Origin of the sequence: Parvibaculum sp., from assembly GCF_030694575.1 — a bacterium.
GTDB lineage: Bacteria > Pseudomonadota > Alphaproteobacteria > Parvibaculales > Parvibaculaceae > Parvibaculum.
The window spans coordinates 1-55,074 of record NZ_JAUYUS010000047.1 but is presented as its reverse complement, the minus strand read 5'-3'; the positions used below and the strand labels follow the sequence as shown (position 1 = coordinate 55,074).

The window sequence follows — 55,074 nt, the reverse complement described above, 5'->3', positions numbered from 1 at the left end:
CGCAAGCCATATATTGGCATGTCTAATGTCAAAATAAACCCCCTGCGCCACGGCCAAACAAAAAGGGCGGCCCGAAGGACCGCCCTTTCCGATATCCGCCGGAGACGGATTATTTCTTCTTCGCCACTTTTTTGGCGGGCGCCGCGCCCTTGGCGACGGCGGGATCGATCTTCTTGCAGGCATCGACCAGGCCCTTCACGGCATTGACCGAATTCATGAACTGCTTCTTCTCGGAAGCATTCAGGTCGATCTCCACGACGCGCTCCACGCCGCCCGCACCGATCACCACGGGCACGCCGACATACATGTCCTTCACGCCATACTCGCCGTCGATATAGGCGGCGCAGGGGAGAACGCGCTTCTGGTCCTTCAGATAGGCTTCCGCCATCTGGATACCGGACGCGGCCGGCGCGTAGAAGGCGGAACCGGTCTTCAACAGGCCAACGATTTCCGCGCCGCCGTCGCGCGTGCGCTGGATGATCTTGTCCAGCTTCTCTTTCGTGGTCCAGCCCATCTTGATGAGGTCGGGAAGCGGGATACCCGCAACCGTCGAATAGCGCGGCAGCGGCACCATCGTGTCGCCATGGCCGCCCAGCACGAAGGCCGTCACGTCTTCGACGGAGACGCCGAACTCTTCGGCGAGGAAGAGGCGGAAGCGGCCGCTGTCGAGCACGCCCGCCATGCCGACGACCTTGTTGTGCGGCAGGCCGGAGAACTGGCGCAGCGCCCACACCATCGCATCGAGCGGATTGGTGATGCAGACGACGAAGGCGTTCGGCGCGTATTTCGCGATGCCTTCGCCGACCTGTTTCATCACCTTGAGGTTGATGCCGAGAAGGTCGTCGCGGCTCATGCCCGGCTTGCGCGGCACGCCCGCCGTCACGATGACGACGTCGGCGCCCTTGATGCCCTTGTAGTCGTTGGCGCCGGAAAGCGCGGCGTTGTAGCCCTCGACGGGTCCCGTCTGCGCGAGGTCGAGCGCCTTGCCCTGCGGCAGGCCTTCCGCGATGTCGAAGATGACGACGTCGCCGAGCTCCTTGAGCCCCGCCAGAAGAGCCAGCGTGCCGCCGATCTGACCGCCGCCGATGAGTGCGATTTTCTTGCGCGCCATGATTTGAAAGCCTCCGATATGCCTGCGCCCGTGGTTAATCTGGCTGCCTAGTATCCTGAATCCGCGTCATTCGCAACGAGCGCGGGAACCGGCAGGCACCAATATTAACCAACAGGATCGTCTCACGTTGACACAGATGCCTGTGCCGCAGCATGATTTTTACGCGACGTAAAGAACTCGGCCCGCATGATGGTTAAGCACCTGACGCGGGACGAGCGCGGTAAAGGCGGGGTTCCGGGGGGAACCGCGCGGCGTCGAGCGGGGCACCGATTGTGCATCCGCGGAGGCGTAGTAGATGGGGGCGTGCGTGATGACGCGGGATTTCGGTATCTCGACATTCGGCAATTTCGGCAGAACGGCACGGGCGGGGCTCATCGCGGTGCTGGGCATCGGCTGTCTCGGCCTCACGGGCTGCGCGGCCCCGGTCATCGGTGCCGTCACCATCGGCGAAATCCTGACCATTGCCGGCATTTCCTCCACCATCATGACCGGCCGCGACCTCGGCGAACACGCACTTTCCGCGCTGACCGGCAAGGACTGCCGCTTCCTCGAAGCGGTGCTCCGCGACGGCCGCGGCTTCTGCGAGGACCGCGGCTCCGTTGCCACGAACAATGATTTCGGCGGCCTGATCGCGCTCTTCCAGGGTCCGGACGGCGAGACCGAGGAAAAGAAGGTCGCCGCCGCCGACCTCGATCCGGAACTGCTCGGCTTCGTGCCGGTCGACCGCCGCGCGGCGCGGGACTTCTCGCTCGAAATCGCCCGCGAAGCCGAAAAGGGCAAGCCCCGCGAGACCGTCTCCTTCGGCATGATGTCCGCGACCTTCGGCCAGTCCTGGCACTACGAACTCGACATCGAGCCGGACACCTCGACCAAGGTGGCGGACGCATCGCCGCCGAAGCCAGCGCCCGTGACGAGCCTCGGTCTTCGCCCGACGCATTCGCCCTATATGGGCCTCTAGTCGGCGCTTCTGAGCCCGAGATAATCGACGCTCTGCATTTCCATCAGCCGCGACGCCGTGCGTTCGAATTCGAACGCGCCATCGCCTTTTTCGTAGAGCGCCTCCGGCGGCGCCTCGGCGGAAAGAATGAGCTTCGTCTTCGCCTCGTATAGCGCGTCGATCAGGGTCACGAAGCGTTTGGCTTCGTTCCAGCGATCCGGGCCCATTGCGGGCACGTCGCGCACGATGACGGTGTGGAAGCACTGCGCGATCTTGAGATAGTCGGCGGCCCCCAGAGGCTTCGCGCAGAGATCGGCGAAGGAGAAGCGGGCGACGCCATGTCTCGCTTCCGGGACCTCGACGGCGCGGCCCTTGAGCGCGAGCCTCATCGGCTCGCCATGCGCCGCGTCGGTGAGTTTTTCGAAGGTATCGTCGAGCGCGGCATCGGCAGCGGCGTCGAGCGGCGTGTAATAGACCGGCAGGCCCCTGATCCGGTCGAGACGGTAATCGACGGCGCTGTCGAGATGCAGCACATCCATCTTCGTCTTCACGAGATCGATGAAAGGCAGGAAGCGGTGCCGGTTGAGGCCGCCTTCGTAGAGCCCCTCCGGCGCCCGGTTCGAGGTCGCGACGACGACGACGCCGCGCTCGAACAAATGCGAGAAGAGCCGCCCCAGGATCGAGGCGTCCGCGATGTCGTGCACCTGGAATTCATCGAAGCAGAGCAGCGAAGCTTCCTTCGCGATCGTGTCGGCGACGGGAGGAATGGGGTCCGATCCCTTCACCTCGCCCGCCTTCTCCCTCTGCCGCCAGTCGAAGATGCGTTCGTGCACCTGCTGCATGAAGGCGTGGAAATGGACGCGGCGCTTTGGCGCGATCCCGGCCGTCTCGTAGAAGAGGTCCATCAGCATCGACTTGCCGCGCCCGACGCCGCCCCAGATGTAAAGGCCCTCCGGCGGCGTCACCGGCTTGCCGAAACCGGCCCAGGCGAAGGGACCGACCTTTTTGCCGGGCGCCCATTCGGCAAGCTCGTCCGCCAGATGCTGCAGCCGCGCCGCCACATGCGCCTGCGCCGCATCCTCGGCGATCTCGCCGCGCGCAATCTTTTCGCGATAGGCAGCAAGGGGGCCGGGGTTCATGCTGCGGCGACGGGAACATTGTGCGAACACGGCGACTCGGCCATCATCTCGTCCCGCTGGAATGAAAGGTCTTGCCTGTGCAACATCTGATCGAGCTCGCCGGACAATTCGAGGAAGCCTCAAAGCGCTACGCCGCCGCCAACGGCATAACGCGAAACGAGGACTGGTTCATCCTCAAACTTCAGGAAGAACTTGGCGAGCTGACGCAGGTCTGGATAAAGCTGACCGATCGCGGGCGGCGGCGGGGTCTCGGGGATGCGGAACTGCGCGAGGCGCTGGCCGACGAGACCGCGGACGTCCTCGGTCACATCCTGCTTTTCGCCAACAGGAACGGGATCGACCTCAAGCCTGCCATTGCACGCAAATGGCGCTTCGAACCGAGTTAGGACATCGCCCGCCAGGCGTCCATATAGGGCGCGAGCATGATCGCCTTGTCTTCCTCGGAAAGCCTGATGCCGAACCAGGTATCGAGCACTTCGGCGATCTCGTCCGCGCTTTCGAGCTTTCGCGTTTCGGCCTTGCCGTCGAGACCGCGGATCTTGAAATCGCGGTTGAGGAGCGAGAGCCACTTGCCTTCCCTCGGCCGCCCGGCAATCAGGAACTGCACGAAGATCGAGGAGGGATGCGTCGAGGTGTACCAGCTCGCGACTTCGTAATCGGTGCGGCGATGCGGCTCCATCGTGAAGCGGTAGATCGGCACCCACTCGCCGCCGATCTTCGCCTGGAGCTCAAGCCCGTCCTCATGGTCAATCAGGCGGCGTGGCTCATGCGGCGTCTGCTGCTCGATGCCGGTTTCGAAACGGATCGGCCCCGTCATGGTGAGGCCGCCGAAGCCGACATCGGCGAGGAACGGCCCTTCGGGCAGTTCGACTCGCATCAGCATGTGCGAACGCGCCGTATCCACCTCCTCCGGCGACATCCACCGGACGCGTCCGATCAGCGTCGTCAGGTCGAAACCGAGCTGGCGCAATACGGCGGCAAAGAGGGCGTTCACCTCGAAGCAGTAGCCGCCGCGCCCATCCGTCACGAGCTTCTTCTGCAGCGAGGCATGGTCGAGCAGGATCGGCCGCTTCGCCAGCACGTCGAGATTCTCGAACGGGATCGAAAGGGCATGGGCGTAGTGGATCGCCTTCAGCGTATCGAGCGTCGGCGCGCGCGAGCCGGAATAGCCGATGCGTTTGAAATAGGCGTCGAGGTCGATCGGTGTATCGTCGCTCATGATGCGACTCCTGATGAATATGTAATCCGCCGCATATAGGAATGGCGCCTCCGATTGGAAGCGCCATTTTTGCAAATCGTTTCGAGCCAATCACTTCATTGTCGGCCATTACTTCATCGTCGGCCAATCACTTCATCGTCGGAATGACGAAGGAGGAGGCTTCCTTGACGCCGCCGGTGGGCCAGCGCGACGTGACCGTCTTGATATGGGTCCAGAACTTCACGCCCTCGGTGCCGTGCTGGTTGGTGTCGCCGAAGGCGGAGCGTTTCCAGCCGCCGAATGTGTGATAGGCGAGCGGTACCGGGATCGGCACGTTGATGCCGACCATGCCGACCTGGACGCGCGACGCAAAGCTCCGCGCCGCATCGCCGTCGCGCGTGAAGATCGCGACGCCATTGCCATATTGATGGTTGGTCGGCAACTCGGACGCCTCTTCGAAGGTCTTGGCACGCACGATCTGGAGCACGGGGCCGAAGATTTCGTCCTTGTAGCTCTTCATGTCGGGCGTCACATGGTCGAACAGCGAGCCGCCGAGGAAGAAGCCGTTCTCGTAGCCCTGCAGCTTGAAACCGCGCCCGTCGACCAGAAGCTTGGCACCTTCCTTGACGCCCATTTCGATATAGGAACTGACCTTGTCCATATGGGCCTTGGTGACGAGCGGGCCGTAATCGCTGTCCGCCGCCGTCGAGATGCCGACTTTCAGCGCCTGCACGCGCGGCACGAGCTTCTCGACGAGACGGTCCGCCGTGTCCTCGCCGACGGGCACCGCGACCGAGATCGCCATGCAGCGCTCGCCCGCCGAGCCGTAGCCCGCGCCGATGAGATCGTTCACGACCTGATCCATGTCGGCGTCGGGCATGATGATCGCGTGGTTCTTCGCGCCGCCCATCGCCTGCACGCGCTTTCCGTGCGCGGTGCCTGTGGCATAGACATATTGCGCGATGTCGGAGGAGCCGACGAAGCTGACCGCCTGGATCGTCGGATCGGTGAGGATCGCGTCGACCGCTTCCTTGTCGCCATTGACGACGTTGAGCACACCCGCCGGCGCGCCCGCTTCCATGAAGAGTTCGGCGAGGCGGATCGGTACGGACGGATCCTTCTCCGACGGCTTGACGATGAAAGTGTTGCCGCAGGCGATGGAGACGCCGAACATCCACATCGGGATCATGGCCGGGAAGTTGAACGGCGTGATGCCGGCGCAGACGCCGAGCGGCTGACGCATCGAATACATGTCGATGCCGGGACCGGCACCTTCCGTGAATTCGCCCTTCATCAGATGCGGGATGCCGCAGGCGAATTCGATCACTTCGAGGCCGCGCTGAACGTCGCCCTTCGAATCCGCGATCACCTTGCCATGCTCCGCGGACAGAAGTTCGGCAAGCTCGTTCATATTGGCTTCGAGGAGCCGCTTGAACTCGAACATGACGCGCGCGCGGCGCTGCGGATTGGTGGCGGCCCATTCGGGAAAGGCCTTGGCGGCAACCGCGACGGCGGCGCGAAGCTCGGCCGCGCTCGCCAGCGGCGTCCGCGCCGTCACCTCACCCGTATTCGGGTTTGTGACATCCAGAAAGCGGCCGCTGGTGCCTGCAACGGGCTTGCCGCCGATGAAATGGGTGAGGTCTTTGGCCATCTTTTTACCGCGTGCCGCTTTCGCGGAATCGCGTCTCCCTGTGATGCATTGCCCGGCGCCTACTTAGCGCAGCGCGCAATCGGACGGCAAGGGGCCTTACCCGGCATTGCCGCCACGGGAAGCCGTTTCGGCCCCGGTTCGAGCGTGACCTGACGTCAACAGATGGAAAAGATTTCCAATAATGACCCTTTCGCGGTGGCATTTTGGGCCAAATCATCACTAACATCGGCATGGGCGCCTGCCTGACCGTGGGAAGCAAGCGGGGAGCCCTGTTCAGGCTGCGGAATTTTTCCGGCGGCCGGGGTGCAACAAGCGGGCGAAAACTACCGCCAAGAGGGAAATACGATGTCCAATTTCATGAAGACCGCCATCGCCATCATCGTGCTCGCCGTGGTGCTGGTGATCGGCTATCGAGTGATGAACCCAGATGACACGACCATCGGCGATGCCATCGACGCCACGAGCGACGCGGCCAGCGATGCCATGGACGCCACGGGCGAAGCCGCCAGCGATGCGATGGACACCACCGAGGAAGCGGTGGAAGAAGCCGTGGACGACATGAGCGGCGAGGAAGCGCCGGCGCCGATGGATGCGGAGCCCGCTCCGATGGAAGAGCCCGCCCCCGCCGAGTAAGGTCCGGGACCGCTTCCACAGCGGAAGAAAACAACGAAGCCCGCGTCGAAAGACGCGGGCTTTTTTTCGTTCTGTCAGTCGGCGGGCTGCGGCGCGCCGCTCGCGAACCAGCGCTCGCGCAGGCGCAGCGCGACGCCGACCAGCAGGATCAGCACCGGCACCTCGACCAGCGGCCCGATGACGGTGGCGAAAGCGACGGACGAGCCGATGCCGAAGGCGGCGATGGCGACTGCGATGGCGAGTTCGAAATTGTTGCTGGCAGCCGTGAAGGAGAGCGACACGGTACGCGGATAGTCCGCGCCGAGGAGCCGGCTCATCGCGAAGCTGACGAGAAACATGATGACGAAATAGAGCGCGAGCGGCACCGCGATGCGCAGCGCATCGAACGGCAGCGCAAGCACGGCCTCGCCCTTGAGCGCGAACATCACCGCGATCGTGAAAAGAAGCGCGATGAGCGTGATCGGACCGATGCGCGGCAGAAAACGGTTGTCGTAGGCATCGGCACCGATGCGCGGACGAAGATAGCGCCGCGTGAGATAGCCCGCCGCAAAGGGAATACCGAGAAAGACGAGGACGGCGCCGGCGATGGTCCAAAAGCCGACGGAGATCACCTGGCCTTCGAGGCCGAAGAGCGGCGGCAGAACGGCAAGGAAGAACCACGCATAGACGCTGAAGAAGAGAAGCTGGAAGAAGCTGTTGAAGGCGACGAGCGCGGCGACATATTCGTTGCTACCGCGTGCGAGCTGGTTCCAGACGATGACCATGGCAATGCAGCGCGCGAGGCCGATGAGAATAAGCCCCGTCATATAGGCCGGTTCGTCGCGCAGAAAGAGAACCGCAAGCCCGAACATCAGGAACGGCCCGATCAGCCAGTTCTGCACGAGCGACAGCATGAGCACCTTCCGGTCCTCGAAAATGCGCGGCAATTCCTCGTAACGCACCCGCGCGAGCGGCGGATACATCATGAGGATGAGGCCGGCCGCGATCGGGATGTTGGTCGAGCCAATGGAAAGGCTTTCAAGTGCCGCGGGCACTTCTTCGAACCAGCTGCCGATGGCGACACCCGCCGCCATCGCCGCGAAAATCCAGACGGTAAGGTAACGGTCGAGAAAGCCGAGACGCGACGGCGCTTCAGCGGCAGCCGCCATCATTCCGCCTCGACGACGTTGCGGCCGAGATCGGTCAGCTTCTTCTGCAGGGAGAGCTTGTCGAGCGAACGGAGCGGCAGGTTCGTGAAGATGTCGATCCGCGTGCGAATTTGCCGGAAGACATCGAGGAAGACGGCGTGCGTTTCGACCTCGCTGCCCTCGAAGGCTGCCGGATCCTGGAACGGCCAATGGGCGGTCATCGGCTGGCCCGGCCAGATCGGACAGACTTCGCCCGCCGCATTGTCGCAGACGGTGAAGACGAAGTGCATCTTCGGCGCGCCGGGGATGGCGAACTCGTCCCACGATTTCGAACGCAGCCCCTCGACAGGTATATTCGCCGTCCGCAGCACATCGAGCGCATGGGAATTGACGGCGCCCGCCGGATGGCTGCCTGCGCTGTAGGCCTTGAAGGGCCTGCCCCGCAGCGAGTTCAGATAGGCTTCCGCGAGAATGCTGCGGGCCGAATTTCCGGTGCAGAGAAAGAGGACATTGTAACTCTCGATGCCGCTCATTTTATTCCTCCGTATACTGATATGTTGATTGTCAGACGCATTCGGCTTCCGTCCGGCCCGGCACGCAGGGCGACAAGCTTCCGCAGGCGCCCTGGCAGCAATCTTCAAGCAGGAAATTCGTGAGGCTCAGCATGGGTTCGAGCGCCGCCTTGTAGATGACCGACCGCCCCTCGCGCCGCGAGACGACGAGGCCCGCATGGGCAAGCTCCTTCAGGTGAAAGGACAAGGTGGCAGGCGCGACGCCGAGCGCCGCCGCGATGTCGCCGGCGGCGAGCCCGCCCTCGCCTTCCGCAGGCGAATGGGCGCGGACAAGGACGCGAAAAATCGCCAGGCGCGTGTCCTGCGCGAGAGCGGAAAGAGCGGTGATGGCGGTGTCCATTTCCATATTTTGAGAATTATCGAAATGTGTTCGAACGTCAAGCAAAGCGGCTTGTCCCCGGCGTCTGTCATCGAAATGTCATCGATCTGTCATGGAGGCGTTCGGCCGCGTTTTATCCCCGGACCCGGTTCCCTCTTCCGAACCCCGGAACGGGGATAAAGGACGGCACCCGCGGCGGCGCGAAGCGGGGACAAACCGGCGGGGACAAGTTTTTTTGAGAAAAAGCCGACGGAAAGAAATCCCCTCCCCGTTTGACGATACAGGCGGGGGCAGTTCCCCCTCCCCCGCCCTATTCCGCTGGAGACCCGGCGTCAGCATCCCTCCCCCTCGTTGGCGCCGACGGCCCGTGCCGCCCCTCCCCATATGGACGGCACGGGCCGGCCATTTCATTCGTAGGCGGACGGATAGGACCGGATGCTCTCTCCGCGCTAGAATGAGGCATGGAGGAACCGTCATGATCGTCATCACCGGCACGGCAAGGATACCGGCAGCAAATCGCGACGCCTTCCGCCCCGTCGCGGAACGGCAGGTGCTGCTCTCTCGCGCGGAGCCCGGCAACGTCTCCTATGGCTGGTACGAAGACCGGATGGAACCGGGACGCTTTTTCTTCTACGAGGAATGGAAGGACCGCGCGGCGGTCGACTTCCATTTCGCGCAGGACTATTGCCTCGAATTCATGACCGAGGCGCGGCGGCTGGCGGAAGCGGCACCGGAAATCTCGATCCGTGAAGTCGTGGTGAAGGAAGGGTAAAGCGGGACCGGGAATGCGGGCACCGTGTTTTTGAGGCCCTCCGTTCACCGAACATTCAGAACTGCGGGCGCAGGATGTTGCTCATGCCGGCGATGGACGGCATTCCAATATCGGGCAAGGCCCCGGCTGCGTGAAAGCGCCCCGGCACATCCTCCGCCCACACAAAACCCGGCCCCCGCCATCGGCGGCCGGGTTTTTTTGCGCGCGCCGCGCGCGGGGCACATCCTCCGCCCACACAAAACCCGGCCCCGCCATCGGCGGCCGGGTTTTTTTGCGCCGATACGAAAGCCGCTTCGCCCTCTATAATGGGCCGGACCTCGCGCGCCCCGGAGAGACATCATGAAAATCGGCCAGATCGTTTCCATCTCCGCCGCCCTGCTGCTCGGCGGCTGTTTCATCTCGACGGGCGATCTCATCAAGCCCGCCGATGCGGACTATCCCGTCGCGGACGGCGCGCGCTTCACCGTCCACAGTCTGGACGAGGAAGGCCGGCGCGCCGACGAGAAACCGCAAGCCGTGGCCATTGTCCGGGACGGGGACTGGTACGTGATGACCACGGGCGACGACGGGAAACCGTTCCGTGGGCTGATGGATGAAATCGCGCCCGGCCTTTACGCCGTCATGGTGCACGAGGCGGACGGGGACCCCGCCGACGGCAATCTCTACGCGCTCGTGAAACGCGACGGCTCGGGCTGGCAGCGCTGGAGCATGGTCTGCCCGGACTTTGTGGGGCTTGCCGAGGCGAAGGGCGTGGCGCTGTCGGAGATGGGCGTGACGCTCGATTCCAGCGACTGCGTGGTGGCGGACTTCGGGAGTTTGAAGACGGCGCTGATGTTTGCCTATGAGAATGCGAAGCCGGATACGGAGTATGTGGCGGAGTGACGTTCGCCGTCCTTTCCGCGCCACCTTCTCCTCAAATGTCATCCCCGCGAAGGCCGGGATCCAGCTGCGTGGCAACAAGCGGCGAGGCCCATGGACCCCGGTAGTTCCCGGCCTTCGCCGGGACAGGCGCCGGGGTGACAATTTTGTTTTGGCGGGGGCAGCAGCAAACGAAAAGGCCGCCCGAAGGCGGCCTTTGATTTTTGCGAGAGGGCTCTCTGCTTAAGCCTGCCGCTCCACCATCATCTTCTTGATTTCCGCGATGGCCTTGGCGGGGTTGAGGCCCTTGGGGCAGGTTTTCGCGCAGTTCATGATGGTGTGGCAGCGATAGAGGCGGAAGGGGTCCTCGAGATCGTCGAGGCGTTCGCCGGTGGCTTCGTCGCGGCTGTCGATCAGCCAGCGATAGGCCTGCAAGAGCGCGGCGGGGCCGAGATAGCGGTCGCCGTTCCACCAGTAGGAGGGGCAGGACGTCGAGCAGCAGGCGCAGAGGATGCACTCATAGAGGCCGTCGAGCTTTTCGCGGTCCTCATGAGACTGGCGCCATTCCTTTTCGGGCTCGGCCGATTTCGTCTGCAGCCAGGGCTCGACGAAAGCGTGCTGCGCGTAGAAATTCGTGAGGTCCGGCACGAGGTCCTTGATCACCGGCATGTGCGGCAGCGGATAGATCTTCACGTCGCCCTTGCACTCGTCGATGCCCTTGGTGCAGGCGAGCGTATTGGCGCCGTCGATGTTCATGGCGCAGGAACCGCAGATGCCTTCGCGGCAGGAGCGGCGGAAGGTCAGCGTCTGGTCGATCTCGTTCTTGATCTTGATGAGCGCGTCGAGAACCATCGGCCCGCATTTGTCGAGATCAACTTCATAGGTGTCGATGCGCGGGTTCGCGGTGTCGTCCGGCGACCAGCGATAGATGCGGAAGCGCTTGACGTTCTTCGTGCCCGGCGCGGCCTTGAAGGTCTCGCCTTCCGTCAGCTTCGAATTTTTCGGCAGTGTGAACTGGACCATGGTCTAGACCCTCATGCGCGGCTTAATACACGCGCGCCTTTGGCTTGATGTATTCGATGTCGTTGGAAAGCGTGTAGGCGTGGACGGGACGGTAGTCGAGCGAGGGCTTGCCGCTTTGATCGTCCACCCAGCACAGCGTGTGCTTCATCCAGTTTTCGTCGTCGCGGTTCGGGAAATCCTCGCGCGCATGGGCGCCGCGGCTTTCCTGGCGGTTGACCGCGCCTTCGACGGTCGCGATTGCCTGCACGATGAGATTGTCGAATTCGAGCGTCTCGATGAGATCGGAATTCCAGATCAGCGAACGGTCGGAGACCTTGAGGTCCGGCATCGCGGCGTGAACCTCGGCGACGCGCTTCTTGCCCGATTGCAGCGTTTCGCCGGTGCGGAAGACGGCGACATCTTCCTGCATGGCGCGCTGCATGGTGAGGCGCAGTTCGGCAGTCGGCGTGGAACCCTTGGCGTTGCGGTACTTGTCGAGACGCGCGACGGCACCGTCGCCCGCGCCCTTGGCAAGCTCGGGCTGGCGCTGGCCGGGCTCAACCAGTTCGGCGGCGCGCAGGCCGGCCGCGCGGCCGAAGACCACCAGGTCGTTCCGCGAGTTGGTGCCGATACGGTTGGCTCCGTGCACCGAGACGCAGGCCGCCTCGCCGATGGCCATGAGGCCGGGCACGACCGTATCCGGATTGCCGTTCTTCAGCGTCAGCACTTCGCCGTGGAAGTTGGTCGGGATGCCGCCCATGTTGTAATGGACCGTCGGCAGGACCGGGATCGGCTCCTTCGTGACGTCGACGCCCGCGAAGATGCGCGCGGATTCGGAAATGCCGGGGAGGCGCTCGGCAAGGATCGCCGGGTCGAGATGGTCGAGGTGGAGATGGATGTGATCCTTGTCCGCGCCGACGCCGCGGCCTTCGCGGATTTCGACCGTCATCGAGCGCGAGACGACGTCGCGCGACGCGAGGTCCTTGGCGGAGGGCGCATAGCGCTCCATGAAGCGCTCGCCTTCGGAATTGGTGAGATAGCCGCCCTCGCCGCGCGCGCCCTCGGTGATGAGGCAGCCCGCGCCGTAAATGCCGGTCGGATGGAACTGGACGAACTCCATGTCCTGCAGCGGCAGGCCCGCGCGCAGCACCATCGCGTTGCCGTCGCCCGTGCAGGTATGGGCGGAGGTGGCGGAGAAATAGGCGCGGCCATAGCCGCCCGTGGCGAGAATGACGAGCGAGGCGCGGAAGCGGTGGATTTCGCCCGTCGCCATGTCGAGCGCGACGACGCCGCGGCACTGGCCTTCCGCATCCATGATGAGGTCGATGGCGAAATATTCGATATAGAACTCCGCCTTGTGACGGACGGACTGGCCGTAAAGCGTGTGCAGGATCGCGTGGCCCGTGCGGTCGGCGGCGGCGCAGGTGCGCTGCGCGATGCCTTCGCCGAAATTGGTCGTCATGCCGCCGAAGGGACGCTGATAGATCTTGCCTTCCTCGGTGCGCGAGAAGGGTACGCCGAAATGCTCGAGCTCATAGACGGCTTCGGGCGCCTGGCGGCAGAGATATTCGATCGCGTCCTGATCGCCGAGCCAGTCGGAGCCCTTGACCGTGTCGTACATGTGCCAGCGCCAATCGTCCGGGCCCATGTTTCCGAGCGAGGCGGAGATGCCGCCCTGCGCCGCGACCGTGTGGCTGCGGGTCGGGAAGACTTTGGTGATGTTCGCCGTGCGCAGACCCTTTTCGACGCAGCCAAGCGTGGCGCGAAGCCCCGCGCCGCCGGCGCCGACGACGACGACGTCGAAAGTGTGATCGTTGAACTGGTAGCTGGCCGTCATGGGGCGATCTCTCGACGCTGGAAGGAAAGTCAGGAACCGAAGGCGAGCTTCAGCACCGCATAGAGGCAGGCAAGACCGACGCCATAGGAGAAGAAGGTGTTGGCGATGATGCTGAGATGCTTGGCCCCGGGGGCGATCACATAGTCCTCGATGACGATCTGCATGCCGATCCGCATATGGACGATGGCGGCGACGACGAGGCAGAGCGCGAGGATGCCGACAAGCGGATTGCCGAGCCAGGCGCGCGCGGTTTCGTAATCGGCGCCGGTGAGCGCGACGAGGAGCACAAGGAAGAAGATCGAGAGCGGCGCGATGGCGACAGCGGTGAGACGCTGGCGGATATGATCCTGCGTGCCGGACTTCGCGGAGCCCAGATGCAGCACGCGGGCAAGCGGCGTGCGCATGTCGTTACCGGAGCCGGCCATCAGAGTACCCCCCGCATGGAAAGAGCGGCGAACCAGACCGCGACGGTGAGCACGAGGGCGGCAATGGTGGCGCCCCAGCTTATGATGTCGGCGCTGCGCGGCGAGGTCGCGATGATCGCGTCCCACAGCAGATAGCGCAAACCGCCGAAAAGGTGATGCAGCAAGGCCCAGGTGAAGCCGAAGAGCACGAGCTGGCCGATCCATGAGCCCGCGACCATCTGGAAGGTGGCGTAAGCCTCCGGCCCCGCCGCCAACGCGATCAGCCACCAGGCGACAAGCGCCGTGCCGGCATAGAGCCCCATGCCGGTGGCGCGATGGATGATCGACATCGCCATGGTGATCGTGAAGCGATAAATCTGCAGGTGCGGAGAGAGCGGCCGCGATACGGCCTGTCGCTGTTCAGCCATCCGAAGTCCCCGTGCGGGCTAGCCAGAAGATCGGCGGGCGCGAACGGCCCGCGTGTTCCCGTTGTTTATCGCGCGGGGGCCGCGATGGCAAATACCCTGACACCGTCATGGAGACCGGAGGGAGGCCTCTTCGCGCAAAAGGCTTTGCGGAGACGGACCGATGCGCAAAAGCGCGGAAACGCTGGGGCAAGCCGACGCCGCGCAACAGGCTTTGCGCGTCCTTGCGAAGCTTTCGCAAACTCGCCATTGCATGCTGGGGCGAAACAGGAGAGAGCCCCGATGCAAGAAACCGATTCCCGCCCGCCGAATGACCTGCCACATGGCGAAAGCCCGATGGAGCGCGTGACACGCGTGCTGACGATGCAGCCCTTTTCGATGCTGGTGGGGGCGAAGGTGGGCCATGTGGAGCGGGGCCGGGCGGAACTCATCGTCGGGAACCGGCCCGACCTGACCCAGAACAACGGCTATATCCATGGCGGCGTGATCGGCTATCTCGCCGACAATGCGAGCGGCTGCGCGGCCTCGACCATGCTGCCGGAGGGCGCGGCGAGCCTCGTTACCTCCGAATACAAGCTGAACCTCGTCCGCCCGGCCATCGGCCGCCGCGCCATCGCACGCGGCGAGGTGGTGAAGGCGGGACGGCGGCAATGCGTGGTGGAAACGCGCGTCTGGTGCGAGACGGAGGCCGGCGAGGAGAAGCTCGTCGCCATCGCGCTGGCGACGCTTGCCTATATCTACCCGGAGGACAGGGGCTGACCCGTCAGGCGGGGCGGAAGCTCACGTCGATATCGGGCACGCCATGGCCGATATCGAGCCAGTGCCAGACTTCCGCATGTTCGAGACGGTCGACATTCGGAAGATCGACGCTCGCCTGCTCGAAATTGACATAGACGACGATCTGGTCGGCGCCGTCGCCGTTCTTCGAGATCGGCAGGATCGTGTATTCGTAGAGCTGCGTTTCGCCGCCGGAGATCGTCGCCGGCGTACATTGCCAGAGGCCGCAGGGCCGGTCGAGGCAGGCGATGACGCAATCAAAGGCAAGCTGCCGGATCGCGGGATCGACCAGTGCCAGATAGTCGATGCCGGTAAGATCCTGGCCGAAGAAATCGAAAAAGCCGGAACCGGCGAGACGGAACGGCAGCGCGGCCGTTGCCCGGTCCGGCTCGATGACGGCGAACCAGCGGGCGAAATTCGCGAAGCGCCTCAGCTCGATCGAACTGCGAAGGGGAACCGGCCTGCCGTCTCGCGCAAGGTCCCACCTCTCCTCGAAGGCGATGCTGTCCGGCGAGCGCATGACGGGGCCCTGCCCCGGCGACTGAAAACCGCTTGAATGCGATGCAAGCATGATGGCCCTGCCCGATTTCGGCCGAGTGTAGGAACGGCCGCTAAACAAAGAATGAAAACCACGCTCACCGGCGCGGCATCAGCACCCAGTAGTCGAGATCGAGAATGACGCCCTCATCATAGCCCTTGTCCTTCGGACCCGGAAACCCGGCGCAGGGAAGGTCCTTGGTCGCGATGGTGCGGATGCGGAGCGCGCCGAGATCCGCGCGGCCGTCGAGCGGCGCTTTCGCCAGCACTTCCGACCAGGCAAAGACCGTGTCGCCGCCGAAGCAGGGCGCGACATGGCGGCCGCCATTGATGGCAGCAATTAAAACCGCGTTGCCGAGCCCGTTGAAGGAGAGCGCACGGGCGAGCGAAATCACGTGACCGCCATAGATGAGACGGCGCCCGAAGCGGCCCCTACCTTCCGTATACTGATTGAAATGGACTTTGGCGGTGTTCTGGTAGAGCCGCGTCGCCATCATGTGTTCGGCTTCCTCGATGGTGACGCCGTCGACATGATCGATCTTCTCGCCCGCCTCGTAATCGTCCCAGAGATGCGGGGAACCCGATGCGACGAGATCGAAGCCCTTGAAATTCGTCTTTTCCGGCGCGAGGAGATGCTGCGGCTCGACGGCATCCGGCAGATGCGGCACATCGGCCTCGGGCGCCGGATGCGCCTTGTCGCGCTTCCGGACCATGACCCAGCGCACATAATCGATGACGATCTCATTGCGCTGGTTGCGGCCCGTGGAGCGGACATAGACGGTGCCCGTCTCGCCGTTGGAATTTTCCTTCAGCCCGATCACCTTCGATTCCGTCGACAGCGTGTCGCCGGGAAAGACGGGCTTGTGGAAACGGCAATCGGCATAACCGAGATTGGCGACGGCGTTGAGCGAAATGTCCGGCACCGTCTTGCCGAAGACGATGTGAAAGGCGAGGAAATCGTCGACGGGCGCATGGGTATACCCAGCCTTCCGCGCAACCTCCGCCGAGGACTGGAGCGAGAAGCGCGAGCCGAACAGCGCCTGGTAGAGCGCGACGTCCCCCTCGCCGACCGTGCGCGGCGTCGCGTGATGCAAGACCTGCCCGACCTTGAAATCCTCGAAGAAGTTCCCGGCATTCGTCTTGGTCATTTCCCGTCCTTCTTGTTCCGCCAGGCATCGATGCCGATGGCAATCGCCATGCCGACGCCGATCCCTATGCCGATACCGACTCCGGTATTGTCCATCGCAACGCCGAGCGAGGTGCCGATGGCGACACCGATCACGATGCCGGTGGTGACTGTCCTGCTATCCATTCGAGTGCCTCCTTGTCAGGATGCCCCCTCAAGCTCCCTGATCGCATCCGCGATGGCGACGGTACGCTTCGCAATTTCGGCGTGCAGGATTTCGACCATCTTGCCGTCGACCTTGAGCACGCCCTTGCCGCGATTTTCCGGCTGCTCGAACGCCTCGATGGTCTTCCGCGCGAAGGCGACCGTTTCGGGGTCCGGCGAGAAGATCGCATTGCAGGGGCCGACCTGGCTCGGATGGATGAGCGTCTTGCCGTCGAAACCCATGTCGCGGCCCTGCTCGCAGATGGCGGCGAAGCCCTCTTCGTTTTTTATGTCGTTATAGACGCCGTCGAGGATGACGAGCCCGTAGGCGCGCGCGGCGAGAAGCGCGAGGCCGAGCGAGGCGAGCATGGGGGTGCGGTCCGGCGTGTGCGCGGCGCGCAGTTCCTTCGCGATGTCGTTGGTGCCCATGACCCAGACCGACATGCGGGAGCCCGGCTCGCGCGCCTTGGCGGCAATCGACTGGATGTTGAGGAGCGCGAGCGGCGTCTCGATCATGCACCAGAGCTGGACGCGGCCGAGCGCGCCGGCATCCGACAGCGCATTCTCGGCGCGCTCGACATCGGCGGCGGAATTGATTTTCGGGACCAGGATGGCGTCGGGGCCGGCGGCGACGGCGGCCTTGATGTCGTCCATGCCCCAGGGCGTGTCGAGCGCGTTCACGCGGATCGCGATTTCGCGCTTGCCATAACCGCCGAGCTTGACCGCGCCGCAGACCTGGGCCCGGGCCTCTTCCTTGGCGTCGGGCGCGACCGCGTCTTCGAGATCGAGGATCAGCGCATCGGCCGGGATTTCCTTCGCTTTTTCAAGCGCGCGGCCATTCGAGCCGGGCATGTAGAGAACGCTGCGGCGCGGGCGGGCGGCGGTATCGGCCATGGGAAGGTCTCCGTTCGCGGGGTCGGGAAGCTGCGAAGCGGACACTAAATCGGATTGCGGGCCGATGGAATTGCTATGTGAGGCGAAATCACGCGATGCGGCGGACGGCCGGTTTCAGCACGCGGGAATAGGGCATGCGGATCGTGATCGTCGTACCCTCGCCGGGCTCGGATTCGATGACGAGCGAAGCGCCATGAAGCCGTGCGAGCGCCCGCGTGAGCGGCAGGCCGAGGCCCGTGCCCTCCGTCGAATAGACATTGCTGTCCTTGCCGATCTGGCGGAAGGGCTCGAGCGCGATCGGAATATCCTTCTTTCTCATGCCGACGCCGGTATCGGCGACACGGAAGGCCATCCGGTCGTCGGGTTCCATGAAAGTGTCGAGCCGGATGGTCCCACCCTTGGGCGTGAACTTCACCGCATTGGAAACGAGATTGAGGATGATCTGCCGGAGCGCCCGCTTGTCGGCCATGAGAAGCGGCAGCCCGGCCTCGACCGTGACCGTGAGGTCGACGCCGGCCTCCTCGGCGCGGTGGCGCATCATGCGCTCGCAGCTCGCGATGACCTCGATGACGTCGAGTTCTTCCTCGTAAAGCTCGTAGCGGTCGGCCTCAATCTTGGAGAGATCGAGAATGTCGTTGATGAGGCTGAGAAGGTGGCTGGAGGATTTGTGGATGTCGCCGACATAATCCTTGTAGCGCTCGTTCTCCATCGGCCCGAAAAGCTCGCCGTTCATCACCTCGGAGAAACCGATGATGGCGTTGAGCGGCGTGCGAAGCTCGTGGCTCATATTGGCGAGGAACTGCGACTTGGAGGCATTGGCGAGTTCGGCCACGTCGCGGGCGTCGCGCAACTCGTTCGCCGTCTGCTCGCGCTTGCGCACCTCGCTGTTGAACTTGTCGAGCACGAGATTGTAGCGGGAGGCCATTTCGCCCGCTTCCGTGAAGGGCTCGACCGGAAGCGGCTTCGAGAAATCGCCGCGCGCGGCCTGGGCTTCCATCGCGCCCAGCACATCGAGCAGCGCGGAGGATGCGCCATGCTCGGCGATATTGAGGCCGATGCGCTCGGCGTCGGAAGACACCCGCAGCGGCAGGAACCGGTCGATCGTGCGGAGCACGATATAGGAAACGCCGAAGGCGAAGACACCGGCGGCGCCGACGCCGAGCGCCTGCACGCCGAGCTGTTCGAGCCTCGTATGGCCGTTGGGGAAGAGCGAGACATCGCCGAGAAGGGCGACCGCGAGCGTGCCCCAGATACCGGCCGCGAGATGGACCGGCACCGCGTCTACCGCGTCGTCGATCCTGAGCCGTTCCAGAAGATCGCTCGCGACATAACAGATGATGCCGCCGCCGGCGCCGATCAGTACCGCATTGCTGGTGCTGACGATGTGGCAATTGGCGGTGATGGCGACGAGGCCCGCGAGAATGCCGTTAAGCGTGATCTGCACGTCGGGCAGGCCGTTGCGGAACCAGCTTATGCCGACGACCGCGAGGCCGCCCGCCGCCGCCGCGAGCATGGTGTGCACGAGCACGAAAGGCACGGTGGCGTTGAGCGCGAGCGTCGAACCGCCATTGAAGCCGAACCAGCCGATCCAGAGCAGGAACATGCCGAGCGTCGCCATGGGCATGTCGTGCGGCTCGATCCGCTTGCCGCCGGGTCCGAAGCGCCCGATACGGGGACCGAGAACGAGGACGGCCGCGAGGCCCATCCAGCCGCCGATGCTGTGAACGACGGTGGAGCCCGCGAAGTCGATGAAACCGAGCTGTTCGAGCCACCCGGCCGCCTGTCCTTCGAGCACGCCGCCCCAGGCCCAGTGACCGAACACCGGATAGATGAGCATGCTGAGCACGGCGGCCGTGATGGCATAGCCCCGGAAGCTCATGCGCTCCGCGACGGCGCCCGACACGATGGTGGTGGAGGTGGAACAGAAGGCGAGCTGGAAGAAGAAGAAGACCATGATCCAGGCCGTGCCGGCATCGCCGCCCGCGCTGCCTTCAAAGGCAAAATCGGTGCCGCCCATGAGGCCGCCGATGCTGACGCCGAACATCAGGCCGAAGCCGACGAGCCAGAAGCCGAGCCCCGCGACGCAGAAATCCATCACGTTCTTGACGGCGACGTTGATCGAGTTTTTCGCCCGGACGAGACCGGACTCGAGGCAGGCGAAACCCGCCTGCATCAAAAGCACCAGAACCGTACAGATAAGAACCCAGATTGTGTCGATCGACTGCGCGAAGCTGCTCACTCACCCGCCCCTGAGAAACTGACTTGACCGGGCGAGTATCGAGATGAAAGGTAAATTTTTTACCGGAGCCTACTCACGGACGCGCAAAAAAACGGGGGAAACCCTGCACATTTTTTATGCATGACTTATCGGAAGGTTAACCGCAGGCGCGTTGCTCCGTTAACGGAGGAAGCCGGCGCCTGCAATATCCGCTTTCGCGGCGGCGATCACGCCGCCTTTTTCAGGTAGCGGGCGCCCAGAATTTCGGCAATCTGAACCGCGTTGAGCGCCGCTCCCTTGCGCAGATTGTCCGACACCACCCAGATGTTGAGGCCGTTCTCGATGGTCGGATCGACACGGATGCGGCTGATATAGGTCGCGTAATCGCCGACGCATTCGATGGGCGTGACATAGCCGCCGTCTTCATGCTTGTCGACGACGAGGCAACCGGGCGCCTCGCGCAATATCTCGCGCGCCTCCTCGTCCGAGATCGGCCGCTCGAACTCGATGTTGATCGCTTCCGAATGACCGACAAAAACGGGCACGCGAACGCAAGTAGCCGTCACCTTGATCTTCGGATCGAGAATCTTCTTCGTCTCGACCGTCATCTTCCATTCTTCCTTCGTCTGTCCGTCCTCCATGAAATCGTCGATATGGGGGATGACGTTGAAGGCGATCTGCTTGGTGAAGTTCTCGTTGACCAGCGCGTCGTTGACGAAGATCGCGCGCGTCTGCGTGAAGAGCTCGTCCATCGCTTCCTTGCCCGCGCCCGAAACCGACTGATAGGTCGAGACGACGACGCGGCGGATGCCGGCAGCATCGTGCAGCGGCTTCAGCGCCACGACCATCTGTGCCGTCGAGCAATTCGGATTGGCGATGATGTTCTTCTTCGTGTAGCCGGCGATGGCGGCCGCATTCACTTCCGGCACGATCAGCGGCACGTCCGCATCCATCCGCCAGCGCGACGAATTGTCGATGACGACGCAGCCCTTGGCGGCGATCTTCGGCGCCCATTCGGCGGACATGGCCCCCGTCGTCGCCATCAGGCAGATGTCGGTGCCCTGGAAATCATAGGTGTCGAGCGTCTTCACCTTGAGCGTGCGGTCGCCATAGGAGACCTCCGTGCCCTGGCTGCGGCGCGACGCCAGCGCCACGACCTCATCCGCCGGAAACGAGCGCTCGGCGAGAATGCTCAGCATCTCCTGCCCCACATTGCCCGTGGCGCCGAGAACGGCAATCTTGTAGCCCATGATCGTCTTCCTTCCTGAGGACCGCCTCGCCCGGAGCAGTCCTCCAACGGGTCAAGCGGCCGAAAAATCTATCCGTTCAGTTTCACGAGCGCGGCGAGGATTGCGTTGCCCATCTCTTTGGTGCCGACTTTCTTCATGCCCGGCTGCATGATGTCGCCGGTGCGGAGCCCGTCGGCCAGCACGGTGTCGACCGCCTTTTCGAGCAGGTCGGCATCCGCGCCGAGTTCGAACGTATAGCGGAGCGCCATGGCGAAACTGAGGATCGAGGCAATGGGATTGGCCGCGCCCGTACCCGCGATGTCGGGCGCGCTCCCGTGCACCGGCTCGTACATGGCGCAGGCCTTGCCGCTCGCATCCTTCGCGCCGAGCGAGGCGGAGGGCAGCATGCCGAGCGAGCCCGTGAGCATCGAGGCGATGTCGGAGAGCACGTCGCCGAAGAGATTGTCGGTGACGATCACGTCGAACTGCTTCGGATTGCGCACGAGCTGCATTGCGCAATTGTCGGCCAGCATGTGCTCGAGCTTCACATCGGCGAACTTCTCCTTGTGGAGCTTCGAGACTTCCTCGTACCAGAGCACGCCCGACTTCATCACGTTGCGCTTCTCGACCGACATGACGCGGTTGCCGCGCTTGCGCGCCAGATCGAAGGCGACCTCGGCGATGCGGCGGATTTCGCTCGTCGTATAGACCTGCGTGTCGACGCCGCGGCGCTCGCCGTTTCCGAGATCGGTGATCTCCTTCGGCTCGCCGAAATAGACGCCGCCCGTCAGCTCGCGCACGATCATGATGTCGAGACCCTCGACGATCTCGCGCTTCAGCGAAGAGGCGTCCGCCAGCGCCGCGAAGCAGAGCGCCGGGCGCAGGTTTGCGAAGAGTTCAAGATCCTTGCGGAGACGCAGCAGGCCCGCTTCCGGACGGCCCTCGTAAGGCACGTTATCCCATTTCGGCCCGCCCACCGCACCGAGCATGACGGCATCGGCGCGCTTCGCCTTCTCGACCGTCTCGTCCGTCACCGCAACGCCATGCGCGTCGTAGCAGCAGCCGCCGACAAGCTCGTTTTCGATCTTCGCGTCGAACTTGCGATTGTCGTTGAACCATTGGATCACGCGCTCGACTTCGCCCATGACTTCCGGGCCGATGCCGTCGCCGGCGACGATGAGGATATTCTTGGTCATTCTTCTCTCTTGCTACACGTATCGTTCAATATCTGCCCGTTCGCCGTCATTGCGAGGAGCGCAAGCGACGAAGCAATCCAGCTCTTCGCTCGCCGCTCCTGGATTGCTTCGCGCTTTGCGCTCGCAATGACGTCAGGGTCAGAGCCAGGGCTGCGTTTCTTCGAGTTTCTTTTCGAAGGTGGCGATTTCCGCTTCCTTCTTGAGCGTGAGGCCGACACCGTCGAGGCCTTCGAGCAGGCAATGCTTGCGGAAGGGATCGACGTCGAACTTGATGACGCCGCCATCCGGCCCGCGGATTTCCTGGGCTTCGAGATCGACGGTGACGACGGCATTCGCGCCGCGCTCCGCATCGTCCATCAGCTTGTCGACATCGGCCTGCGGCAGCACGATGGGCAGGATGCCGTTCTGGAAGCAGTTGTTGTAGAAGATGTCGGCGAAGCTCGTCGCGATGACGCAGCGGATGCCGAAATCGAGCAGCGCCCAAGGCGCGTGTTCGCGCGACGAGCCGCAGCCGAAATTCTCGCCCGTGACGAGGATCTGCGCGTTCCGGTAGGCCGGCTTGTTCAGCACGAAATCCGGAATCTCCTTGCCCTCGTCGTCATAACGCATCTCGTCGAAGAGGTTCTTGCCGAGCCCCGTGCGCTTGATCGTCTTCAGGAACTGCTTCGGGATGATCATGTCGGTATCGACATTGATGATCGGCAGCGGCGCCGCAACACCCGTCAGCTTGTTGAACTTGTCCATCTCTCAGCCCTCAGTTCTTGAATTCGCGCACATCGACGAAATGGCCCGCGAATGCCGCCGCCGCCGCCATCGCCGGCGAGACGAGATGCGTGCGGCCGCCGCGGCCCTGACGGCCTTCGAAGTTGCGGTTCGACGTCGAGGCGCAGCGTTCGCCGGGCTCGAGCTTGTCGGCGTTCATCGCAAGGCACATCGAGCAGCCGGGCTCGCGCCATTCGAAGCCCGCTTCGAGGAAGATCTTGTCGAGACCTTCCTTTTCCGCCTGCTCCTTCACGAGACCGGAACCGGGCACGACCATCGCATTGACCGTCGGCGCCACCTTGCGGCCCGCCTTGATCGCCTTTTCGGCGATGACGGCAGCAGCGCGCAGATCCTCGATGCGGCCATTGGTGCAGGAGCCGATGAAGACGCGGTCGATCTTGACCTCCGTAATCGGCGTGCCGGGCGTGAGGCCCATATAGTCGAGCGCGCGCTGCATCGACTTCGCATGCGCCTCGTCATGCACATCCTTCGGATCGGGAATGCGGTCCGTGATCTTGATGACGTTTTCCGGGCTCGTGCCCCAGGTGATGAGCGGCGGCAGGTTCGCGATGTCGATGGTGATTTCCTTGTCGAACTTCGCGCCTTCGTCGGAGGGCAGCGTCTTCCAGTAGTCGACCGCCATCTCCCACGCCTTGCCCTTGGGCGCGCGCGGGCGGCCTTCGAGATAGGCGAAGGTCTTTTCGTCCGGCGCGATGAGGCCGGCGCGGGCGCCGCCTTCGATCGTCATGTTGCAGACGGTCATGCGGCCTTCCATGGACAGATCGCGGATCGCCTCGCCCGCATATTCGATGACGTAACCGGTGCCGCCCGCCGTGCCGATTTCGCCGATGATGGCGAGCACGATGTCCTTTGCGGTGAAGCCTTCCGGCGCCTTGCCCACCACATTGATGCGCATGTTCTTCGCCTTGGACTGGATCAGCGTCTGGGTCGCGAGCACATGCTCGACCTCGGACGTGCCGATGCCATGCGCCAGCGCGCCGAAGGCGCCATGCGTGGAGGTGTGGCTGTCGCCGCAGACGATGGTAGTGCCGGGCAGCGTGAAGCCCTGTTCCGGCCCGACGATGTGGACGATGCCCTGGCGGATGTCGGACATCTGGAGATATTCGACGCCGAAATCCTGCGCATTGTGTTCGAGCGTCTCGACCTGGATGCGGCTTTCCTCGTCCGCAATGCCCTTGGAGCGGTCGGTCGTCGGCACATTGTGGTCGGCGACGGCAAGCGTCTTCTGCGGCGCGTGGACCTGACGCTTCGCCATGCGCAGGCCCTCGAAGGCCTGCGGGCTCGTCACTTCATGCACCAGATGCCTGTCGATATAGAGGAGGCCCGTGCCGTCCTCGGCCATCTCGACCAGATGGGCATCCCAGATTTTGTCGTACATGGTACGGGGTGCCATTTTCTTTATCCTCCTTCGGGCCCTCAACGGCGATCCATCGCCGAAAGCAGTCCCGTCACTTGCCTATTCTGTTCAGATAAGTATCGCCGGAGCCCCATAACGGAAAAAGCGGGCCCGGGCGCTTTGGCGCCCTGCCCGCTTTTCGAACCAGTCTCCGCGGATGCGGACGAAATCAGGCTGCGCCGGTCTCTTGGCTGCGGGTCTTGTCCTGCTTTTTCTCGGTAATTCGGGCGGCCTTGCCGCGCAGACCGCGCAGGTAATAAAGCTTGGCGCGACGGACGCGGCCCTTGCGGACGACCTTGATGGAGTCGACAAGCGGGCTGTAGAGCGGGAATACACGCTCGACGCCTTCGCCGTAGGAAATCTTGCGGACCGTGAAGTTCTCGTTGATGCCGCCGCCTGCGCGCGCAATGCAGACGCCTTCATAGGCCTGCAGGCGCTCGCGCGTGCCTTCAACCACCTTCACATTGACCTGCAGCGTGTCGCCGGGCGCGAAATCGGGGATGGTCTTGCCGCCCGAAAGCGTTGCCATCTGCTCCTGGTCGATCTGCTCGATGATATTCATGGGTCTCAACCTCGATATGAAGGCGCTCCGGGCTCATATGGGACGATCCCGCCCGGGAAGCGCGCTTCCGTAACACAATTATCGCGCAATGGCGACTGTCTTCAGGGTCTTTCCTTCAGAAATTTCTCCCAAAGGTCCGGCCGTCTTTGCCTTGTCGTCTCTTCCGCCCGTTCCCGGCGCCATGCCTTAACCTTTGCATGGTCGCCGGAGGTCAAAACCGGCGGAATCTCGCGGCCCTCGAAGCTCTGGGGCCGCGTATAATGCGGGTATTCAAGGAGCCCGCTCTCGAAACTCTCGTCTTCCCCCGACGCTTCCTTGCCCATCACCCCCGGCAACAGCCGGATAACGGCATCGAGAAGCGCCAGAGCCGCCGGTTCCCCGCCCGAAAGGACGAAATCCCCGAGGCTGATCTCTTCCATCTCGCGGGCCTCGATGACCCGCTGGTCGAGCCCTTCGAAGCGGCCGCAGAGAAGCGCCACACCAGGACCCGCCGCCAGCTCCCGGACGCGGGCCTGCGTGAGCGGCCGCCCCCTTGGGCTCAGATAGATCAGCGGCCTCGGATCGCCCTGAGGGTGAACCGCATCGACCGCCGCCGCCACGACATCGGCCCGCATCACCATGCCGGGCCCGCCGCCCGCGGGCGTATCGTCCACGGAGCGGTGCTTATCGCGCGCGAACCCGCGAATGTCCACCGCCTCCAGCCGCCACAGCCCCGCCTCAAGCGCCCGGCCCGCCAGCGACACGCCCAGCGGCCCCGGAAACATTTCCGGGAAGAGCGTCAGGACGCTTGCCGACCAGGCGTCAGTCATCGTCCCGCTCCGCTTCCGCGCCACCCTCAAACGTGCCGAGAGGCGGATCGATCACGATCCGGCCGCCCGCGATGTCGACCTCGGGGACGTTCTCGTCCGTGAAGCCCATCAGCACCGTCTGGCCGCCTTCGGCGGGTGCGATCTCGAGGAGGTCGCCCGCGCCAAAATTCTCGACCGCAACGACCCGGCCGTAATCCCGGCCGTCGACACCGATCGCGGCAAGGCCGATGAGGTCTGCATAGTACCAGCCCTCATCCTCCGCCGTCTCCGGCAGACGCTCGCGCGGCACATAGAGTTCCATGCCCCTGAGCGCCGCCGCCACATCCCGGTCGGCAATACCGCCGAGCTTGCAGATGACGAGGTCCTTCGCCATGCCCTTCGTCTCGATGGTGAAGGACTTCGACCCGTCCTTCGTCTCGACCGGCCCATAAGCCGCGACGCCTTCCGGCGCTTCGGTATAGGGCTTCACGCGGACAAGTCCCCGCACGCCATGTGCGCCGGTGACGACGCCAAGACAGACTTTCTTGTCCTGCCCGTCTCTATCCGGCGTGGAGGCCATCGGCGCGATGCGCAAGCGTAATTACGCCTGCGCCTCTTCGGCTGGAGCCTCGGCAGCGGGAGCTTCCTCGGCAGGCGCTTCGGCAGCGGCCTTCGCAGCTTCGGCGGCTTCCTCGGCAGCCATGCGCGCGGCTTCGAGACGCTCCTGCGCCTTCGCCTTGGGCTTCGACTTTTCCGGGTTGCTGCGCGCCTTGCGCGTGTAGACGCCGGCATCGTCGAGGAAGCGGGCAACGCGGTCGGTCGGCAGCGCGCCGACGGAAAGCCAATGCTTCGCGCGTTCGATATCGACCTTGATGCGTTCCGCATTGTCCTTCGGCAGGAGCGGATTGAACGTGCCGATCTTCTCGATGAAGCGGCCGTCGCGGGGCGAACGCGTATCGGCGATCACGACGCGATAGAAGGGCCGCTTCTTGGCGCCGCCACGGGCGAGCCGGATTTTCAGAGACATCTTGTCTTACCTTTCAAGTAACCCGGCCAAGTGCCGGCAAACCAATTGATCCGCACACGAACCTTGTCGAAGGTTCACTTTTTCTTCTTGCCGGACGGCAGGCCCGGAAGCCCGCCGCCGAAACCCGAACCCGGCAAACCGGGCAATCCGCCGCCGAGCCCGCGCGGAAACCCGCCGGGCGGCAGCATCTTCTGCAGCGCCTTCGGATCCGCCGCCATCTCGGGTGGCATCTCCGGCGCGCCGCCGCCGAAAAGCTTGCTCATCATGCCGCCCTTCTGGCGGCCCATCGCCTTCATCATGTCCGCCATCTGGCGGTGCATCTTCAGCAGGCGGTTGATTTCCTGAACCTCGGTGCCGGAGCCGCGCGCGATGCGCTTCTTGCGGCTCGCATTCAGCACTTTCGGGTTGCGGCGTTCTTCCTTGGTCATCGAGGAAATGATCGCGCCCTGGCGCTTCACGACCTTGTCGTCCATATGCGCCTGCGCCGCCTGCATCTGCGCCTTGCCGATGCCGGGCAAGAGGCCGAGAACGCCCTTCATGCCACCCATGCGGCCCATCTGCGCGAGCTGCTCGGCCATGTCGTCGAGGTCGAACTGACCTTTCCGCATGCGCTCGGCCATCTTGTTGGCCTTGTCGGCGTCGATGGTCTCGGCGGCTTTTTCGACAAGGCTGACGACGTCGCCCATGCCGAGGATGCGGCCGGCGACACGGTCGGCGCGGAAATCCTCCAGCGCGTCCATCTTTTCGCCGGTGCCGAGAAGCTTGATCGGAACGCCCGTGACCGCGCGCATGGAAAGCGCCGCGCCGCCACGCCCGTCGCCATCGACGCGCGTCAACACGATGCCGGTGACGCCGATGCGGGCGTTGAACTGCTCGGCGACATTGACCGCGTCCTGGCCGGTCAGGCTGTCGGCGACGAGCAGCGTCTCGTGCGGATTGGCGGCATCGCGCACCTGCGCGACTTCCGCCATCAGGTCTTCGTCGATATGGATGCGGCCGGCCGTGTCGAGCATCAGCACATCGAAGCCGCCGAGACGGGCGGCTTCCACCGCGCGCTTCGCGATCTGGACCGGCTGCTGGCCGGCAACGATCGGCAGCGTCGCGACGCCGGCCTGCTCGCCGAGAATCTTCAGCTGTTCCTGCGCGGCGGGGCGGCGCGTGTCGAGCGACGCCATCATGATGCGGCGCTTGTCGCGCACGGTCATCCGCTTGGCGATCTTCGCCGTCGAGGTGGTTTTGCCCGAACCCTGCAGGCCCACCATCATGATGACGACGGGGGCGGCGGCGCGGAGCGAGATCGACGTGTCGGCCTCGGCGCCGCCCAGCATCTCCACCAGCTCGTCATGGACGATCTTGATGACCTGCTGGCCGGGGGTGACCGACTTCAGGACTTCATGCCCTATGGCGCGCGCCCGCACCTTGTCGATGAAGGACTTGGCGACCGGCAGCGCGACGTCGGCCTCAAGCAGCGCCCGGCGCACTTCGCGCATGGCCTCGTCCACGTCCTTCTCGCTCAGGGCGCCGCGGCCCTTGAGCTTGGAAAGAACGTCGCCGAGACGGCCTGTCAGGTTTTCGAACACGCGGGGTCCAAGTCCTTGTAACGCAAAGCAAAAACGCTTCCGCGAGCGAATATCGCCGGCGGAAGTTGACCCGGGCTCAATGCCTCGGGCGGGTCGGGGCGCAACAATGTCCCGAAAATCGTGGGCGGAACCTAGGGGCGGAGAGGCTTCAAGTCAATGATTTCAGCAACAGCTTGAGCGCCGCTGCCCCGAAGGCCCGCATATTGGCGGCGCGGTCGGCGGAGCCGGTGCTGACCGTGATCGAGGCGGGGTGCGGCCCGGCAAGGCCGATGACCGCCGTGCCGGGCCCCGGGCCATAGGGCGAGCCGGAAGGGCCGGAGGCGCCCATTTCCGCCAGTGCCCAGGTGGAGCCGAACTTGCCGCGAACGACATCGGCCATCGCCGCCACGTAAGGCTCCGTCAGCGGCTTCACATCCGGCGCAGGCGGGCCTTGGAGCGCGTAGAGCGCCCTGGCGGCACCGCGTGTGTAAATGACAGTCGAGCCCAGATAGAAGGCCGAGGCGCCCGGCTGCGCGACCAGCGCCGCCGAGACGAGGCCGCCCATGGACGACTCCGACAACGCCAGCGTTTCGCCGCGCTTTTTGAGCAGTTCCGCGACTTCCGCCGCGAGCGGGATCAGTTTTTCCATTGGCCGGTCTCCAGATCGCGCACGGCGTAGAATTCCTTGTTCCAGATCGCATAGAGGAGCCGGGTCGGCATCTTGTAGGCCTTTGCCACAAAATCGGCTTGCGCCGCATGGATCTGCCAGCCACGTATCTTGGAAGCCGTGTTGCCCGGCGTCGAATGGGTGGGCAGCGGCTGGTTTTCGGCGACGAATTTGCCGGTCCGGCGGCCGAGCTTCAGCAGCGAGCGCCGGGGGATCAGCGGATAGGCGACGAAACGGGGCGTGGACCCGCCCTCGGCCTTCAGCCTTTCGATGGCCTGTTCGGCGACCAGACCCATCCGCATGTGATCCTTGTGGCCGGTGGCGCCGCTGGCGGGCCAGAAAGCGACGACAAGGTCCGGCCGGTAGCGCTTCATCGCATCGGCGACACGGGCAACAAGCTCGTCGACCGGAATATCCGGCACGCCGCCATCCGGGTAATCCCAGACTTCCTGCTCGTCGATGCCGAGCGCGAAGCCGTTCTTCAGCGCCTCGGCCTTGCGGATGATGCCGAGTTCGGACTGGCGGCAGACGATGGGGGACTGGGTGCCGGCATCGCCCGGCGTCGCCGTCACCATGGCGAGATATGCGCCCTCCGCCTTGGCGGAGGTGAGGAGCCCATTGATGAGCTGCTCGTCGTCCGGATGGGCAAAAACGGTGAGAACCCGCTTCGCACCGAGAGCGCCCGCCACCGAGGGCACGCGCCGGGCAGCGGGATCGTCGAACAAATGACGGAAGTAGAGAAAGACGCCCGCCGCCGCGACTGCCGCCAGCAGCGCCAGAATCCCCAAAATCTCCAGCATCGGCCCCCTCCCTCTTCCGCTTTTTCCCCAATCTACTGGCATAAGGGGACGAAAAGCGCCATATATCCCGGCATCATGACCGGCATGGCACATCATTTTCTGAAGATGAACGGGCTCGGCAACGACTTCGTCGTGCTGGACCTGCGCCGTGAGCCCTTTGTGCTGACGGATGCGATCGCGCGTGCCATCGCCGACCGGGAGACGGGCATCGGCTGCGACCAGCTCATCACCCTCGAGCATCCGCGCCACGGCGGCGACGTCTTCATGGGTATCCGCAACAATGACGGCGGCACGGTGGAGGCCTGCGGCAACGCCGCGCGCTGCATCGGCAAGCTGATGCTGGACGAGACCGGCAAGGACGCCGTCACCATCGAGACGCTGGCCGGCGACACGGTGGCGACGCGCGCGGAGGGCGACGAGATCACCGTCGACATGGGCGCGCCGCGCCTGGACTGGAACCAGATCCCCCTGTCCGAGGAATTTCAGGATACCCGCGCCATCGAACTCGAGATCGGGCCGCTCGGCGCACCGATCATGCATTCGCCAGGCGTCGTCAATGTCGGCAATCCGCATGCGGTCTTCTTCGTCGACGATGTCGACGCAATCGACCTCGAACGCTCAGGCCCCATGCTCGAGCATCATCCGCTCTTTCCCGAACGCGCGAACATCTCGGTCGCGAAGGTTCTCTCGCCGACGCATATCCGCATTCGTACATGGGAACGCGGCGCCGGCCTGACGCGCGCCTGCGGCACCGCCGCCTGCGCGGCGACGGTCGCCGCGATCCGCCGCCGCAAGACGGAACGGAAGATCACCGTGTCGCTGCCGGGCGGCGACCTCACCGTGGAATGGCTGCCGGACGACGAGAACGGATACGGCCATATACTGATGACCGGCCCCGTCGCCTTCGACTATGAAGGCACGCTCGACCCGCGCCTGCTGACGGGAGCGGCGGCATGAAGAAGGGAACGGAAATCGTCACCTTCGGCTGCCGCCTCAATGCCTACGAATCCGAAGTTATGCGCGGCCATGCCGAAGCGGCGGGGCTCGACGGCGCCATCGTCTTCAACACCTGCGCGGTGACGGCGGAAGCCGAGCGCCAGGCGCGGCAGGCGATCCGCAAGGCACGCCGGGAAAACCCGCAAGCGCGCATCATCGTGACCGGCTGCGCGGCACAGGTGAACCCCGATGCCTTCGCCGAAATGCCCGAAGTCGATCTCGTGATCGGCAACGAGGAAAAGCTGCAGGCCGCAAGCTGGCAGCCCGCGCTCGCGCTCCATGCCAATGAGCGCGTGCGCGTGAACGACATCATGTCGGTGACGGAAACGGCGGGACATCTCGTCGGCGGCCTCGAAGGACGGGCGCGCGCCTTCGTGCAGGTGCAGAACGGCTGCGACCACCGCTGCACCTTCTGCATCATTCCCTATGGACGCGGGCCTTCGCGCAGCGTGCCGGCCGGCGAAGTCGTCAACCAGGTGAGGACGCTCGTCGGGAACGGCTACCGCGAAGTCGTACTGACCGGCGTCGACATGACGTCTTATGGCGGCGACCTGCCCGGCCGCCCGAGCCTCGGCAATCTCGCGCGGCGCATATTAAAGCTGGTGCCAGAGCTCGAACGGCTGCGGCTTTCCTCGATCGACAGTATCGAGGCCGACGACGAGCTGATGCGGCTGATCGCGGAGGAGGAACGGCTGATGCCGCATCTCCATCTCTCGCTGCAATCGGGCGACGACATGATCCTGAAGCGCATGAAGCGCCGCCACCTGCGCGACGACTCGATCCGCTTCTGCGAGGATGTGCGGCGGCTCCGCCCGGATATCGTCTTCGGCGCCGATTTCATCGCCGGCTTCCCGACCGAGACGGACGAGATGTTCGAGAACACGATGCGCCTCGTCGACGAATGTGGACTGACATGGCTGCATGTCTTTCCCTTCTCGCCCCGCCCCGGCACACCCGCCGCGAAGATGCCGCAGGTTTCGCGCGAAGTGGGCAAGCACCGCGCGGAACGCCTGCGCTTGAAGGGCGCTGAGCACGTGCGCGCGCATCTCGAGAGCGGCCTCGGCGCGACAAGGCCCGTGCTGATGGAAACGCCGACGCTCGGCCGCACGCATCAGTTCACGCCGGTGCGCGTGACGGAAGCGGCGACGGCAGGCGAAATCCTGCCTCTCCGCCTTGCCGCGCATGACGGCCAGAGCTTTGAAGGGTTGAGAGCGGCGTGAGCGAAAGCGGCACCGAAACGACGGAAAAGAAAAAGTCCCTCTTTCAGCGCATGAAGGAGGGCCTGACCCGCTCGACCAAAAACCTGTCGGACGGCATCGCCGGCATCTTCACCAAGAAGAAACTCGACCGGGCCACGCTTGATGAGCTGGAAGAACTGCTGATCGGAGCCGATCTCGGCCTCGATGCGGCGGCCGCCATTGCCGAAGCGGTCGGCAAGGACCGCTACGACAAGGAAGTGAGCCCCGAGGAAATCCGGAAGATCGTCGCGGATGAAATCGCGAAAGTGCTGAAGCCGGTCGAAAAGCCGCTCGAGATCGACGCCACGAAGAAGCCCTTCGTGATCCTGATGGCGGGCGTCAATGGCGCGGGCAAGACGACGACCATCGGCAAGATCGGCGCCAAGCTGAGGGCGGAAGGGAAGAGCGTGATGCTCGCCGCGGGCGACACGTTCCGCGCGGCGGCGGTGGAGCAGTTGAAAGTATGGGGCGAGCGGATCGGCGCGCCGGTCTGTGCAACGAAGACGGGCGGCGATGCGGCGGGGCTTGCCTATGAGGCACTGGCCCGCGCGAAGGAAGAAGGCACCGACGTCCTGCTGATCGATACCGCCGGGCGGCTCCAGAACAAGGCCGATCTGATGGCCGAGCTGGAAAAGGTGATCCGTGTGATGCGGAAGCTCGATCCCGAAGCGCCACATGCAACGCTGCTCGTGCTCGACGCCACCACCGGCCAGAACGCCGTCAACCAGGTGGAGATCTTCGGGAATGTCGCGGGCATCACCGGCCTCGTGATGACGAAGCTCGACGGCACGGCACGCGGCGGCATTCTGGTGGCCATTGCGAAGCGTTTCGGCCTGCCCGTTCATCTGATCGGCGTCGGCGAAGGAATCGACGATTTGCAGCCTTTCAGCGCCGAGGCGTTTGCCGGAGCCATCACCGGCGCGAGTTGATCCGCCGCCATACACCATGCGTAGATAGACCGATCCCGAAATTCACGCGGAACAAAGAAGACCATGACGGAAACCGGTGCAGATAAGACCCATGGCGGCATGTCGGCCTCGCAATGGGTCCGCATGGCCATCGAACTCGGGCCGCTCGTCGTTTTCTTCCTGCTGAATTCGAAGGCCAACAGCCTCTTCGGCAACGAGCCGGCCCAGAACATCTTCTACGCGACCGGCGGCTTCATGGTCGCCACCGTGATCTCGCTCGGCTATTCCTATGCGCGCTTCCGGAAAATTCCGACCATGCCGCTCGTCTCCGGCATCTTCATCATGATCTTCGGCGCGCTGACGCTCTGGCTCCACGACGATGAATTCATCAAGCTGAAGCCGACCATCGTGAACGGCATTTTCGCCACCGCACTCCTCGGCGCGGCCGTCATGGGCAAGCCGATCATGAAGCAGCTCTTCGACGGCGCCTTCAACCTGACCGACAAGGGCTGGATGGTACTGACGGTACGCTGGGGGCTCTTCTTCGTGTTGCTCGGCGTCATCAACGAAATCGTATGGCGGAATTTTTCCACCGACTTCTGGGTAAGCTTCAAGCTGTTCGGCATCATGCCGCTCACCATGATCTTCGGCCTCGCGCAGATTCCGGTGCTGACGAAGCACGCACCGTCGGACGAGGACGGCGCGCGCAGCGCCGATTGATCCATCAGCTTCCTTCCGGATGCAGCTCCCTGTCTTTTGTCTCGGGCACGAAGATGAGCCCGACGACGAAAGTCATCGCCGCGATTGCGACCGGGTACCAGAGCCCTGAATAAATATTGCCGGTCGCCGCCACGATGGCGAAGGAGACGGTCGGCAGGAAGCCACCGAACCACCCATTGCCGATGTGATAGGGAAGCGACATCGACGTGTAGCGGATGCGCGTCGGGAAAAGTTCGACGAGCATGGCCGCGATAGGACCGTAAACCATCGTCACATAGAGCACGAGAATGAAGAGGACGAGCACCACCATCGGATAGTTGATGGCGGCGGGATCGGCCATGAGCGGATAGCCCGCCTCCGTCAGGGCGACGGTGAGCGCGGTGGCGAAACCCGCGCGTGCCTCGCCGCCCGCATCGCCGCTCGCGTCGAACGAGGGAATGGCGACCGAGCCGACCTCGATGCGCGCTTCTTCGCCCGGCGCCATCTGGACATTCGCATAGGGAATACCGCGTTTCGCCAGTTCGCTCTTCGCGACGTCGCAGGGCGTGGTGAAGGCGGCGGTGCCGACCGGATTGAACTGGAAGGAACAGGTGGCGCTGTCGGCCACGACGACGACGGGCGCCCGCTCCTGCGCCGCTTCAAGCGCGGGATTGGCGTAATGCGTGAGCGCGCCGAAAAGCGGGAAGTAGGTCAGCGCAGCCAACAGGCAGCCCGCGAGAATGATCGGCTTGCGGCCGATCCTGTCCGACAGCGCGCCGAAGACCACGAAGAACGGCACACCGAGCAGCAATGCGCCGCCGATGAGAATATTCGCCGTCTGGCTCTCGACCTTCAGCACCTGTGTCAGGAAGAAGAGCGCGTAGAACTGGCCGGTATACCAGACGACGGCCTGGCCGGCGGTCAGGCCGATCAGCGCGATGATGACGATTTTCAGGTTGCCCCAGCGCGCGAAGGATTCCGTAAGCGGCGCCTTGGACAGCGTGCCCTCCGCCTTCATCCGCTGAAAGAGCGGCGACTCGTTGAGCTTGAGCCTGATCCAGACGGAGATGCCGAGGAGCGCGATCGAGAGCAGGAAGGGAATGCGCCAGCCCCAGCTTTCGAAGCTCTCCTTGTCCATCGACAGGCGGCAAACGAGGATGACGAGAAGCGACAGGAAGAGACCGAGCGTCGCCGTCGTCTGGATCCATGCGGTATAGGCGCCGCGTTTCGTATGCGGCGAATGCTCCGCGACATAGATCGCAGCCCCGCCATATTCGCCACCGAGCGCGAGCCCCTGCGCCAGCCGCAGCACGATCAGAATGGCGGGCGCGGCAAAGCCGATTGCCGCGTAGCTGGGCAGCAGACCGACAATGAAGGTCGACAGGCCCATGATGAGGATGGTGATGAGGAATGTATATTTGCGGCCGACGAGGTCTCCGAGCCGGCCGAAGACGATAGCGCCGAAAGGGCGCACCGCGAAACCGGCGGCGAAGGCGAGAAGCGCGAAGATGAATGCCGCCGTCGGGTTGACGCCTGAAAAGAACTGGACGGAGATGATCGCGGCAAGCGAGCCGTACAGGTAGAAATCGTACCACTCGAACACCGTGCCGAGCGACGAGGCGAAGATCACCCTCCGCTCTTCCGCCGTCATCCGCTGCGCGCCGCTCCTGGCCATTTTGTCTCCTGGGTGTCCGTCTTATGGTGAAAGGATGCCGTGAACGCACCGGTTTAGCCAGACGGAGCTTTCAGATTCCCGCCGGACGGCGCGGAAACAGATTACCTGTTTCACCCGCCGGATTTGTGAAAGGCGCGAGAACGTCCTTGTCCATCGCTTCCCTGAAATGCGTCAGCGCCCAGTGGACACTTGGAAAGGCAAGCTCCTCCCACGGAATGTCGGCCCACTCGAACAGGGCAGCCTCCAGCGTTTCCTCGCCTGCCGAAAATTCAGGCACCCTCAGTTCCGCCCGGTACATGATCTGCACCTGAGCGATCCTGGGGATGCTGTAGACCGCCAGCATGTCCCGCAGGACGATGTCGGCATTCGCCTCCTCGCGCGCTTCGCGCCGCGCGCCCTCGTCGGTCGTTTCGCCCTGCTCCATGAAGCCCGCCGGAAGCGTCCAGTAGCCGCGCCGGGGCTCGATGGCGCGGCGGCAGAGGAGAAACTTTCCCTCGTATGTAACGACTGCGCCGACGACGATTTTTGGGTTCACGTAGTGAATGAACCCGCACCTGTCGCAGACATCGCGCTCCAGATTGTCCCCGGACGGGACACGGCGGGAGAATGAGGGGTCCTTGCTGCTCTCCGTTGCGTTCGGTTCCAGGGATTTCTTCTCACCGCTCTCGCGATCGTCCGGCACTGTCATGGTTCACCTTGTTGGTCCGCCTACGGAGCTAAGCCGCCCGGAGGCACGAAACAGTGCGTGCCGGGCACATAATCAGGCCTTGAGAACGGGTGAAGAACACCGCCGGGCGGCAAATGTCCGCGCACAGACCTATACGGAAAATTTGCTTTCTCTTTTTTTCATGCACACGACCCTCTTGCAAGACAAGGCCCTGCGGGTGCATATGATGATAGAACGCCGCACGAGGCACGGCCATATAAAGGCCTTGAACGCGCGCAAAGATATTTGCCCCCCGCGGGAGGTTGTCCGCAAGGACCCAGCCCCCAGACCGGACACCGAGGGTGTCGGAACAATCCAGAGGACAGAACAAATGGCAGCCAGGAAGCCAACCGGAAATTTCGATCTTGAAAGCTCGCTGAGCCATTTGCTGCGCCGCGCGCAACAATTCGCCTACGACCAGTTCGTGCAGCAGATGGGCGACAGTGCACTGACGCCACGTCAGTTCATTGTTCTTTTCGCCGTCAACGAGGAAGAGGGCCTGAGCCAGACCGATCTCGTGAACCGGACCGGCATCGACCGCTCGACGCTGGCGGACATGATCAGCCGCATGATCAAGAACGGTCTGCTCGCACGCCGCCGCACGGCGGAAGATGCGCGCGCCAACGCCGTCCGGCTGACGGCGGCGGGCCGCCGCGCGCTGAAGGGCGCGATGCCGAAGGCGCTTGCCGCCGAAAAGGCGCTGCTCGACGTCCTGCCGAAATCCACGCAGGCGGACCTGATGAAAGGTCTCGGCCAGCTGAACAACGCCATCGAAAGCCAGAAGACGGAAGAAGTTGCGCCGAAAGCCCCCGCAAAGCGGGCGGCGGCGAAACCGGCCCGCAAGACGGCAGCGAAAAAGCCGGCGGCACGCCGCAAGAAGGCCTGATTTCCGGAGTTAATGCGGCGCGTTATCTCTCTGCCGGATGACGCGCCGCCTGCAAGGCCGGCAATATCTCGTCCGCTACCGCTTCCGGCGTCAGCGGACCGATATGCTTGAAGGCGATGCGGCCATTGCCATCCACGATATAGGTTTCCGGAACACCGTAGACGCCCCACTCGATGGCGGCGCGGCCGGTATCGTCGCGGCCGACACGGTCGAAGGGATTGCCGAGCTCGGCGAGGAACCGCCGCGCGGCGGCAGGATCGTCCTTGTAGTTGAGCCCGAACATCGGCACGCCGGCAATGCGGCGGAGCTCGACGAGAAGCGGCATCTCGTCCCGGCAGGGCACGCACCACGACGCCCAGACATTGACGATGACGGGAACGTCCTTGCCGAAATCGGCGGCGGCGACGCCGGGCAGATCGAGACCCTCGACAGGACCGAGATCGAATGCGGGTACATAGCGTCCGATCAGCGCGGAGGGGACCCGCGAGGGATCGCCGCGATAGATGGCGGCGAAGAACAGGCCCACAAGCACCAGAAATATCGCGACGGGAATAAGTGCTGCCCACCTGAAACGCGGATTCACGGACGACCCTCTCCGCCGGGCTTGTGCGCTGCACGGCGGGTGCGCCCGCCCGCAGCACGTTCAAGCGTTTCAACAAGCCGGGCTTGCGCGCGGTAGTCGCGGATGCTTTCCGCGGCAAGCGCAACCACAACGAGCAAGGCAAGGCCGTAGGCGGACCAGACGAAGGCCGCATAACCGCCCATATGGAAAAATTCCGCCATCCCTCAGCCCTCCGCCCCGGAAGCAGCTTGCGCGAGCCGCAGTGCACGAACACGGCGGCGCAGAATTTCCGCACGCATCCGCACCAGCAGCAACGTGACGAAGAAGAGCGTGAAACCGAGCGCCATCAGCATGAGCGGCAGCAGCATGGAAGGTGCGATGGTCGGCCCGTCCATCCGGAAAACGGACGCAGGCTGATGCAGCGTGTTCCACCAGACCACCGAATATCGAATGATCGGAATGTTGACGGCGCCAACCAGCGCAAGAACCGCGGCGGCGCGGGCGGCGCGTGTGGGTTCCTCGATCGTCGCCCACAGCGCGATATAGCCGAGATAGAGAAAGAACAGGATCAGAACGGAAGTGAGCCGTGCATCCCACTCCCACCACGTGCCCCACATCGGCTGACCCCAGAGCGAGCCGGTGACGAGCGCGAGAAAGGTGAAGGACGCGCCTATGGGAGCGGCCGATTTTGCGCAGAGATCCGCAAGCGGATGACGGAAGATCAGCGCAACGGCGGAGGCAACCGCCATGATCGAATAGCCGAACATGGCAAGCCAGGCGGATGGGACATGCACATACATGATCCGTACCGTATCGCCCTGCTGATAATCGGGCGGCGAGGCCACGAGCGCGAACCAGAGCCCCGCCCCGATCAGCAGCAAGGTCACGGCCCAGAGCGGCGCGAGCAGCACCCCCGACAGCGCCATGAAGCGCGTCGGGTTGGCATAGGCGTGGAACCGTTGTGTGGCGGACAGGCTGGTCATGCGCGTCATTTAGCGTGCTGCTTGCGGGGAGGGCAAGCCGCCCGGCCGGGCATTTTGCCACGCGCCGGAAATTCAGGCTCACTCATGCGTATCACCGGAGATTGGCTCGAAGCGCGGCGGCGGCACCGACGGGCCCAAGCACGAAACTGCCAAGCGTGACGGCCCCGAGAAACAGCAGGCTCTGGACCCCGGCATCGCCTTCGAAGCCGGCGGAAGCCGCTTCCGCCGCGCCGACGCCGAAAATCAGCACCGGGATGTAGAAGGGCAGTACCAGAAGGGAGGCCAGAAGCCCGCCGCGCCGGACGCCGACCGTGAGCGCCGCGCCGATGGCGCCGAGGAAGCTGAGCGCGGGCGTGCCGGCCAGCATGGCGAGGAGAAGCGCCGGGAAGCTCGCCACCGGCAGATTGAGCAGGAGCCCGAGAACCGGGGCCACAACCACCAGCGGTAACCCGGTAGTGAGCCAGTGGCCGAGCGCCTTCGCCACCGCGACAAGCTCAAGCGGCAGTGCCCCCATCGAAAGCAGATCGAGCGAACCGTCCTCGAAATCCGCCTGGAAAAGCCGGTCGAGCGTAAGCAGCGCCGCCAGCAGCAGCGCCACCCAGAGCATTCCCGGCGCAATGAGCGAAAGCAGCGCCTTGTCGGGCCCGATGCCGAGCGGAACGATGGCGACGACGACGAGAAAGAAAAAGACCGCCATGCCGCCCCCGCCGCCGAGGCGCGCGGCTAGGCGCAGATCGCGAAGGAGGAGCGCGAGAAAGGCCCGTCTCATGCCGCCACCTCCTCACCGAGGCGCAACATGCGCGCCGGGACGAGACCGAGATCGAGATGCGTCGCCGCGACGATGAGGCCGCCCGAGACTAGATGCACATTCATCAGATCGAGGAGGCGCGCCGTATTCGCGGCATCGAGGGCGACGGTCGGCTCGTCGAGCAGCCAGAGCGGCCGCGGCACGGCGAGTACACGGGCAAGAGAAAGGCGGCGGCGCTGTCCGGCCGAAAGATAACCGACGGGAAGATCGGCGAGCGAGGCGAGCGCGAACGCGTCGAGAGCATGTGCGACAGCGGCTTCGTTCCGTCCGCCGCCGAGATATTCCGTCCAGAAACGCAGCGTCTCGGCGACATTCATGGACGGCTTCAGCGCATCGAGATGACCGACATAATGTACCTGTTCGCCGATGGTCCGCTCGCTGTCCCCGCCTTCCAGCGCGATCGTGCCATGCGCGATTTCGAGAAGGCCCGCGATCTGGCGCAGCAGGCTGGACTTGCCGGAGCCGTTGGCGCCGGTGAGCACCAGCGCCTCGCCGCGCGCGACCGCGAAGGAGAGCCCCTCGAAGACGAGCCGCCCGCCCCGCAGGCAAGCGAGATCGTGGGCGGCGAGGCGGAGCTCAGATGTCGTCAAAACGCCCGCCCCTGCCCTTGCCGGACGCGAAACGCGCCGCACCTTTCAGCGTCTCGCCGGATGCCAGCACCTTGCGGCCATGTTCGAATTCGTTGGCGAGCGCCCGGTCGTAAGGCAGGTCCCATTGCTCATAGGCGGACATCCGGTCATGCCGGAGACAGAGTTGCGGAAAGCGGGAAATTTCCAGCGCGAGCCGCTCTGCTTCCTCGCGCCCTTTGCCCTTCGCCGCGACACGATTGGCGAGGCCGATGGAAAGCGCCTCCTCGGCATTGACGGGCCGGCCCGTCAGGATGAGATCCATCGCGCGCGCATGACCGATGAGGCGCGGCAAGCGAACGGTTCCGCCGTCGATCAAGGGCACGCCCCAGCGGCGGCAGAAGACACCCATGATCGCGTCTTCTTCCACCACGCGCATGTCGCACCACAGCGCGAGTTCAAGGCCGCCCGCAACCGCATGGCCGGAAATCGCGCCGATCACCGGCTTGTTGAGAATCATTCGCGATGGACCCATCGGACCGTCGCCGGCAAGGCGCGTGAAATCGGCGCCCGTTGCGGGGGGCACGGAACGATTGCCCTTGCCGCTCGCCACAGCCTTGAGGTCCGCACCTGCGCAGAAAGCACCTTCAGCCCCGCAGAAGACGGCAACGAGCGCGGTCTCGTCCTGCTCGAAGTCGAGGAACGCATCGACGAGCGCGGTCGCCGCAGCCCTGTCGACCGCGTTCTTCACGTCGGGCCGGTTCAGAATGACGGTTGTCACCGGGCCGTTTCTCTCGACAAGAACTTCCGCCATCCATTCCCTCCCGCATATGCTTTTCAAAACTGATTATCACGCTCGCACGTTCCGGCGAAGCATGGTCAATCACGGCGAAAGACATTATAGTCCGCCGCGACAAGCATATAGGCTCCAGGCTTAGAAGCGGCGGCGAAATCGGACTTTGACGCGCGCGCATTTCCGGCGCGCGGGCGGCACCGCAACCTCCGTCACATTCCCCGTCTCAGACAGGCCCGGACCCCGCATCATCGAGGACCAAGAGAGATGGCGAAGAAGGCCCCGGCTAAATCCCCCAAGGCGAAAGCCAAAAAGAAACCCGCTGCCAAGAAGGCCGCGCCGAAAAAGGCCGCGCCGGCAAAGGCTGCAAAGAAATCCGTAAAGAAGACGGCGCCGAAAAAGGCCGTGGCTAAAAAGGCCGCGCCGAAAAAGGCGATAAAGATAAAGAAGACGGCGAAAGCGAAACCTGCGGCAAAGAAGGCCGTACGGAAAGCAGCGCCGAAAAAGCCGGCAGCAAAAAAGGCTGCGCCGAAAAAGGCCGCGCCGAAGAAGGCTGCGAAGAAGGCAGTGAAGACCACTCGCCGCGCTGTGAAAAAGGCAACACCTGCCGCGAAGAAGCCTGCGCTGAAGGCGAAGCGCGCGGCGAAGAAGGCCGTAAAGGCAGCAACGCCGCGCAAGACCGCCGCGAAAAAGCCTGCCGGCAAGACTGCCGCCGCCAAAAAGACGGCGCCGGTGAAGAAAGCCGCGCCGAAGAAGGCAGCCGCAAAAGCGAAAGCTCCTGCGAAGAAGCCGGTTGTCGCCAAAGCCGCGCCAAAAAAGGCCGCACCGAAAAAGGCCGCCGTGAAAAAGGCCTCGTCAGCCAAAGATAGCGGCAGCTTCGGCGCGCGCCGCTCGCTGAAGGTCGGCAAGCGCAGCTACACCTATTTCAGCTTGCCCGACGCGGAGAAGAAGGGGCTCAACGGCATCTCGCGCCTGCCCTTCTCGCTGAAGGTCCTGCTTGAAAACCTGCTGCGCTTCGAGGACGGCCGCACCGTCACCGCCGACGACATTCGCGCCGTGAAGACATGGCTCGAGACGCGCACATCCGACCGCGAAATCGCCTATCGCCCGGCGCGCGTCCTGATGCAGGACTTCACCGGCGTTCCGGCCGTGGTCGATCTCGCCGCCATGCGCGATGCCGTGAAGGGCCTCGGCGGCAACCCGAAGAAGATCAACCCGCTCGTGCCGGTCGATCTCGTGATCGACCATTCCGTGATGGTCGACAAGTTCGGCACCCCGACGGCCTTCAAGGAAAACACCGACATCGAATATTCGCGCAACCGCGAACGCTACGAATTCCTGCGCTGGGGCGCGAAGGCATTCGACAATTTCCGCGTCGTACCGCCGGGAACGGGCATCTGCCATCAGGTGAACCTCGAATATCTCGCCCAGACCGTCTGGACGAAGACCGAGGGCAAGGAAGAGATCGCCTATCCGGACACCTGCGTCGGCACCGACAGCCACACCACGATGGTGAACGGTCTCGCGGTGCTCGGCTGGGGCGTCGGCGGCATCGAGGCGGAAGCGGCCATGCTCGGCCAGCCCGTCTCCATGCTCATTCCCGAAGTCATCGGCTTCCGGCTCACCGGCAAGCTCAATGAGGGCGTGACGGCGACCGACATGGTGCTGACCGTCACCGAGATGCTCCGCAAGAAGGGCGTGGTCGGCAAGTTCGTCGAATATTTCGGCACCGGCCTCGACAATCTCGCGCTTGAAGACCGCGCGACGATTGCGAACATGGCGCCGGAATATGGCGCGACCTGCGGCTTCTTCCCGATCGACAACGAGACGCTGAAATATCTGAAGGCGACGGGCCGCTCGGAGGAACGTGTCGCGCTCGTCGAGGCCTATGCGAAGGCACAGGGCATGTTCCGCGAAAAGGGCATGCCGGATCCGATCTTCACGGACACGCTCGAACTCGATCTCGGAAGCGTCGTGCCGAGCCTCGCCGGTCCGAAGCGTCCGCAGGACCGCGTCGCTCTCACCGATGTGAAGACGAACTTCCACCATGCGCTCGAAGGTGAATTCGGCAAGCCGGGCCAGGCCGGACGGCGCGTTCCCGTCGAAGGGCAGGATTACGATCTCGGTCATGGCGATGTCGTGATCGCCGCCATCACCTCTTGCACCAACACCTCGAACCCGAGCGTGCTGGTCGCGGCCGGTCTCGTGGCGCGCAACGCGCGTGCCAAGGGCCTCAAGGTGAAGCCGTGGGTGAAGACCTCGCTCGCGCCCGGCTCGCAGGTCGTGACGGACTATCTCAACAAGTCCGGCCTGCAGGACGATCTCGACGCCATGGGCTTCGATCTCGTCGGCTATGGTTGCACGACCTGCATCGGCAATTCCGGTCCGCTGCCGACCGAAATCAGCCAGGCGATCAATGCGAACGATCTCGTGGCCTCGGCGGTGCTCTCGGGCAACCGCAACTTCGAAGGCCGCGTGTCGCCGGATGTGAAGGCGAACTACCTCGCCTCGCCGCCGCTGGTCGTCGCCTATGCGCTGGCAGGCTCGACGCAGATCGACCTCACCACCGAGCCGCTCGGCCTCGGCAGCGACGGTCAGCCGGTCTATCTGAAGGACATCTGGCCCACCTCCAGGGACGTCGCCGCCACGGTGCGTTCCTGCGTGACGCCGGAAATGTTCCGTACCCGCTACGCCAACGTCTTCGACGGCGATGCCAACTGGCAGAGCATCAAGGTAACGGGCGGCCTGACCTATGACTGGGACGGCGGCAGCACCTATGTGCAGAACCCGCCCTATTTCGTGGGCCTGCAAAAGACGCCGGGCGAACTCTCCGACGTCAAGGACGCTCGCATCCTCGGTCTCTTCGCGGATTCGATCACGACCGACCACATCTCGCCCGCCGGCAACATCAAGGCGCAGAGCCCCGCCGGCTCCTACCTGAATTCCAAGCAGGTGGGCGCGCAGGATTTCAACTCCTACGGCGCACGGCGCGGCAACCACGAAGTGATGATGCGCGGCACCTTCGCCAACATCCGCATCAAGAACCAGATGCTGAAAGGCATCGAGGGCGGCGTGACGAAACTGCAGCCGGAAGGCACGCAGATGCCGATCTACGACGCGGCGATGGAATACAAGCGGCGCGGCGTGCCGCTGGTGATCTTCGCCGGCAAGGAATACGGCACCGGCTCCAGCCGCGACTGGGCCGCGAAGGGCACGATGCTGCTCGGCGTCAAGGCCGTGGTAGCGCAGAGCTTCGAGCGTATTCACCGCTCGAACCTCGTCGGCATGGGCGTCGCCCCGCTGCAGTTCCTCAACGACATGAGCTGGCAGTCGCTCGGCCTCGACGGATCGGAGACGGTGTCGATCGAAGGCCTCGCGAACGTGAAGCCGCGTACCAAGGTGAAGGCGGTGATTACGTTCGCCGACGGCACGAAGCAGTCGATCGAGCTCCTCTGTCGCATCGATACCCAGGATGAAGTCGATTACTACGAGAATGGCGGCATCCTGCCCTACGTGTTGCGGAGCCTCGCCGCGTAAGCGTGAAACTCATGAAGACGGAAAGGGCGCCCCTCGGGCGCCCTTTTTCTTTGCGTCCGGCCCTTCACCCGAACGTGACTCGCGCACCTCCCGGCCCGGGCTTATCCTCAACCTCAAAGGAAGGAAGGTTTCATGCTTGCGCGCCGTATCGCGGGTCTTCAGAAGTTCGCAATCGCTGGCATCCTGCTTGCCGTCGCGGCGGCCGCTTCTTCCGCCGTCTGCGCCGAGACCAGACCCGTCGTGGTGGAGCTTTTCACCAGCCAGGGTTGCTCGTCATGTCCGAAGGCCGACGCTTACTTGCGTGAGCTCGCGCCGCGCGAGGACGTGATCGCACTCTCCTTCAATGTGGATTACTGGGACTATCTCGGCTGGCGGGACACGCTGGCGAGCCCCGCCTTCACCAAGCGCCAGAAGGCCTATGCACGGGGTCTCGGCCTCTCCGGCGTCTACACGCCGCAGATCGTCGTCGACGGCGTTGTCGAAGGCGTCGGAAGCCATCGCGACGAAATCGACGATGCCATTGCCAGGCAGGCAGCGAAATCCGCCGGTGTCGGGGTTTCGTTCAGGGATGAAGGTACGTCGCTCATACTCGACGTGGCGGGAGGTGCGGCGCCTGCGAAGCCCGCTACGCTCTGGCTCGTCCGCTACACAACGGAGGAGGCCGTCGATATCCGGCGCGGCGAAAACCGGGATCGCACCATCGCCTACGCCAATGTCGTTCGCGAGCTGACGCCTGTCGGCATGTGGAAGGGCAAGCCGCTGAGCCTCACCTTGCCGAAAAGCGAACTGCTGACGAAGGGGTTCGAAGGCTGCGTCGCGCTTCTTCAGGCCGGAGACGGCGGTCCCATTCTCGGCGCCGCGCGGATCGACCTGTCCCGATGATATCTATTCGATGTCGGCAGGGCCCGCTTCGCGCGTAACGATATCCATCGTCTGGGTAAGCTGGCTGCTCACATCCTGCGGCAGTTTATAGACCCAGGGACCGAGCCGCGCGTTGAGCACGGCGGCACGGGCTTCGGCATCGCTCATATCCGCACCCTCCGCCACAAGCGCGGGATCGGTGTCCGCCGTGAATTTGCTCCACAACGCACCGCCCTGGCCGCCCATGCGCATGGTGAGGCGAACGCCATCGAATGTCTCGAATACGACCTGCGGCGCGGTTTCCGGGAAGTCCAGCGTGTCGGCGGGCGCAACATCCTCGAAGCTCGCATCCACCAGTGCCGTGGCGACGCGATTGACGACCGGCGCGCCGCGTGTCGCACGGCCTTCGGGCACATTCACGATGGCGAAATCGGCTTCGTCCGCATTGGCGCGCGAGATGACGACCGGCCGCTCGGTATCCGCCCAGAGTGTCACGCGGGCGAGGTCCTTGCGCGGAATATCGACGAAGGCAGGATCGAGCCACTCCGCCACCGATTTCAGGAGCGGCAGGCGGCCGCGCGCGAGCCATGTCTGGTCCTCGCCGTCGCGGCGCACATAGACGAGCCCCTCCCCTTTTACATCGACCGCACGCTCCGGCACCTTGCCGATAAGCAGGGCAGCGACACGGTCTTCCTTGCCGCTGAAGAATTCGACCCGCACCGCCGATCCGATATCTTCGGGCGCGAGCAGGCCGAGATTGCGGTGCCACTCTGGATTGGCCGTGCGCGGCTCGTAGGCTTCCATTTCGCCGACGCCGAGCAGCGTCTTCTTGATGAGGTCGGGATCGACAGGATAGCCGTTGCGCGCTTCGGCACCCCAGGTGCCGTTCTCGCCCCGCAGCATGACGATTTTCGTCTCGCCGCTGAGCCCCCGGCTTGCCGTGTAGACGATACGGTCGACGCGATCGAGTTTTCCGTCCAGACCCTCGAACAGCGGGTGGGGCACGAAGCTCGCCCGGACGCTGCTGCGGTCGGTGATCACGGCGATGCTTGCGGCGATCACGGCAACGAGCGTCGCCACGGCCAGCACGGATAGATTGCGCAGCGGCGTGTTTTCACGAAGCGATTGAAAGGACGTGGCCATCGCTTACGCTCCCTTTTCGACGCGCGCCTTGCGGCGGCGGTAACGCAGGAAGGCGGCACCTAGCGCCAGGATCGCAAGCACGATCGGCACCAGCGCGATGTTGACGAAGCGAAGCTGGGCGCCAAGCCCCTCGACATCGCGGCGGAGATCGCGCTGCACATCGCGCAGCCGCTTCCGGCTTTCGAGAAGCTCGGCGCGGAACTGCCTGATTTCAGCGCTTTCCTCGGATGTAGGGCCGCCCGCGGCAGCATCGGCACCCGGACCTCTCGTCTGAAGTTCCGTGAGGCTGCGTTCCGTGACCGCGATTTTCTTTTCGAGCACTTCCTGTTCGGCCAGGAAACGCCGCTCCGCCGCCCGGCGCAAATCTTCCACGACCACGAAGGGCCGGTCGATCTTGCTGCGCGCGCGGAGCGAAATGAGTTCGTTCGAGCCCATCAGATTGTCCACGGCAGACATGATGAAAACCGCATTGTCCGCGATCGGCTGCGCCACGCGCTCGCCGAGATAGGATTCCGTCTGCACCCAGAAACGGTCGTCGAATATGTCGCTGTCGGCGAACACGATGATATTCGCGTCGCGTTCCGACTGCGCGATATAGGGGCCTGCCTTTTCCTGCGACTTGCGCGGGCTCGCGGCGCCCTCCTGTGCGACAGGCGCCTCGGCGGGCGGTCCGTCGAAGGCGCTCTTCACCGGACCGGAGACACGCGCGGCGATGACATAGCTTTCGTCTGTCGGCGAGAAATCCCTCAGGAGATCGTCCGGGCGCGGCCCCGCCTTGACCTCATCGACGTCATAGAGACGGGAATCCTCCGTCGTCGTGACGAGCGGCGCGAAGACCGTCGTCGCATCCTTCACAGGCGTGAGCGAACCCGCCGTGCCCAGATTGAGACGCGAGACATCCGCCGTCACGAGATCTTCGGCGTCCACATTGGCGCGCGGCACGGCCAGCCAGATCACATAGTCACTTTCCTGCCGCCTCGCATCGAGACCGGTACGCACGCGCTGCGCGATCTTGCGGTCGCCCACGATCTTTGTCGGATCGTAGTCGATGCCCCAGCTTTTCAGCAGCGGCCCGAGATCGGACGCTTCGGTATAACCGCGGATCGGCTCGCCGTTCGGTCCCGATGTCAGGCTGACTTCCGAGTGTGGATCCACAAAGGCGAGAATGTGCCCGCCGCGCATGACGAACTGGTCGATCGCATAAAGTGTCGGTTCGTCGAGCGGCCGGGGATGCGCGATCATCAGCACATCGACCTTTGCAGGCACCGCCTGGAATTGTTGTTCGAGAAATTCGATCTCGAAGCGGTTCTGCAACTCCTCGTAAATCATGAAGGGCAGCGACTCGCCCCGCATGGCCGACATAAGGCCACCGACGCCGGTATCGAGCGGCAGGTTGGTCACAATGCCGAGCACGGGCCGCGTCGGCCGGCTCAGGTTCTGGATCATCCGCGCAACGTCGTATTCGAGATACTGCTCGCGTTCATCGGTGAAGAAGGGCACGGCTTCGAGCCCGTCCACCGCATTGGTGCCGACGAGACCGAAATAGATGACGTCGCCACTCGCCGTCGGGGCCCCCTTGAGGCCGAGCGACATGGCGAGGTCCTCCTCTTCGGAGAAGGCTTCCGGATCGATCACTTCGAGGCGGACATTGCCATTGGACCGCGCCCGGATTTCCTCCAGCAAGTCGCGCACATGGCTCGCATAGGTGCGGATGCGTGCGTAATCGTTGGCGAGTTTCTCGGAATAGAAGAAGCGCAGCGTGATCGGCTCCTCGATGGAAGAGACGACCTCCACCGTACCGTCGGACAACGTGTAGAGATTGTTCTCCGTGAGATCGATCCGTGCCGAACGGAAGACGATGTTGGAGAAAAGATTGACCGCGAGGAACAGCACCGCCAGCAGCACCAGCATGATGACGCGGTAGGCCGAGCGGCTGATCTGCTGGTTCAGCATGATCTCACCCTGCCTTCTTCATATCGACGACGATGCCGCACGCAATGAGCCACGCACCGATCAGCGTGACGAAATAGATGACGTCGCGCAGGTCGATGACGCCCCGCGTGATCGCATTGAAGTGGGTCAGGAACGAAAACGAGGCAATCGTGCTCAGGACCTGCTGGGGCGCCCAGCCGGAGAAGAAGTCGATGACCATGGGCAGCCCCGACACCGTGAAAAGGAAGCAGACGGCGACGCTGACGACGAAGGCGATGACCTGGTTGCGCGTGACGGCCGACAGGCACGAACCGATGGCGAGATATCCGCCCGCCATGAAGAAGCTGCCGAGATAGCCGGCGAGGATCACGCCGTTGTCCGGATTGCCGAGATAGTTGACGGTGAGCCACATCGGAAACGTAAGCGCGAGCGCGATGCCCGAAAATACCCACGCCGCCAGAAACTTGCCGAGTACCGCCGCCCAGAGCGGGATGGGCAGCGAGAGCAACAGCTCGATAGATCCCGTGCGGCGCTCTTCCGCCCACAGACGCATGGAGATGGCGGGGAGAAGGAAGAGATAAAGCCAGGGGTGGAAGTTGAAGAAGATCGTAAGGTCGGCCTGGCCGCTCTCGTAGTAGCCGCCGAGATAGAAGGTGAAGGCGCCCATCGTGAAGAGGAAAATCACGATGAAGATGAAGGCGAGCGGCGTTGCGAAATAGCCGCCAAGCTCGCGGCGGAAAACGGCAAGGAGTTCGTTCATGCCGCGTCCTTCTCGTCCGCTTTGGTGTCGGAGCGCGTGAGGCTCCGGAAAACTTCATCCAGACGGCCCGGCTCGCCGTAAAGCGCACGCACCGGCCAGTTCTCGTCGCGCGCGAGCCGCGCCACGGCATCCACCAGCAGCGTGTCGCTTTCGGAGGCGCGCACGGGAAAGAGCGTGAAGGTTGTTTCTTCGCCGCGCGGCGCGACTTCGATGCTGGCGATGCCCGGCAGGTTGCGGAGCTTTTCCGCCGTCGCCACCGTCGTCTGCCCGCCAAGCGTCAGTGAAACTGCATTGTGGTAGCGCGAGCGCGACATCAGCGCGGCGGGCGTACCGTCCGCCACGATCTGCCCGTGATCGATGATGAGCGCGCGCGTACAGATCGCGTCGACCTCTTCAAGAATATGCGTCGAGATGACGATGGCCTTTTCGGCGGCCATGCGGCCGATCAGCTTGCGCACCTCGAACTTCTGGTTGGGATCGAGACCGTCCGTCGGTTCGTCCATGATGAGGACGGGCGGATTGTGGAGGATCGACTGCGCGAGACCGACGCGGCGCCGAAATCCTTTGGAAAGCGTGTCGATCGGCTGGTCGAGTACCGAGGCAAGTTCGGTCGCCTCTACGGCACGGTCGATCGCCTTGCCCGCTTCGGCGGCCGAGAGACGGCGCACGCGGGCGATGAAGGTGAGAAAACCGCGAGGCGTCATGTCGCCATAGGCGGGAGCGCCTTCCGGCAGATAACCGATGACGCGCTGTGCGGCGAGCGTCGATGCGACGACGTCATGGCCGCAGACCCGCACGGAACCGGCGCTCGGCGCGAGAAAGCCGGTGATCATTTTCATCGTGGTGGATTTGCCGGCGCCGTTCGGCCCGAGAAAGCCGAGCACTTCGCCGCGCCTGACGGAAAAGCCGATGCGGTCGACCGCGGTGAACGGGCCGAATTGCTTGGTGAGACCGTCGATGACGATCATCGGCTCACCCTGCGCCATATTCGTGTCGGACGGACTGATGATGCCTCTCCCCGGAACGCCGTACTTGAAGCGGCGGCTGTTCCTTTTTCCTCCCCCGCACCTCTCCCCAGGACGGGAAGCTTGTGTAGGACAGCCCGCCAACCCCTTCAAGTGAAAGATGTTTCATTTTCAGGAGCGGGTGCAGTACCCCCCAAAACAGTTGCCGCCCGGGAGGGGGGATTCCCGGGCGGCTGGAGCTGTCGCTCGTTTTAGTAGGGTGTTGCACTCTCCCCGGGGGGATGGGGTGGCCCGGCTCCCCCAATCTATCCCGGTGGGGCTGGGGGGCTGATGAAACCGGAACGTCGCAAGGAACCGGGCCAGTGAGGCAACGATGCAAAGATGGAGGGTCAGTGTGGCTGACGAAGGGCTGAAAAAAGGCAATATTGTGGTTTCGTAAATACTTTGAATCTCGCCCAAAAATGGCGGAAAGCTTGAAGACTTGTAACAATCTGATGACGCCGGCGCGGCGCATGTGCCATGCTTCAATGCCATATGAAAAGGGAGATCGCCGCCGCATGACGGATAGCGCCGATTACGGTTCCCGCGCGGGGGAAGCCTCGTATCGCCTCGCTCTCGTTCGCATGGACGGCAAGCCCGACGCGGCGCCCAAACGGCAGCGGGAACCGGAAGTCTTTTTCAATCGCGCCGAACTCGACGCCATTCTCTCCGTCTACGGCCAAAAGGTCGCCGAAGGCGAATGGCGCGACTATGCGATGGGCGGCTTCAAGGATGTCGCGATCTTTTCGGTTTTCCGGCGGACAAGTGAAATGCCGCTCTACCGCATCGAAAAACGGCCGAAGCTCGCCCGCAGGCAGGGTGCCTATGCCGTGGTGGCGGCGACAGGACTGGTGCTGAAACGCGGCCACGAACTGAAGCAGGTGCTGCGGGTTTTCGAGAAGCGTTCGCTCCGTTTGATCGACGCCTGACGGACGGCAAAAAGCCCCGGCGTTTCCGCCGGGGCTTTGTTTTGTCTCGCAGGTTCCGTGCCTTAGCTGCGCTGGTTGCCCAGGAACTGCAGCAGGAACATGAACATGTTGATGAAGTCGAGATAGAGCGAGAGAGCGCCCATCACGGCTTTCTTGCCTGCGGCGGCGACGCTGTCGCCTTCGTAGTACATGCCCTTGATGCGCTGCGTGTCGTAGGCGGTGAGGCCCGCGAAGATCAGCACGCCGAGCACGGAGATCGCGAATTGCAGCGCGGAGCTCGCAAGGAAAATGTTCACCACCATCGCGATGATGATGCCGATCAGGCCCATGAACAGGAACGAACCCATCCCGGTCAGATCGCGTTTTGTCGTGTAGCCGTAAAGGCTTAGCGAGCCGAAGGCGGCCGCCGTCACGAAGAAGGTCGTGGTGATGCTCTGGCCTGTATAGACGAGGAAGATCGACGAGAGCGAAAGACCCATGACGCCCGCGAAAGCCCAGAAAGTGAGCTGGGTGGCGGCGAGGCTGAGTTTCTGGATGCCGAAGCTCAGCACCAGAATGAAGGCCAGCGGCGCGAGCATGACGACCCATTTGAGCGGGCTCGCATAAAGCGTCTCGCCGAAGGCCGTGAGAACGGGACCGCCCGCGGTTTCCTGCACGGCGGCGTTATAGGCGAAGTAGGCGACAAGCCCCGTGAGGGCGAGTGCACCCGCCATGTAGTTGTAAACACTGAGCATATAGCTCCGGAGACCCTGGTCGACCGCCATGTCCGCGCGGGCGCCCAAGCGGGCCTGATGAAGCCTGTCCTGATCGTAGTTCGCCATATATCTGCACCCTCCTGAGTGTGCTTGAACGTATATTGGCCGATGCCTGTGCGATTTCAAGCAAAACCGGACCGGTCACAAATCCTTGAAAACCCTCACCGAGCCGGCGTCTGTCATCGAACTGTCATAAAAACGTCATGCGCCCCGCGACGGCTCCCCCGAAAAAAAGTAATCCCCGTTTTCAGTCCGCCCGCAGGACCGACGCGGAGGGCACCGAGAGCGCCCGCCAGGTGCCGAGCAGCCCGAGCGCGACCGTGACGAGGGTCGCGCCGGCGACCGTGACGGCGAGCGTGGCCGGCAGGAAGCGCCAGGGCATCTCCATGACCATGGTGACGACGACGAAGGCGGCACTTGTCCCCGCCACCGCCGCGACGAGCGCGGTGGCAAGACCGAGCGCGGCGTACTCCCGGACATAGATGCCGAGGATGCGGCCCCGCGTGGCGCCGAGCACCTTGAGGACGACGGCATCGCGCACGCGGGACCGGAAACCCGCCGCCATCGCGCCGGCAAGGACGAGGATTCCGGCGGCCAGCGTGACGCCGCCCGTGGCGCGGACGGCCATCGCGAAATTCTCGAGGAGCGAGTTCACCGCCTCGAGCGCCTCGCGGACGCGGACGGAGGTGATGTTCGGGAATTGCGACGTGACCTCGCGCTCCAGCGCCTCTTCCGCCTGCGGCCCGCCTTCCATGTCGACGGTCGCGAGCACGGTGTGGGGCGCGGAGGACAGCATGCCGGGCGAGAACACCAGCACGAAATTGATGCCGAGGCTCGACCAGTCGATCTCGCGCGTATTGGCGACCGCCGCCGAAATCTCGCGGCCGAGCACATTGACGGTGATCGTGTCGCCGATGCCGACGCCGAAGCCCTGTGCCAGTTCCTCGCTGAAGGAGACGAGCGGCGGGCCTTGATAGTCCACCGCCCACCACGAACCGCGCACCAGCGACGAGCCTTCGGGCAACTCGGCGGCATAGGTGAGGCCCCGGTCGCCCCTGAGCGCCCATTGAACGTCGGGCGTGACGGTGAGCTGGTCCGACGGCACGCCGTTCACGGCAGAAATCCGTCCACGGAGCATCGGCACGCGGTTGAACCCGGTGACGCCGTCGGTGCCCGTCACCAGCGTTTCCAGCGCGTCGATCTGGTCGGGCTGCACGTCGACGAAAAAGAAGGCTGGCGCGCGGTCGGGAAGCTCGCCCGCGATCTCGCCGGTGAGGTTGCCGTTGATGAGCGAGATGGTGACGAGCAGCGTGAGGCCGAGGCCGAGCGACAGCACGACGGCCGGCGTCGGCGCGCCGGGCCGGTGGATATTGGCGAGCGCAAGGCGCAGCTCCGGCGAGCGCATGCGCGGCGCGCGCGCGGCAAGCGCCATGATGCCGTTGGCGGCGCCCCAAAGCACGACGAAGACGCCCGCCGCGGCACCGACGAAATAAAGCGCGAAGAGACGCTCCTCCGCGAGCGCGACCGCCAGCGCGGCAAGCGCGAAAAGCGCGCCCGCCGTCGCCGCGATATAGAGCGGACGAGGGAAGCGGCGCGACGGCGCGACGAGATCGCGGAAGAGGCTGGTGGCCGGCACTTCACGCGCGCGGGCCAGCGGCCAGATGGCGAAGGCAAGCGCCGTCAGCACGCCATAGGCGGCGGCGAGGAGGAGCGGCCCCCAATAGACCCCGAGATCGGCGGGAATGGGAATCATGTCGCCCGCCACCGCGTCGACGATGAAGGGCGCGACGCCGCCGATGACGAGACCGATGAGAATGCCGACGGCGGCGAGCGCCATCACCTGCATGAGATAGAGGCGGAAGATGAGCGGCCCCGGCGCACCGAGGCATTTGAAGGTGGCGATGACGGTGCGCTTGCCGTCGAGATAGGACTTCACCGCATTGGCGACGCCGACGCCGCCGACGACAAGCGCGGTGAGGCCGACAAGCGAGAGGAAGAGCGCCACGCGCTCGACGAAACGGCGCACGCCCGGCGCGCTGTCGCTGCGGTCCTGTACGCGCCAGCCTGCATCGGGAAAGCGTTCGTTGAGCGCCGCGACCCAGGCGGCAATTTCCTGCGGGCTCCGCGCATCGTCGGGCAGGCGCACGCGGTAGTGATAATTGACGAGGCTGCCCGGCTGCACGAGACCCGTGAGCGGCAGCGCATCCGCCGCGATCATGGCGCGCGGGCCGAGCGCGAAACCGTCCGCGACGCGGTCCGGCTCCCGCGCGATCGAGGCGCGAAGCTCGAACTCGGCATCGCCGATGCGGACGAGGTCGCCCGGCTGGACACCGAGCCGCGTCAGGAGGTTCGGTTCGACGACGAGACCCGGACGGCCGTCGCGGATGGCGAGCGCGTCGGCGAGCGGCATTTCCGGCGACAGTTCCATTTCGCCATAGAGCGGATAGACGCCGTCGACGGCTTTCAGTTCGACCAGCGTCTGGCTGCGTTCGGCCGTCTCGTCGGCGCCGCGCGCCATCGCGCGCATTTCGGCGGAAGCGGAAACGCTTGTGCCGTCCGAGATGAAGGCACGCTCTTCCGGCGTCGCCTCGCGGTGGATGAGGCGGATGGCGATATCGCCGCCGAGAATTTCCTGTCCGCCCTCGGCAAGACCGTGCGTCAGCGCCGAGGAGACGGAACCGACGCCCGCGATGGCGGCGACGCCGAGCGCGAGGCAGGCAATGAAGACGCGAAAGCCCTTGAGCCCGCCGCGCAATTCGCGCCGGGCAAGACGGGCAGCCAGCGCGAAGGAGGCTTCGCCGTTCATGTCAGGCACTCACTCAAATATCCACCCTCCCCCTGTGGGAGGGTCGAAATTCGGGACGCGCAGCGGGACGAATTTCGGGGAGGGGTAAGCGAGGAACCTGGGCGCATAATCGATATCGCGCTCGTCGCCGGGAGCGGAGACCCCCTCCCCAAACGGCCTTCGGCCGTTTGACCCTCCCACAGGGGGAGGGTGGACAGATTTATTTCATCTGCATACAGATTAACAATATCCATGTGATCGCGATTCATGAAAGGACTATGGCGCGAAGCCGCGCCCCCCACCCGGGAAATACGCGTTCCGCGAATTTCCCGACCTCCCCGCAAGGGGGAGGTGAACGGGTGCACGGCTGCAAACTCACTCACGCCGCCGCTCCCGCTTCGATGCTTTCGACCAGGCCGTCGCGCAGGCGGATGACGCGGTCGCAGCGGGCGGCGAGTTCCTCGTCATGCGTGATGAGGACGAGCGTCGTGCCCTTGCGGGCATGGAGGTCGAACATGAGTTCGATGATCTCGTGGCCTGTTGCCTGATCGAGATTGCCGGTCGGTTCGTCCGCCAGCAGGATTTCCGGGTCGCCCGCGACCGCGCGCGCCAACGCCACGCGCTGCTGCTCGCCACCCGACAACTGCCCGGGGTAATGGGTGAGCCGGTGGCCGAGGCCGACCAGGCGAAGCTCTTCCTCCGCCCGCGCGAAGGCATCGCCCCGGCCGGCGAATTCCAGCGGGATCGCGACATTCTCCAGCGCGGTCATGGTCGGGATGAGGTGGAAGGACTGGAAGACG

57 protein-coding genes are annotated in these 55,074 nt (G+C 64.1%); 14 read left to right on the top strand and 43 right to left on the bottom strand.

The features are described from left to right. Positions 1–109: 109 nt before the first annotated feature. Positions 110–1,111 carry a malate dehydrogenase gene (mdh, locus tag Q8S60_RS07420; protein ID WP_305276897.1) on the bottom strand — a complete coding sequence of 334 codons (1,002 nt, stop codon included), beginning with the start codon at positions 1,109–1,111 and terminating at the stop codon, positions 110–112. A 310-nt stretch (positions 1,112–1,421) separates the two neighbouring features. Here mdh and Q8S60_RS07415 point away from each other — a divergent pair, with 310 nt between their 5' ends. Then, the gene (locus Q8S60_RS07415) at positions 1,422–2,069 is read left to right on the top strand and encodes a hypothetical protein (protein WP_305276898.1); all 648 of its coding nucleotides are present in this window, start codon (positions 1,422–1,424) and stop codon (positions 2,067–2,069) included. Here Q8S60_RS07415 and zapE read toward each other — a convergent pair. Then, entirely contained in the window at positions 2,066–3,187 is a 1,122-nt protein-coding gene (gene zapE / locus Q8S60_RS07410) for a cell division protein ZapE (protein WP_305668462.1), read from the bottom strand. The genes Q8S60_RS07415 and zapE overlap by 4 nt on opposite strands. A gap of 71 nt (positions 3,188–3,258) precedes the next feature. Between zapE and Q8S60_RS07405 the strand changes: the two genes are divergently transcribed. Beyond that, positions 3,259–3,573 carry a pyrophosphatase gene (locus Q8S60_RS07405; protein WP_305276901.1) on the top strand — a complete coding sequence of 105 codons (315 nt, stop codon included), beginning with the start codon at positions 3,259–3,261 and terminating at the stop codon, positions 3,571–3,573. On the opposite strand, the gene Q8S60_RS07400 is transcribed toward Q8S60_RS07405, so the two are convergent. Together Q8S60_RS07400 and Q8S60_RS07395 are read right to left on the bottom strand one after the other, a co-directional pair. Further along, a complete protein-coding gene (locus Q8S60_RS07400) occupies positions 3,570–4,406 on the bottom strand; it encodes an arylamine N-acetyltransferase (RefSeq protein ID WP_305276903.1) in 837 nt (278 codons plus the stop codon). The two genes, Q8S60_RS07405 and Q8S60_RS07400, sit on opposite strands and share 4 nt — an antisense overlap. A 127-nt stretch (positions 4,407–4,533) precedes the next feature. Continuing rightward, the gene (locus Q8S60_RS07395) at positions 4,534–6,036 is read right to left on the bottom strand and encodes a CoA-acylating methylmalonate-semialdehyde dehydrogenase (protein WP_305276905.1); all 1,503 of its coding nucleotides are present in this window, start codon (positions 6,034–6,036) and stop codon (positions 4,534–4,536) included. Between the two features lie 345 nt (positions 6,037–6,381). On the opposite strand from Q8S60_RS07395, the gene Q8S60_RS07390 reads away from it, so the two are divergent. After that, a complete protein-coding gene (locus tag Q8S60_RS07390) occupies positions 6,382–6,669 on the top strand; it encodes a hypothetical protein (protein WP_305276907.1) in 288 nt (95 codons plus the stop codon). Positions 6,670–6,743: 74 nt separating this feature from the next. Here Q8S60_RS07390 and arsB read toward each other — a convergent pair whose 3' ends face one another. Genes arsB through Q8S60_RS07375 form a run of 3 tightly spaced genes read right to left on the bottom strand, consistent with a single transcriptional unit; the run spans position 6,744 to position 8,714 of the window. Next, entirely contained in the window at positions 6,744–7,817 is a 1,074-nt protein-coding gene (arsB, locus tag Q8S60_RS07385) for an ACR3 family arsenite efflux transporter (protein ID WP_305276910.1), read from the bottom strand. After that, positions 7,817–8,329, bottom strand: a complete 513-nt coding sequence (locus Q8S60_RS07380; RefSeq protein WP_305276912.1) for an arsenate reductase ArsC — start codon at positions 8,327–8,329, stop codon at positions 7,817–7,819. Before Q8S60_RS07380 ends, arsB begins: the two co-directional genes overlap by 1 nt. A 31-nt stretch (positions 8,330–8,360) precedes the next feature. Next, entirely contained in the window at positions 8,361–8,714 is a 354-nt protein-coding gene (locus Q8S60_RS07375) for an ArsR/SmtB family transcription factor (RefSeq protein WP_370867281.1), read from the bottom strand. A gap of 448 nt (positions 8,715–9,162) precedes the next feature. Here Q8S60_RS07375 and Q8S60_RS07370 point away from each other — a divergent pair, with 448 nt between their 5' ends. Next, entirely contained in the window at positions 9,163–9,459 is a 297-nt protein-coding gene (locus tag Q8S60_RS07370) for a putative quinol monooxygenase (RefSeq protein ID WP_305276915.1), read from the top strand. Positions 9,460–9,798: 339 nt separating this feature from the next. Next, positions 9,799–10,341, top strand: coding sequence for a hypothetical protein (locus Q8S60_RS07365; RefSeq protein ID WP_305276917.1), 543 nt, complete (start codon positions 9,799–9,801; stop codon positions 10,339–10,341). Positions 10,342–10,560: 219 nt separating this feature from the next. Here Q8S60_RS07365 and Q8S60_RS07360 read toward each other — a convergent pair whose 3' ends face one another. From Q8S60_RS07360 to sdhC, 4 genes are read right to left on the bottom strand one after another with little or no spacing between them, the layout of a single operon-like run. Further along, positions 10,561–11,340 carry a succinate dehydrogenase iron-sulfur subunit gene (locus tag Q8S60_RS07360; RefSeq protein ID WP_305325627.1) on the bottom strand — a complete coding sequence of 260 codons (780 nt, stop codon included), beginning with the start codon at positions 11,338–11,340 and terminating at the stop codon, positions 10,561–10,563. Positions 11,341–11,362: 22 nt separating this feature from the next. Continuing rightward, positions 11,363–13,156, bottom strand: a complete 1,794-nt coding sequence (gene sdhA / locus Q8S60_RS07355; protein WP_305668461.1) for a succinate dehydrogenase flavoprotein subunit — start codon at positions 13,154–13,156, stop codon at positions 11,363–11,365. Positions 13,157–13,185: 29 nt separating this feature from the next. Then, positions 13,186–13,581 carry a succinate dehydrogenase, hydrophobic membrane anchor protein gene (sdhD, locus tag Q8S60_RS07350; protein WP_305274710.1) on the bottom strand — a complete coding sequence of 132 codons (396 nt, stop codon included), beginning with the start codon at positions 13,579–13,581 and terminating at the stop codon, positions 13,186–13,188. Next, positions 13,581–13,988 (bottom strand): succinate dehydrogenase, cytochrome b556 subunit, encoded by a 408-nt coding sequence (sdhC, locus tag Q8S60_RS07345; RefSeq protein ID WP_305274711.1) that lies wholly within the window; start codon positions 13,986–13,988, stop codon positions 13,581–13,583. Before sdhC ends, sdhD begins: the two co-directional genes overlap by 1 nt. Positions 13,989–14,267: 279 nt before the next feature. On the opposite strand from sdhC, the gene Q8S60_RS07340 reads away from it, so the two are divergent. Further along, the gene (locus tag Q8S60_RS07340; protein WP_305274712.1) at positions 14,268–14,744 is read left to right on the top strand and encodes a PaaI family thioesterase; all 477 of its coding nucleotides are present in this window, start codon (positions 14,268–14,270) and stop codon (positions 14,742–14,744) included. Positions 14,745–14,748: 4 nt separating this feature from the next. Here Q8S60_RS07340 and Q8S60_RS07335 read toward each other — a convergent pair whose 3' ends face one another. The 16 genes from Q8S60_RS07335 to Q8S60_RS07260 all read right to left on the bottom strand — a co-directional run bounded on the left by Q8S60_RS07335 (position 14,749) and on the right by Q8S60_RS07260 (position 29,748). Beyond that, on the bottom strand, positions 14,749–15,333 hold the full coding sequence (locus tag Q8S60_RS07335; protein ID WP_305274713.1) for a PAS domain-containing protein: 585 nt from the start codon (positions 15,331–15,333) through the stop codon (positions 14,749–14,751). A 64-nt stretch (positions 15,334–15,397) separates the two neighbouring features. After that, a complete protein-coding gene (locus Q8S60_RS07330; protein WP_305274714.1) occupies positions 15,398–16,447 on the bottom strand; it encodes a MaoC family dehydratase in 1,050 nt (349 codons plus the stop codon). Next, positions 16,444–16,611 (bottom strand): hypothetical protein, encoded by a 168-nt coding sequence (locus Q8S60_RS07325; protein ID WP_305274715.1) that lies wholly within the window; start codon positions 16,609–16,611, stop codon positions 16,444–16,446. Before Q8S60_RS07325 ends, Q8S60_RS07330 begins: the two co-directional genes overlap by 4 nt. 15 nt (positions 16,612–16,626) lie before the next feature. Then, positions 16,627–17,523, bottom strand: coding sequence for a CoA ester lyase (locus tag Q8S60_RS07320; protein WP_305274716.1), 897 nt, complete (start codon positions 17,521–17,523; stop codon positions 16,627–16,629). An 88-nt stretch (positions 17,524–17,611) separates the two neighbouring features. Next, positions 17,612–19,762, bottom strand: coding sequence for an ammonium transporter (amt, locus tag Q8S60_RS07315; protein WP_305274717.1), 2,151 nt, complete (start codon positions 19,760–19,762; stop codon positions 17,612–17,614). Positions 19,763–19,968: 206 nt separating this feature from the next. After that, on the bottom strand, positions 19,969–20,991 hold the full coding sequence (locus tag Q8S60_RS07310; RefSeq protein ID WP_305274718.1) for an aspartate-semialdehyde dehydrogenase: 1,023 nt from the start codon (positions 20,989–20,991) through the stop codon (positions 19,969–19,971). Positions 20,992–21,059: 68 nt separating this feature from the next. Beyond that, complete coding sequence (leuB, locus tag Q8S60_RS07305) at positions 21,060–22,166, bottom strand: 3-isopropylmalate dehydrogenase (RefSeq protein ID WP_305274719.1); 1,107 nt, start codon at positions 22,164–22,166, stop codon at positions 21,060–21,062. 138 nt (positions 22,167–22,304) lie between these two features. Then, entirely contained in the window at positions 22,305–22,910 is a 606-nt protein-coding gene (gene leuD / locus Q8S60_RS07300; protein WP_305274720.1) for a 3-isopropylmalate dehydratase small subunit, read from the bottom strand. A gap of 10 nt (positions 22,911–22,920) precedes the next feature. Then, entirely contained in the window at positions 22,921–24,342 is a 1,422-nt protein-coding gene (gene leuC / locus Q8S60_RS07295; protein ID WP_305274721.1) for a 3-isopropylmalate dehydratase large subunit, read from the bottom strand. A gap of 172 nt (positions 24,343–24,514) precedes the next feature. After that, positions 24,515–24,907: a 50S ribosomal protein L19 gene (gene rplS, locus Q8S60_RS07290; RefSeq protein ID WP_305274722.1), complete on the bottom strand. Its 393-nt coding sequence runs from the start codon at positions 24,905–24,907 to the stop codon at positions 24,515–24,517. A 101-nt stretch (positions 24,908–25,008) separates the two neighbouring features. Next, positions 25,009–25,716 carry a tRNA (guanosine(37)-N1)-methyltransferase TrmD gene (gene trmD / locus Q8S60_RS07285; protein WP_305274723.1) on the bottom strand — a complete coding sequence of 236 codons (708 nt, stop codon included), beginning with the start codon at positions 25,714–25,716 and terminating at the stop codon, positions 25,009–25,011. Then, complete coding sequence (rimM, locus tag Q8S60_RS07280) at positions 25,709–26,290, bottom strand: ribosome maturation factor RimM (RefSeq protein WP_305274724.1); 582 nt, start codon at positions 26,288–26,290, stop codon at positions 25,709–25,711. Before rimM ends, trmD begins: the two co-directional genes overlap by 8 nt. Before the next feature lie 6 nt (positions 26,291–26,296). Beyond that, the gene (gene rpsP, locus Q8S60_RS07275) at positions 26,297–26,722 is read right to left on the bottom strand and encodes a 30S ribosomal protein S16 (protein ID WP_305274725.1); all 426 of its coding nucleotides are present in this window, start codon (positions 26,720–26,722) and stop codon (positions 26,297–26,299) included. 74 nt (positions 26,723–26,796) lie between these two features. Further along, a complete protein-coding gene (gene ffh, locus Q8S60_RS07270) occupies positions 26,797–28,302 on the bottom strand; it encodes a signal recognition particle protein (RefSeq protein ID WP_305274726.1) in 1,506 nt (501 codons plus the stop codon). 148 nt (positions 28,303–28,450) lie between these two features. After that, the gene (locus Q8S60_RS07265; protein WP_305274727.1) at positions 28,451–28,930 is read right to left on the bottom strand and encodes a CinA family protein; all 480 of its coding nucleotides are present in this window, start codon (positions 28,928–28,930) and stop codon (positions 28,451–28,453) included. Further along, entirely contained in the window at positions 28,918–29,748 is an 831-nt protein-coding gene (locus Q8S60_RS07260; protein ID WP_305274728.1) for a PIG-L family deacetylase, read from the bottom strand. The genes Q8S60_RS07265 and Q8S60_RS07260 overlap by 13 nt, the downstream gene beginning before the upstream one ends. An 84-nt stretch (positions 29,749–29,832) precedes the next feature. On the opposite strand from Q8S60_RS07260, the gene dapF reads away from it, so the two are divergent. From dapF to Q8S60_RS07240, 4 genes are all read left to right on the top strand, one after another. Further along, a complete protein-coding gene (dapF, locus tag Q8S60_RS07255) occupies positions 29,833–30,705 on the top strand; it encodes a diaminopimelate epimerase (RefSeq protein WP_370869275.1) in 873 nt (290 codons plus the stop codon). Next, positions 30,702–31,964: a tRNA (N(6)-L-threonylcarbamoyladenosine(37)-C(2))-methylthiotransferase MtaB gene (mtaB, locus tag Q8S60_RS07250; protein ID WP_305274730.1), complete on the top strand. Its 1,263-nt coding sequence runs from the start codon at positions 30,702–30,704 to the stop codon at positions 31,962–31,964. Before dapF ends, mtaB begins: the two co-directional genes overlap by 4 nt. After that, complete coding sequence (gene ftsY / locus Q8S60_RS07245; protein ID WP_305274731.1) at positions 31,961–32,911, top strand: signal recognition particle-docking protein FtsY; 951 nt, start codon at positions 31,961–31,963, stop codon at positions 32,909–32,911. Before mtaB ends, ftsY begins: the two co-directional genes overlap by 4 nt. Before the next feature lie 63 nt (positions 32,912–32,974). Further along, positions 32,975–33,610 carry a septation protein A gene (locus Q8S60_RS07240; RefSeq protein ID WP_305274732.1) on the top strand — a complete coding sequence of 212 codons (636 nt, stop codon included), beginning with the start codon at positions 32,975–32,977 and terminating at the stop codon, positions 33,608–33,610. 4 nt (positions 33,611–33,614) lie between these two features. On the opposite strand, the gene Q8S60_RS07235 is transcribed toward Q8S60_RS07240, so the two are convergent. Further along, positions 33,615–35,264 (bottom strand): MFS transporter, encoded by a 1,650-nt coding sequence (locus Q8S60_RS07235; RefSeq protein WP_305274733.1) that lies wholly within the window; start codon positions 35,262–35,264, stop codon positions 33,615–33,617. A 70-nt stretch (positions 35,265–35,334) separates the two neighbouring features. Next, positions 35,335–35,952, bottom strand: a complete 618-nt coding sequence (locus Q8S60_RS07230; RefSeq protein WP_305274734.1) for an NUDIX hydrolase — start codon at positions 35,950–35,952, stop codon at positions 35,335–35,337. 349 nt (positions 35,953–36,301) lie between these two features. Here Q8S60_RS07230 and Q8S60_RS07225 point away from each other — a divergent pair, with 349 nt between their 5' ends. After that, on the top strand, positions 36,302–36,856 hold the full coding sequence (locus Q8S60_RS07225; protein WP_305274735.1) for a MarR family winged helix-turn-helix transcriptional regulator: 555 nt from the start codon (positions 36,302–36,304) through the stop codon (positions 36,854–36,856). Between the two features lie 22 nt (positions 36,857–36,878). Here the strand turns inward: Q8S60_RS07225 and Q8S60_RS07220 are convergent, their stop codons facing one another. The 7 genes from Q8S60_RS07220 to Q8S60_RS07190 all read right to left on the bottom strand — a co-directional run bounded on the left by Q8S60_RS07220 (position 36,879) and on the right by Q8S60_RS07190 (position 41,431). Continuing rightward, the gene (locus tag Q8S60_RS07220) at positions 36,879–37,439 is read right to left on the bottom strand and encodes a DsbE family thiol:disulfide interchange protein (protein ID WP_305274736.1); all 561 of its coding nucleotides are present in this window, start codon (positions 37,437–37,439) and stop codon (positions 36,879–36,881) included. Beyond that, complete coding sequence (gene ccmD / locus Q8S60_RS07215; RefSeq protein ID WP_305274737.1) at positions 37,436–37,639, bottom strand: heme exporter protein CcmD; 204 nt, start codon at positions 37,637–37,639, stop codon at positions 37,436–37,438. The genes Q8S60_RS07220 and ccmD overlap by 4 nt, the downstream gene beginning before the upstream one ends. A gap of 3 nt (positions 37,640–37,642) precedes the next feature. Continuing rightward, positions 37,643–38,410 carry a heme ABC transporter permease gene (locus Q8S60_RS07210; RefSeq protein ID WP_305274738.1) on the bottom strand — a complete coding sequence of 256 codons (768 nt, stop codon included), beginning with the start codon at positions 38,408–38,410 and terminating at the stop codon, positions 37,643–37,645. Between the two features lie 82 nt (positions 38,411–38,492). Next, positions 38,493–39,170, bottom strand: coding sequence for a heme exporter protein CcmB (ccmB, locus tag Q8S60_RS07205; RefSeq protein ID WP_305274739.1), 678 nt, complete (start codon positions 39,168–39,170; stop codon positions 38,493–38,495). After that, positions 39,167–39,799: a heme ABC exporter ATP-binding protein CcmA gene (gene ccmA, locus Q8S60_RS07200; RefSeq protein WP_305274740.1), complete on the bottom strand. Its 633-nt coding sequence runs from the start codon at positions 39,797–39,799 to the stop codon at positions 39,167–39,169. Before ccmA ends, ccmB begins: the two co-directional genes overlap by 4 nt. Beyond that, positions 39,786–40,589 (bottom strand): crotonase/enoyl-CoA hydratase family protein, encoded by an 804-nt coding sequence (locus Q8S60_RS07195; RefSeq protein WP_305274741.1) that lies wholly within the window; start codon positions 40,587–40,589, stop codon positions 39,786–39,788. The genes ccmA and Q8S60_RS07195 overlap by 14 nt, the downstream gene beginning before the upstream one ends. Positions 40,590–40,816: 227 nt before the next feature. Beyond that, complete coding sequence (locus tag Q8S60_RS07190; protein WP_305274742.1) at positions 40,817–41,431, bottom strand: hypothetical protein; 615 nt, start codon at positions 41,429–41,431, stop codon at positions 40,817–40,819. Here Q8S60_RS07190 and acnA point away from each other — a divergent pair. Both acnA and Q8S60_RS07180 read left to right on the top strand, forming a co-directional pair. After that, entirely contained in the window at positions 41,409–44,105 is a 2,697-nt protein-coding gene (gene acnA, locus Q8S60_RS07185) for an aconitate hydratase AcnA (RefSeq protein ID WP_305325628.1), read from the top strand. The two genes, Q8S60_RS07190 and acnA, sit on opposite strands and share 23 nt — an antisense overlap. A 132-nt stretch (positions 44,106–44,237) precedes the next feature. Further along, on the top strand, positions 44,238–44,987 hold the full coding sequence (locus Q8S60_RS07180; RefSeq protein ID WP_305274744.1) for a thioredoxin family protein: 750 nt from the start codon (positions 44,238–44,240) through the stop codon (positions 44,985–44,987). A gap of 3 nt (positions 44,988–44,990) precedes the next feature. Here the strand turns inward: Q8S60_RS07180 and Q8S60_RS07175 are convergent, their stop codons facing one another. Genes Q8S60_RS07175 through Q8S60_RS07160 form a run of 4 tightly spaced genes read right to left on the bottom strand, consistent with a single transcriptional unit; the run spans position 44,991 to position 49,787 of the window. Next, the gene (locus Q8S60_RS07175) at positions 44,991–46,109 is read right to left on the bottom strand and encodes a DUF4340 domain-containing protein (RefSeq protein WP_305274745.1); all 1,119 of its coding nucleotides are present in this window, start codon (positions 46,107–46,109) and stop codon (positions 44,991–44,993) included. Between the two features lie 3 nt (positions 46,110–46,112). Further along, positions 46,113–48,062 carry a Gldg family protein gene (locus Q8S60_RS07170; protein WP_305274746.1) on the bottom strand — a complete coding sequence of 650 codons (1,950 nt, stop codon included), beginning with the start codon at positions 48,060–48,062 and terminating at the stop codon, positions 46,113–46,115. 4 nt (positions 48,063–48,066) lie between these two features. Next, positions 48,067–48,801 carry an ABC transporter permease subunit gene (locus tag Q8S60_RS07165; RefSeq protein WP_305274747.1) on the bottom strand — a complete coding sequence of 245 codons (735 nt, stop codon included), beginning with the start codon at positions 48,799–48,801 and terminating at the stop codon, positions 48,067–48,069. Further along, positions 48,798–49,787 carry an ABC transporter ATP-binding protein gene (locus Q8S60_RS07160; RefSeq protein ID WP_305274748.1) on the bottom strand — a complete coding sequence of 330 codons (990 nt, stop codon included), beginning with the start codon at positions 49,785–49,787 and terminating at the stop codon, positions 48,798–48,800. Before Q8S60_RS07160 ends, Q8S60_RS07165 begins: the two co-directional genes overlap by 4 nt. A 536-nt stretch (positions 49,788–50,323) precedes the next feature. Between Q8S60_RS07160 and Q8S60_RS07155 the strand changes: the two genes are divergently transcribed. Continuing rightward, on the top strand, positions 50,324–50,734 hold the full coding sequence (locus Q8S60_RS07155; protein WP_305274749.1) for a DUF2794 domain-containing protein: 411 nt from the start codon (positions 50,324–50,326) through the stop codon (positions 50,732–50,734). Positions 50,735–50,796: 62 nt separating this feature from the next. Here Q8S60_RS07155 and Q8S60_RS07150 read toward each other — a convergent pair whose 3' ends face one another. The 3 genes from Q8S60_RS07150 to Q8S60_RS07140 form a co-directional block, all read right to left on the bottom strand. Beyond that, positions 50,797–51,555 (bottom strand): Bax inhibitor-1/YccA family protein, encoded by a 759-nt coding sequence (locus tag Q8S60_RS07150; RefSeq protein WP_305274750.1) that lies wholly within the window; start codon positions 51,553–51,555, stop codon positions 50,797–50,799. A gap of 181 nt (positions 51,556–51,736) precedes the next feature. Further along, positions 51,737–54,295 (bottom strand): ABC transporter permease, encoded by a 2,559-nt coding sequence (locus Q8S60_RS07145; RefSeq protein ID WP_305668460.1) that lies wholly within the window; start codon positions 54,293–54,295, stop codon positions 51,737–51,739. 358 nt (positions 54,296–54,653) lie between these two features. Beyond that, positions 54,654–55,074: ABC transporter ATP-binding protein (locus Q8S60_RS07140; RefSeq protein ID WP_305668459.1), on the bottom strand; the 421-nt coding region annotated here is incomplete at its 5' end.

What these genes read in the sequence shown, in the direction of transcription:
- mdh (WP_305276897.1), bottom strand. Translation starts at nt 1,111, where the DNA reads ATGGCGCGCAAGAAAATCGCACTCATCGGCGGCGGTCAGATCGGCGGC.
- Q8S60_RS07415 (WP_305276898.1), top strand. Translation starts at nt 1,422, where the DNA reads ATGACGCGGGATTTCGGTATCTCGACATTCGGCAATTTCGGCAGAACG.
- zapE (WP_305668462.1), bottom strand. Translation starts at nt 3,187, where the DNA reads ATGAACCCCGGCCCCCTTGCTGCCTATCGCGAAAAGATTGCGCGCGGC.
- Q8S60_RS07400 (WP_305276903.1), bottom strand. Translation starts at nt 4,406, where the DNA reads ATGAGCGACGATACACCGATCGACCTCGACGCCTATTTCAAACGCATC.
- Q8S60_RS07395 (WP_305276905.1), bottom strand. Translation starts at nt 6,036, where the DNA reads ATGGCCAAAGACCTCACCCATTTCATCGGCGGCAAGCCCGTTGCAGGC.
- Q8S60_RS07390 (WP_305276907.1), top strand. Translation starts at nt 6,382, where the DNA reads ATGTCCAATTTCATGAAGACCGCCATCGCCATCATCGTGCTCGCCGTG.
- arsB (WP_305276910.1), bottom strand. Translation starts at nt 7,817, where the DNA reads ATGGCGGCTGCCGCTGAAGCGCCGTCGCGTCTCGGCTTTCTCGACCGT.
- Q8S60_RS07380 (WP_305276912.1), bottom strand. Translation starts at nt 8,329, where the DNA reads ATGAGCGGCATCGAGAGTTACAATGTCCTCTTTCTCTGCACCGGAAAT.
- Q8S60_RS07375 (WP_370867281.1), bottom strand. Translation starts at nt 8,714, where the DNA reads ATGGAAATGGACACCGCCATCACCGCTCTTTCCGCTCTCGCGCAGGAC.
- Q8S60_RS07370 (WP_305276915.1), top strand. Translation starts at nt 9,163, where the DNA reads ATGATCGTCATCACCGGCACGGCAAGGATACCGGCAGCAAATCGCGAC.
- Q8S60_RS07365 (WP_305276917.1), top strand. Translation starts at nt 9,799, where the DNA reads ATGAAAATCGGCCAGATCGTTTCCATCTCCGCCGCCCTGCTGCTCGGC.
- Q8S60_RS07360 (WP_305325627.1), bottom strand. Translation starts at nt 11,340, where the DNA reads ATGGTCCAGTTCACACTGCCGAAAAATTCGAAGCTGACGGAAGGCGAG.
- sdhA (WP_305668461.1), bottom strand. Translation starts at nt 13,156, where the DNA reads ATGACGGCCAGCTACCAGTTCAACGATCACACTTTCGACGTCGTCGTC.
- sdhD (WP_305274710.1), bottom strand. Translation starts at nt 13,581, where the DNA reads ATGGCCGGCTCCGGTAACGACATGCGCACGCCGCTTGCCCGCGTGCTG.
- sdhC (WP_305274711.1), bottom strand. Translation starts at nt 13,988, where the DNA reads ATGGCTGAACAGCGACAGGCCGTATCGCGGCCGCTCTCTCCGCACCTG.
- Q8S60_RS07340 (WP_305274712.1), top strand. Translation starts at nt 14,268, where the DNA reads ATGCAAGAAACCGATTCCCGCCCGCCGAATGACCTGCCACATGGCGAA.
- Q8S60_RS07335 (WP_305274713.1), bottom strand. Translation starts at nt 15,333, where the DNA reads ATGCTTGCATCGCATTCAAGCGGTTTTCAGTCGCCGGGGCAGGGCCCC.
- Q8S60_RS07330 (WP_305274714.1), bottom strand. Translation starts at nt 16,447, where the DNA reads ATGACCAAGACGAATGCCGGGAACTTCTTCGAGGATTTCAAGGTCGGG.
- Q8S60_RS07325 (WP_305274715.1), bottom strand. Translation starts at nt 16,611, where the DNA reads ATGGATAGCAGGACAGTCACCACCGGCATCGTGATCGGTGTCGCCATC.
- Q8S60_RS07320 (WP_305274716.1), bottom strand. Translation starts at nt 17,523, where the DNA reads ATGGCCGATACCGCCGCCCGCCCGCGCCGCAGCGTTCTCTACATGCCC.
- Q8S60_RS07310 (WP_305274718.1), bottom strand. Translation starts at nt 20,991, where the DNA reads ATGGGCTACAAGATTGCCGTTCTCGGCGCCACGGGCAATGTGGGGCAG.
- leuB (WP_305274719.1), bottom strand. Translation starts at nt 22,166, where the DNA reads ATGACCAAGAATATCCTCATCGTCGCCGGCGACGGCATCGGCCCGGAA.
- leuD (WP_305274720.1), bottom strand. Translation starts at nt 22,910, where the DNA reads ATGGACAAGTTCAACAAGCTGACGGGTGTTGCGGCGCCGCTGCCGATC.
- leuC (WP_305274721.1), bottom strand. Translation starts at nt 24,342, where the DNA reads ATGGCACCCCGTACCATGTACGACAAAATCTGGGATGCCCATCTGGTC.
- rplS (WP_305274722.1), bottom strand. Translation starts at nt 24,907, where the DNA reads ATGAATATCATCGAGCAGATCGACCAGGAGCAGATGGCAACGCTTTCG.
- trmD (WP_305274723.1), bottom strand. Translation starts at nt 25,716, where the DNA reads ATGACTGACGCCTGGTCGGCAAGCGTCCTGACGCTCTTCCCGGAAATG.
- rpsP (WP_305274725.1), bottom strand. Translation starts at nt 26,722, where the DNA reads ATGTCTCTGAAAATCCGGCTCGCCCGTGGCGGCGCCAAGAAGCGGCCC.
- Q8S60_RS07265 (WP_305274727.1), bottom strand. Translation starts at nt 28,930, where the DNA reads ATGGAAAAACTGATCCCGCTCGCGGCGGAAGTCGCGGAACTGCTCAAA.
- Q8S60_RS07260 (WP_305274728.1), bottom strand. Translation starts at nt 29,748, where the DNA reads ATGCTGGAGATTTTGGGGATTCTGGCGCTGCTGGCGGCAGTCGCGGCG.
- dapF (WP_370869275.1), top strand. Translation starts at nt 29,833, where the DNA reads ATGGCACATCATTTTCTGAAGATGAACGGGCTCGGCAACGACTTCGTC.
- mtaB (WP_305274730.1), top strand. Translation starts at nt 30,702, where the DNA reads ATGAAGAAGGGAACGGAAATCGTCACCTTCGGCTGCCGCCTCAATGCC.
- Q8S60_RS07240 (WP_305274732.1), top strand. Translation starts at nt 32,975, where the DNA reads ATGACGGAAACCGGTGCAGATAAGACCCATGGCGGCATGTCGGCCTCG.
- Q8S60_RS07235 (WP_305274733.1), bottom strand. Translation starts at nt 35,264, where the DNA reads ATGGCCAGGAGCGGCGCGCAGCGGATGACGGCGGAAGAGCGGAGGGTG.
- Q8S60_RS07230 (WP_305274734.1), bottom strand. Translation starts at nt 35,952, where the DNA reads ATGACAGTGCCGGACGATCGCGAGAGCGGTGAGAAGAAATCCCTGGAA.
- Q8S60_RS07225 (WP_305274735.1), top strand. Translation starts at nt 36,302, where the DNA reads ATGGCAGCCAGGAAGCCAACCGGAAATTTCGATCTTGAAAGCTCGCTG.
- ccmD (WP_305274737.1), bottom strand. Translation starts at nt 37,639, where the DNA reads ATGGCGGAATTTTTCCATATGGGCGGTTATGCGGCCTTCGTCTGGTCC.
- Q8S60_RS07210 (WP_305274738.1), bottom strand. Translation starts at nt 38,410, where the DNA reads ATGACGCGCATGACCAGCCTGTCCGCCACACAACGGTTCCACGCCTAT.
- ccmB (WP_305274739.1), bottom strand. Translation starts at nt 39,170, where the DNA reads ATGAGACGGGCCTTTCTCGCGCTCCTCCTTCGCGATCTGCGCCTAGCC.
- Q8S60_RS07195 (WP_305274741.1), bottom strand. Translation starts at nt 40,589, where the DNA reads ATGGCGGAAGTTCTTGTCGAGAGAAACGGCCCGGTGACAACCGTCATT.
- Q8S60_RS07180 (WP_305274744.1), top strand. Translation starts at nt 44,238, where the DNA reads ATGCTTGCGCGCCGTATCGCGGGTCTTCAGAAGTTCGCAATCGCTGGC.
- Q8S60_RS07175 (WP_305274745.1), bottom strand. Translation starts at nt 46,109, where the DNA reads ATGGCCACGTCCTTTCAATCGCTTCGTGAAAACACGCCGCTGCGCAAT.
- Q8S60_RS07170 (WP_305274746.1), bottom strand. Translation starts at nt 48,062, where the DNA reads ATGCTGAACCAGCAGATCAGCCGCTCGGCCTACCGCGTCATCATGCTG.
- Q8S60_RS07165 (WP_305274747.1), bottom strand. Translation starts at nt 48,801, where the DNA reads ATGAACGAACTCCTTGCCGTTTTCCGCCGCGAGCTTGGCGGCTATTTC.
- Q8S60_RS07160 (WP_305274748.1), bottom strand. Translation starts at nt 49,787, where the DNA reads ATGGCGCAGGGTGAGCCGATGATCGTCATCGACGGTCTCACCAAGCAA.
- Q8S60_RS07155 (WP_305274749.1), top strand. Translation starts at nt 50,324, where the DNA reads ATGACGGATAGCGCCGATTACGGTTCCCGCGCGGGGGAAGCCTCGTAT.
- Q8S60_RS07150 (WP_305274750.1), bottom strand. Translation starts at nt 51,555, where the DNA reads ATGGCGAACTACGATCAGGACAGGCTTCATCAGGCCCGCTTGGGCGCC.
- Q8S60_RS07145 (WP_305668460.1), bottom strand. Translation starts at nt 54,295, where the DNA reads ATGAACGGCGAAGCCTCCTTCGCGCTGGCTGCCCGTCTTGCCCGGCGC.